58 protein-coding genes, 2 tRNA genes and 1 pseudogene (1 of these 61 running past the window's edge) are annotated in these 54,697 nt (G+C 70.4%); 29 read left to right on the forward strand and 32 right to left on the reverse strand.

The features are described 5' to 3' along the window. The first annotated feature begins 50 nt into the window (after positions 1-50). On the forward strand, positions 51-476 hold the full coding sequence (locus tag ACFYYW_RS23280) for an ATP-binding protein (RefSeq protein ID WP_352318266.1): 426 nt from the start codon (positions 51-53) through the stop codon (positions 474-476). Here ACFYYW_RS23280 and ACFYYW_RS23285 read toward each other — a convergent pair. From ACFYYW_RS23285 to ACFYYW_RS23295, 3 genes are all read right to left on the reverse strand, one after another. Continuing rightward, positions 473-1,114 carry a YidC/Oxa1 family membrane protein insertase gene (locus ACFYYW_RS23285; RefSeq protein ID WP_387651379.1) on the reverse strand — a complete coding sequence of 214 codons (642 nt, stop codon included), beginning with the start codon at positions 1,112-1,114 and terminating at the stop codon, positions 473-475. The genes ACFYYW_RS23280 and ACFYYW_RS23285 overlap by 4 nt on opposite strands. Before the next feature lie 75 nt (positions 1,115-1,189). Further along, positions 1,190-1,390 (reverse strand): DUF6412 domain-containing protein, encoded by a 201-nt coding sequence (locus tag ACFYYW_RS23290; RefSeq protein ID WP_352318263.1) that lies wholly within the window; start codon positions 1,388-1,390, stop codon positions 1,190-1,192. Beyond that, positions 1,387-1,560, reverse strand: a complete 174-nt coding sequence (locus ACFYYW_RS23295; RefSeq protein WP_352318261.1) for a hypothetical protein — start codon at positions 1,558-1,560, stop codon at positions 1,387-1,389. Before ACFYYW_RS23295 ends, ACFYYW_RS23290 begins: the two co-directional genes overlap by 4 nt. 105 nt (positions 1,561-1,665) lie before the next feature. Here ACFYYW_RS23295 and ACFYYW_RS23300 point away from each other — a divergent pair, with 105 nt between their 5' ends. Both ACFYYW_RS23300 and ACFYYW_RS23305 read left to right on the forward strand, forming a co-directional pair. After that, entirely contained in the window at positions 1,666-2,364 is a 699-nt protein-coding gene (locus tag ACFYYW_RS23300) for a response regulator transcription factor (RefSeq protein ID WP_352318259.1), read from the forward strand. Then, positions 2,361-3,512 carry a sensor histidine kinase gene (locus ACFYYW_RS23305; protein ID WP_387651382.1) on the forward strand — a complete coding sequence of 384 codons (1,152 nt, stop codon included), beginning with the start codon at positions 2,361-2,363 and terminating at the stop codon, positions 3,510-3,512. Before ACFYYW_RS23300 ends, ACFYYW_RS23305 begins: the two co-directional genes overlap by 4 nt. A 69-nt stretch (positions 3,513-3,581) precedes the next feature. Here ACFYYW_RS23305 and ACFYYW_RS23310 read toward each other — a convergent pair whose 3' ends face one another. Continuing rightward, the gene (locus tag ACFYYW_RS23310; protein WP_352318255.1) at positions 3,582-4,007 is read right to left on the reverse strand and encodes a hypothetical protein; all 426 of its coding nucleotides are present in this window, start codon (positions 4,005-4,007) and stop codon (positions 3,582-3,584) included. 160 nt (positions 4,008-4,167) lie between these two features. Between ACFYYW_RS23310 and ACFYYW_RS23315 the strand changes: the two genes are divergently transcribed. The 3 genes from ACFYYW_RS23315 to mptB all read left to right on the forward strand — a co-directional run bounded on the left by ACFYYW_RS23315 (position 4,168) and on the right by mptB (position 6,982). Further along, a complete protein-coding gene (locus ACFYYW_RS23315; RefSeq protein ID WP_352318253.1) occupies positions 4,168-4,515 on the forward strand; it encodes an STAS domain-containing protein in 348 nt (115 codons plus the stop codon). Beyond that, positions 4,512-5,243, forward strand: coding sequence for a glycosyltransferase (locus tag ACFYYW_RS23320; RefSeq protein ID WP_352318252.1), 732 nt, complete (start codon positions 4,512-4,514; stop codon positions 5,241-5,243). Before ACFYYW_RS23315 ends, ACFYYW_RS23320 begins: the two co-directional genes overlap by 4 nt. 323 nt (positions 5,244-5,566) lie before the next feature. After that, the gene (gene mptB / locus ACFYYW_RS23325; protein ID WP_387651385.1) at positions 5,567-6,982 is read left to right on the forward strand and encodes a polyprenol phosphomannose-dependent alpha 1,6 mannosyltransferase MptB; all 1,416 of its coding nucleotides are present in this window, start codon (positions 5,567-5,569) and stop codon (positions 6,980-6,982) included. Here mptB and ACFYYW_RS23330 read toward each other — a convergent pair. Then, complete coding sequence (locus ACFYYW_RS23330) at positions 6,867-9,092, reverse strand: hypothetical protein (protein ID WP_387651387.1); 2,226 nt, start codon at positions 9,090-9,092, stop codon at positions 6,867-6,869. The two genes, mptB and ACFYYW_RS23330, sit on opposite strands and share 116 nt — an antisense overlap. A gap of 399 nt (positions 9,093-9,491) precedes the next feature. Between ACFYYW_RS23330 and ACFYYW_RS23335 the strand changes: the two genes are divergently transcribed. The 4 genes from ACFYYW_RS23335 to serS all read left to right on the forward strand — a co-directional run bounded on the left by ACFYYW_RS23335 (position 9,492) and on the right by serS (position 13,548). Next, entirely contained in the window at positions 9,492-10,682 is a 1,191-nt protein-coding gene (locus ACFYYW_RS23335) for a glycosyltransferase 87 family protein (RefSeq protein WP_387651389.1), read from the forward strand. A 22-nt stretch (positions 10,683-10,704) separates the two neighbouring features. Beyond that, positions 10,705-11,127, forward strand: coding sequence for a DUF4446 family protein (locus tag ACFYYW_RS23340; protein WP_364416540.1), 423 nt, complete (start codon positions 10,705-10,707; stop codon positions 11,125-11,127). Positions 11,128-11,200: 73 nt separating this feature from the next. Beyond that, a complete protein-coding gene (gene pheA, locus ACFYYW_RS23345; RefSeq protein WP_352318243.1) occupies positions 11,201-12,121 on the forward strand; it encodes a prephenate dehydratase in 921 nt (306 codons plus the stop codon). Between the two features lie 164 nt (positions 12,122-12,285). Further along, on the forward strand, positions 12,286-13,548 hold the full coding sequence (serS, locus tag ACFYYW_RS23350) for a serine--tRNA ligase (RefSeq protein WP_352318241.1): 1,263 nt from the start codon (positions 12,286-12,288) through the stop codon (positions 13,546-13,548). Here serS and ACFYYW_RS23355 read toward each other — a convergent pair. Next, positions 13,512-14,879, reverse strand: coding sequence for a hypothetical protein (locus tag ACFYYW_RS23355; protein WP_387651392.1), 1,368 nt, complete (start codon positions 14,877-14,879; stop codon positions 13,512-13,514). The two genes, serS and ACFYYW_RS23355, sit on opposite strands and share 37 nt — an antisense overlap. Positions 14,880-15,215: 336 nt before the next feature. Further along, positions 15,216-15,419 carry a cold-shock protein gene (locus tag ACFYYW_RS23360; RefSeq protein WP_080043977.1) on the reverse strand — a complete coding sequence of 68 codons (204 nt, stop codon included), beginning with the start codon at positions 15,417-15,419 and terminating at the stop codon, positions 15,216-15,218. Positions 15,420-15,669: 250 nt separating this feature from the next. Here ACFYYW_RS23360 and ACFYYW_RS23365 point away from each other — a divergent pair, with 250 nt between their 5' ends. After that, the gene (locus tag ACFYYW_RS23365; protein ID WP_387651394.1) at positions 15,670-16,449 is read left to right on the forward strand and encodes an HAD family hydrolase; all 780 of its coding nucleotides are present in this window, start codon (positions 15,670-15,672) and stop codon (positions 16,447-16,449) included. Here the strand turns inward: ACFYYW_RS23365 and ACFYYW_RS23370 are convergent. Together ACFYYW_RS23370 and ACFYYW_RS23375 are read right to left on the reverse strand one after the other, a co-directional pair. Next, the gene (locus tag ACFYYW_RS23370) at positions 16,440-16,952 is read right to left on the reverse strand and encodes a bacterial proteasome activator family protein (RefSeq protein ID WP_364416534.1); all 513 of its coding nucleotides are present in this window, start codon (positions 16,950-16,952) and stop codon (positions 16,440-16,442) included. The genes ACFYYW_RS23365 and ACFYYW_RS23370 overlap by 10 nt on opposite strands. Positions 16,953-16,957: 5 nt before the next feature. After that, positions 16,958-17,914 carry an NAD(P)H-quinone oxidoreductase gene (locus ACFYYW_RS23375; RefSeq protein ID WP_387651397.1) on the reverse strand — a complete coding sequence of 319 codons (957 nt, stop codon included), beginning with the start codon at positions 17,912-17,914 and terminating at the stop codon, positions 16,958-16,960. A 114-nt stretch (positions 17,915-18,028) separates the two neighbouring features. Between ACFYYW_RS23375 and ACFYYW_RS23380 the strand changes: the two genes are divergently transcribed. Next, on the forward strand, positions 18,029-20,167 hold the full coding sequence (locus ACFYYW_RS23380) for an AAA family ATPase (protein WP_387651399.1): 2,139 nt from the start codon (positions 18,029-18,031) through the stop codon (positions 20,165-20,167). A 1-nt stretch (position 20,168) separates the two neighbouring features. Here the strand turns inward: ACFYYW_RS23380 and ACFYYW_RS23385 are convergent. Then, positions 20,169-20,255, reverse strand: a tRNA-Ser gene (locus ACFYYW_RS23385). A gap of 36 nt (positions 20,256-20,291) precedes the next feature. On the opposite strand from ACFYYW_RS23385, the gene ACFYYW_RS23390 reads away from it, so the two are divergent. Beyond that, positions 20,292-20,627 carry an STAS domain-containing protein gene (locus ACFYYW_RS23390; protein WP_387651402.1) on the forward strand — a complete coding sequence of 112 codons (336 nt, stop codon included), beginning with the start codon at positions 20,292-20,294 and terminating at the stop codon, positions 20,625-20,627. Between the two features lie 13 nt (positions 20,628-20,640). Here ACFYYW_RS23390 and ACFYYW_RS23395 read toward each other — a convergent pair whose 3' ends face one another. The 6 genes from ACFYYW_RS23395 to ACFYYW_RS23420 are packed head-to-tail and all read right to left on the reverse strand — an operon-like array spanning position 20,641 to position 25,206. Then, positions 20,641-21,486, reverse strand: coding sequence for an NUDIX domain-containing protein (locus tag ACFYYW_RS23395; protein WP_387651405.1), 846 nt, complete (start codon positions 21,484-21,486; stop codon positions 20,641-20,643). A gap of 11 nt (positions 21,487-21,497) precedes the next feature. Beyond that, positions 21,498-22,229, reverse strand: a complete 732-nt coding sequence (locus ACFYYW_RS23400) for a M15 family metallopeptidase (protein ID WP_387651407.1) — start codon at positions 22,227-22,229, stop codon at positions 21,498-21,500. A gap of 29 nt (positions 22,230-22,258) precedes the next feature. After that, positions 22,259-22,744: a universal stress protein gene (locus ACFYYW_RS23405; RefSeq protein ID WP_352318224.1), complete on the reverse strand. Its 486-nt coding sequence runs from the start codon at positions 22,742-22,744 to the stop codon at positions 22,259-22,261. Between the two features lie 13 nt (positions 22,745-22,757). Then, the gene (locus ACFYYW_RS23410; protein ID WP_387651409.1) at positions 22,758-22,994 is read right to left on the reverse strand and encodes a hypothetical protein; all 237 of its coding nucleotides are present in this window, start codon (positions 22,992-22,994) and stop codon (positions 22,758-22,760) included. Next, positions 22,991-23,410, reverse strand: a complete 420-nt coding sequence (locus ACFYYW_RS23415; RefSeq protein ID WP_352318221.1) for a hypothetical protein — start codon at positions 23,408-23,410, stop codon at positions 22,991-22,993. The genes ACFYYW_RS23410 and ACFYYW_RS23415 overlap by 4 nt, the downstream gene beginning before the upstream one ends. After that, entirely contained in the window at positions 23,407-25,206 is a 1,800-nt protein-coding gene (locus tag ACFYYW_RS23420) for an MDR family MFS transporter (RefSeq protein ID WP_364327882.1), read from the reverse strand. The genes ACFYYW_RS23415 and ACFYYW_RS23420 overlap by 4 nt, the downstream gene beginning before the upstream one ends. A gap of 99 nt (positions 25,207-25,305) precedes the next feature. On the opposite strand from ACFYYW_RS23420, the gene ACFYYW_RS23425 reads away from it, so the two are divergent. The 3 genes from ACFYYW_RS23425 (at position 25,306) to ACFYYW_RS23435 (ending at position 28,457) form a co-directional block, all read left to right on the forward strand. Continuing rightward, positions 25,306-25,866: a TetR family transcriptional regulator gene (locus ACFYYW_RS23425; RefSeq protein ID WP_352318218.1), complete on the forward strand. Its 561-nt coding sequence runs from the start codon at positions 25,306-25,308 to the stop codon at positions 25,864-25,866. A gap of 144 nt (positions 25,867-26,010) precedes the next feature. Continuing rightward, positions 26,011-27,357: a glycoside hydrolase family 6 protein gene (locus ACFYYW_RS23430; RefSeq protein ID WP_387651413.1), complete on the forward strand. Its 1,347-nt coding sequence runs from the start codon at positions 26,011-26,013 to the stop codon at positions 27,355-27,357. Positions 27,358-27,461: 104 nt separating this feature from the next. Next, a complete protein-coding gene (locus ACFYYW_RS23435) occupies positions 27,462-28,457 on the forward strand; it encodes an LLM class flavin-dependent oxidoreductase (RefSeq protein ID WP_387651416.1) in 996 nt (331 codons plus the stop codon). On the opposite strand, the gene ACFYYW_RS23440 is transcribed toward ACFYYW_RS23435, so the two are convergent. Next, complete coding sequence (locus ACFYYW_RS23440; RefSeq protein ID WP_364416522.1) at positions 28,454-28,912, reverse strand: hypothetical protein; 459 nt, start codon at positions 28,910-28,912, stop codon at positions 28,454-28,456. The genes ACFYYW_RS23435 and ACFYYW_RS23440 overlap by 4 nt on opposite strands. Next, positions 28,896-29,603, reverse strand: coding sequence for a PAS domain S-box protein (locus ACFYYW_RS23445; RefSeq protein WP_352318300.1), 708 nt, complete (start codon positions 29,601-29,603; stop codon positions 28,896-28,898). Before ACFYYW_RS23445 ends, ACFYYW_RS23440 begins: the two co-directional genes overlap by 17 nt. Before the next feature lie 273 nt (positions 29,604-29,876). On the opposite strand from ACFYYW_RS23445, the gene ACFYYW_RS23450 reads away from it, so the two are divergent. Further along, a complete protein-coding gene (locus ACFYYW_RS23450; RefSeq protein WP_387651419.1) occupies positions 29,877-30,314 on the forward strand; it encodes a GNAT family N-acetyltransferase in 438 nt (145 codons plus the stop codon). Here ACFYYW_RS23450 and ACFYYW_RS23455 read toward each other — a convergent pair. Next, positions 30,311-30,889, reverse strand: coding sequence for a shikimate kinase (locus ACFYYW_RS23455; protein WP_387651421.1), 579 nt, complete (start codon positions 30,887-30,889; stop codon positions 30,311-30,313). The genes ACFYYW_RS23450 and ACFYYW_RS23455 overlap by 4 nt on opposite strands. A gap of 74 nt (positions 30,890-30,963) precedes the next feature. Here ACFYYW_RS23455 and ACFYYW_RS23460 point away from each other — a divergent pair, with 74 nt between their 5' ends. Together ACFYYW_RS23460 and ACFYYW_RS23465 are read left to right on the forward strand one after the other, a co-directional pair. Beyond that, complete coding sequence (locus tag ACFYYW_RS23460; protein ID WP_352318210.1) at positions 30,964-31,989, forward strand: ATP-binding cassette domain-containing protein; 1,026 nt, start codon at positions 30,964-30,966, stop codon at positions 31,987-31,989. Then, positions 31,986-32,822: an ABC transporter permease gene (locus ACFYYW_RS23465; protein WP_387651425.1), complete on the forward strand. Its 837-nt coding sequence runs from the start codon at positions 31,986-31,988 to the stop codon at positions 32,820-32,822. Before ACFYYW_RS23460 ends, ACFYYW_RS23465 begins: the two co-directional genes overlap by 4 nt. A gap of 1,680 nt (positions 32,823-34,502) precedes the next feature. Here ACFYYW_RS23465 and ACFYYW_RS23470 read toward each other — a convergent pair. Continuing rightward, positions 34,503-35,969 (reverse strand): annotated as a pseudogene (locus ACFYYW_RS23470) (BTAD domain-containing putative transcriptional regulator); the annotation flags it as partial. A gap of 219 nt (positions 35,970-36,188) precedes the next feature. On the opposite strand from ACFYYW_RS23470, the gene ACFYYW_RS23475 reads away from it, so the two are divergent. Beyond that, positions 36,189-37,694, forward strand: a complete 1,506-nt coding sequence (locus ACFYYW_RS23475) for an FAD-dependent monooxygenase (RefSeq protein ID WP_387652027.1) — start codon at positions 36,189-36,191, stop codon at positions 37,692-37,694. An 81-nt stretch (positions 37,695-37,775) separates the two neighbouring features. On the opposite strand, the gene ACFYYW_RS23480 is transcribed toward ACFYYW_RS23475, so the two are convergent. From ACFYYW_RS23480 to ACFYYW_RS23490, 3 genes are all read right to left on the reverse strand, one after another. Further along, positions 37,776-38,804, reverse strand: coding sequence for a CU044_5270 family protein (locus ACFYYW_RS23480; protein ID WP_387651427.1), 1,029 nt, complete (start codon positions 38,802-38,804; stop codon positions 37,776-37,778). Next, the gene (locus ACFYYW_RS23485; protein WP_352318202.1) at positions 38,801-39,373 is read right to left on the reverse strand and encodes an RNA polymerase sigma factor; all 573 of its coding nucleotides are present in this window, start codon (positions 39,371-39,373) and stop codon (positions 38,801-38,803) included. The genes ACFYYW_RS23480 and ACFYYW_RS23485 overlap by 4 nt, the downstream gene beginning before the upstream one ends. 268 nt (positions 39,374-39,641) lie before the next feature. Continuing rightward, positions 39,642-40,352, reverse strand: coding sequence for a hypothetical protein (locus tag ACFYYW_RS23490; RefSeq protein ID WP_387651430.1), 711 nt, complete (start codon positions 40,350-40,352; stop codon positions 39,642-39,644). Positions 40,353-40,413: 61 nt separating this feature from the next. Here ACFYYW_RS23490 and ACFYYW_RS23495 point away from each other — a divergent pair, with 61 nt between their 5' ends. After that, the gene (locus tag ACFYYW_RS23495; RefSeq protein WP_387651433.1) at positions 40,414-41,256 is read left to right on the forward strand and encodes a TetR/AcrR family transcriptional regulator; all 843 of its coding nucleotides are present in this window, start codon (positions 40,414-40,416) and stop codon (positions 41,254-41,256) included. A 476-nt stretch (positions 41,257-41,732) separates the two neighbouring features. On the opposite strand, the gene ACFYYW_RS23500 is transcribed toward ACFYYW_RS23495, so the two are convergent. Both ACFYYW_RS23500 and ACFYYW_RS23505 read right to left on the reverse strand, forming a co-directional pair. Then, positions 41,733-42,464, reverse strand: a complete 732-nt coding sequence (locus ACFYYW_RS23500; RefSeq protein WP_387651436.1) for a hypothetical protein — start codon at positions 42,462-42,464, stop codon at positions 41,733-41,735. A 478-nt stretch (positions 42,465-42,942) separates the two neighbouring features. Beyond that, positions 42,943-43,347, reverse strand: a complete 405-nt coding sequence (locus tag ACFYYW_RS23505; protein WP_387651438.1) for a hypothetical protein — start codon at positions 43,345-43,347, stop codon at positions 42,943-42,945. A gap of 282 nt (positions 43,348-43,629) precedes the next feature. Between ACFYYW_RS23505 and ACFYYW_RS23510 the strand changes: the two genes are divergently transcribed. Continuing rightward, positions 43,630-44,085, forward strand: a complete 456-nt coding sequence (locus tag ACFYYW_RS23510) for a hypothetical protein (protein ID WP_387651440.1) — start codon at positions 43,630-43,632, stop codon at positions 44,083-44,085. Positions 44,086-44,206: 121 nt separating this feature from the next. Here the strand turns inward: ACFYYW_RS23510 and ACFYYW_RS23515 are convergent, their stop codons facing one another. The 4 genes from ACFYYW_RS23515 to ACFYYW_RS23530 form a co-directional block, all read right to left on the reverse strand. Then, the gene (locus tag ACFYYW_RS23515; protein ID WP_387651442.1) at positions 44,207-44,614 is read right to left on the reverse strand and encodes a hypothetical protein; all 408 of its coding nucleotides are present in this window, start codon (positions 44,612-44,614) and stop codon (positions 44,207-44,209) included. 2 nt (positions 44,615-44,616) lie between these two features. Then, on the reverse strand, positions 44,617-45,768 hold the full coding sequence (locus ACFYYW_RS23520) for a hypothetical protein (protein WP_387651445.1): 1,152 nt from the start codon (positions 45,766-45,768) through the stop codon (positions 44,617-44,619). Positions 45,769-45,772: 4 nt separating this feature from the next. Beyond that, complete coding sequence (locus ACFYYW_RS23525; RefSeq protein WP_387651448.1) at positions 45,773-46,012, reverse strand: hypothetical protein; 240 nt, start codon at positions 46,010-46,012, stop codon at positions 45,773-45,775. A gap of 630 nt (positions 46,013-46,642) precedes the next feature. Continuing rightward, complete coding sequence (locus ACFYYW_RS23530; RefSeq protein ID WP_387651451.1) at positions 46,643-47,110, reverse strand: SRPBCC family protein; 468 nt, start codon at positions 47,108-47,110, stop codon at positions 46,643-46,645. Positions 47,111-47,317: 207 nt separating this feature from the next. Between ACFYYW_RS23530 and ACFYYW_RS23535 the strand changes: the two genes are divergently transcribed. Both ACFYYW_RS23535 and ACFYYW_RS23540 read left to right on the forward strand, forming a co-directional pair. Next, positions 47,318-47,638: a tyrosine-type recombinase/integrase gene (locus ACFYYW_RS23535; RefSeq protein ID WP_387651454.1), complete on the forward strand. Its 321-nt coding sequence runs from the start codon at positions 47,318-47,320 to the stop codon at positions 47,636-47,638. A gap of 515 nt (positions 47,639-48,153) precedes the next feature. Next, positions 48,154-48,624 carry a hypothetical protein gene (locus tag ACFYYW_RS23540; RefSeq protein ID WP_387651457.1) on the forward strand — a complete coding sequence of 157 codons (471 nt, stop codon included), beginning with the start codon at positions 48,154-48,156 and terminating at the stop codon, positions 48,622-48,624. A 124-nt stretch (positions 48,625-48,748) separates the two neighbouring features. Here ACFYYW_RS23540 and ACFYYW_RS23545 read toward each other — a convergent pair whose 3' ends face one another. The 3 genes from ACFYYW_RS23545 to ACFYYW_RS23555 all read right to left on the reverse strand — a co-directional run bounded on the left by ACFYYW_RS23545 (position 48,749) and on the right by ACFYYW_RS23555 (position 50,187). Next, the gene (locus ACFYYW_RS23545; protein WP_387651460.1) at positions 48,749-49,123 is read right to left on the reverse strand and encodes a DUF4265 domain-containing protein; all 375 of its coding nucleotides are present in this window, start codon (positions 49,121-49,123) and stop codon (positions 48,749-48,751) included. A 388-nt stretch (positions 49,124-49,511) separates the two neighbouring features. Then, positions 49,512-49,584, reverse strand: a tRNA-Arg gene (locus tag ACFYYW_RS23550). A gap of 57 nt (positions 49,585-49,641) precedes the next feature. Beyond that, positions 49,642-50,187: a hypothetical protein gene (locus ACFYYW_RS23555; protein WP_387651463.1), complete on the reverse strand. Its 546-nt coding sequence runs from the start codon at positions 50,185-50,187 to the stop codon at positions 49,642-49,644. 485 nt (positions 50,188-50,672) lie between these two features. Between ACFYYW_RS23555 and ACFYYW_RS23560 the strand changes: the two genes are divergently transcribed. The 5 genes from ACFYYW_RS23560 to ACFYYW_RS23580 all read left to right on the forward strand — a co-directional run. Beyond that, a complete protein-coding gene (locus ACFYYW_RS23560) occupies positions 50,673-52,211 on the forward strand; it encodes a histidine kinase (protein ID WP_387651465.1) in 1,539 nt (512 codons plus the stop codon). Further along, positions 52,208-52,834, forward strand: coding sequence for a response regulator transcription factor (locus ACFYYW_RS23565; protein WP_352318130.1), 627 nt, complete (start codon positions 52,208-52,210; stop codon positions 52,832-52,834). Before ACFYYW_RS23560 ends, ACFYYW_RS23565 begins: the two co-directional genes overlap by 4 nt. A 447-nt stretch (positions 52,835-53,281) precedes the next feature. After that, entirely contained in the window at positions 53,282-53,512 is a 231-nt protein-coding gene (locus ACFYYW_RS23570; protein WP_387651468.1) for a hypothetical protein, read from the forward strand. 349 nt (positions 53,513-53,861) lie between these two features. Then, positions 53,862-54,077 (forward strand): hypothetical protein, encoded by a 216-nt coding sequence (locus ACFYYW_RS23575; RefSeq protein WP_387651471.1) that lies wholly within the window; start codon positions 53,862-53,864, stop codon positions 54,075-54,077. A gap of 3 nt (positions 54,078-54,080) precedes the next feature. Beyond that, positions 54,081-54,697 carry the 5' portion of a prolipoprotein diacylglyceryl transferase gene (locus ACFYYW_RS23580; protein ID WP_387651473.1) on the forward strand. It continues 115 nt past the right edge of the window, so the window shows 617 of its 732 coding nt (coding positions 1-617); its start codon is at positions 54,081-54,083; its stop codon lies beyond the right edge, outside the window.

Consider the following 54,697-nt stretch of genomic DNA (forward strand, 5'->3'; position numbering starts at 1 on the left):
GGAGTGTTCCCGCGGGGGGCACAGGGAACGGGGAGGTGGGTGTGTCAAGCGTGGTGCTGCTGCCGTACGCGCCGTCCAGCGTCGCCGTCGCCCGCCAGCGTCTGAGCACTGACCTGCAGGATTGCGGGGTCTACACCGCTGCGATCGACGATGCGGTGCTGGTGGTGAGCGAGTTGCTGAGCAACGCGCTGCGGCACGCGCATCCGCTGCCTTCAGGCATGGTGAGGGTCGCCTGGATGCGTAGCGACGATCACATAGAGGTGGCGGTCAGCGACGGGGGTGCGGCGACAGAGCCGCGGGCGGGCCGCCCGACCCTGTCTTCGCTCGGGGGCCGGGGGCTGGGGATCGTCGAATACGTGGCTGAGAGCTGGGGGGTTCGTCACGACGGTGACACGACGACGGTGTGGGCCATCCTGCCCGCACCCCACGGGGCGGCGGTGAACGGGCAGGTCGCGGCCCTGAAGGAGGCCGGTTAGGCGGTCCTGGCCGCCAGTACGGCCCGTTCGGTGAGGGCCCATGCCGTGGAGACCAGCAGGTACAGGCCGGCCGCCAGGGGGAGCACGAGCACGGCCAGCGCGGAGCCGTACGGCATCAGCGGCATGACCTTGCGCAGCCACTCCGGCTGCTCCTCCGACACCTTGATCGAGCGTGCCGACAGCCATGCCAGCAGCACGAGCCCCGCGATCATGATGACAAAGACCGAAACCGGCCAACTGATCAGACCGAAATTGGCCACCACGCCCGCGAGCTGCTGTCCCAGCGGCGCCCCGAACAGAGTGTGACCGGCCAGTGCCGTCGGATGCGTGGCCACCCTGAACATCAGCCACAGGAACGGCAATTGCGCCAGCATCGGCAAGATCCCCGCGAACGGTGACGTGCCCTCCCGCGCGTACAGAGCGGTCAGTTCCTTGGACAACCGCTCCGGATCGCGCCGGTGGCGCTCGCGCAGCTCCTGCAGCCTGGGCGCGAGCCGCTGCCGGACCTGGCCGGCCCGCGCCTGCCGGACGTTGAGCGGCAGCAGAAACAGGCGTACGGCGAGCGTGAACAGCACGATGGCGAGGGCGGCATGGCCCCCGGACACGCCGATGACGAACGTGACAAGTGAATCGATCATGAGCCCTTCAGACATGACGACGGACCAGGGCTCATACATGACGATGAGCCCCGCTTTGACGGAAGCGGGGCTCGCCTAAGGCGCTCGTGGACGCGGGCGTCCGGCCGCGTCGGGATCGCGCAGCCGCTGGAAGGCCGTGCGGCGCGCGTAGGTCAGCGGGAAGCCGGGAGACTCACCGCCGAGGACGGGCGGCAACGTGGCCGCCCACGTGGCCAGCAGGAGGATCGCCATCATGGTGATCCCCACCAGCCACGGATCGAACAGAAGCGAGGTCACTGCGACGAACGGGACTTACCGACGACGGTGACCGCGATGAAGACCACCAGGGCGACGACCCCGACGATCAGGACCAGCTTGAACAGACCTGCCAGCAGGGGCAGGAGGAAGTTGAACAGCACGAAGAGACCGAGAAGGGTCCCTAAAACGAGCATCACGACTCTACTCATGAGGCCACCGTACGTCCTCCGAGCATGATCCGCGAGGCTTACGAACCTGTGACGTCCACGTCCGCCACCATGTCCGCCACGTGGGCCCGGCCGTACGGTGAGACGGTGAACACCCGCATCCTGGTGGTCGACGACGATCCGACCGTGTCCGAGGTCGTGGCGCGCTATCTGGAGCGCGACGGGCACGAGGTGGAGTGCGTGGGCGACGGCGCCGAGGCGCTGCGCAGGGCCCTGGCCGACCCGCCCGACCTCATGGTGCTCGACCTGATGCTGCCCAGGATCGACGGGCTCCAGGTGTGCAGGAAGCTCAGGGAGCGGTGGCCGGTCCCGGTGATCATGCTGACCGCGCTCGGCGAGGAGATCGACCGGGTGGTGGGTCTGGAGACCGGGGCCGACGACTACGTGACGAAGCCGTTCAGCCCCCGGGAGCTGGCGTTGCGCGTGCAGTCGGTGCTGCGCCGGGCGCGGGGGGCGTCCGTCACGGCCGGCACCGGCGTGCTGCGCGACGGCGACCTCGTCGTGGACGTCGGCGCCCACGAGGTGCGGCTCGGCGGCGCGCAGGTGCTGCTGACGGCCAGGGAGTTCGACCTGCTGGCCTACCTCATGCGCAACCCGCGCCAGGCGTTCAGCCGGTCGGCGCTGCTCGACCAGGTGTGGGGGTGGTCGTTCGGCGACTCCTCGACCGTGACCGTGCACGTGCGGCGGTTGCGGGAGAAGGTCGAGGCGGACCCGACCGAGCCGCGGCGGATCGTCACGGTCTGGGGTGTCGGCTACCGGTACGAGCCGCTGGAGAGCGCGGGGTGACGCCTCCCGAGCCCTGCCTGGGCGGGACGTGCCCGCCGGCCATGGTGTCGGTGAGCGAGCTGCCCATGGTCGTGGCCGTCTCGGCGGGGCTGGGGCTGCTGGTCGCCGCCGCCGGCGTATGGGCCATGGGACGGCTGCGGACCAGGTCGATCGGGGTGATGCTGGCCGTCGTGGTGGTGGTCGCCGTGGCGGCGACGCTGGCGGGCGTGGTCGCGATCACCATGAAAATGATCATCGAGGGGGCGGTCAAGGACTTCGTGCTCAGCGTGGTCGCGGTGGGCGGCCTGGTGGGGCTCGGGGTCGCGTTCGTGCTGGCCAGGCGGGTGGTGGGGGAGAGCAGGCGGCTGGTGGCGGCCGTGCGCGACGTGCCGTTCAGGGCGCCGCAGGGGTTGCCGGCCGAGCTCCAGGAGATCGCGAGCACCCTTGAGGAGGCGTACGCGCGGGAACGCGCGCTCGAAGGCGCGCGCCGGGAACTGGTCGCGTGGGTGAGCCACGACCTGCGCACACCGCTCGCCGGCCTGCGGGCCATGGCCGAGGCCCTGGAGGACGGGGTGGTGGCCGACCACGAGACGGTCGCGCGCTACCACGGCCAGATCAAGCTGGAGGTCGAACGGCTCTCGGCCATGGTGGACGACCTGTTCGAGCTGTCGCGCATCCACGCGGGCGCGTTGCGGCTCTCGCGGGCCAGGATCGGGCTCGCCGACCTCGTCGCGGACACGCTGGCCGGGGTCGAGCCGCTGGCCAGGGCCAAGGGGGTGGTGCTCACGGCGGAGGCGGCGGGGGCCGTGCCCGTGGAGGCCGACGCGGCGGCGCTGGGCCGGGCCCTGCGGAACCTGGTCGTCAACGCCATCCGGCACACGCCGTCGGAACGTACCGTGGTGCTGCGGGCCGGGGTGGACGAGCAGGGGATGGCCTGCCTCTCGGTGGCCGACGGTTGCGGGGGGATTCCCGAGGAGGATCTGCCTCGGGTGTTCGAGGTGGCGTTCCGGGGGGAGGCCGCGCGTACGCCCACCGCCGACGGCGGCGCCGGGCTCGGGCTGGCGATCGCCCAGGGGATCGTCGAGGCGCATGATGGGATGATCGGGGTGGTCAACGAAGGACCCGGGTGCCGGTTCGAGATCCGGTTGCCCCTGGTGTCCGGAAGTTGACGTTCCCGCACGGTGTCCTGCCTCGATCTTCCGCTGTGATCTCGCTTACTCGAACGTGGGTCGCCCGGGTCAGGCGGGTTCGGGGAGCGCGGTGTCGCGTTGCCCGAACGACTCCGACATCGCCCGGAACGTCGGGCAGGGCCAGCGCCACATGCAGCTCCGGCACCGCAGGATCGGGTTGGCGGTGTCGCTCGTGATGCCACCCGCGTCGCGCGGCTGGTGCAGGTCGAGCAGCCGCAGCCCGAGCTCGGCGAACCTGAGCAGGTCGGCGCGGGAGCCGGCCAGGAAGTCGAGGTCTTCGCTCGCCAGCCTGGTGCGGATCGGGACGTAGCCCTCGTGGTTCAGCAGACCGCGCAGGCGCGCTGCTTCGTCATGCCATGACGTGGCCTTTTCTGTGCGGATGAGGATGGTCTCCAGACGTTCCCGGAGCCCCTGACGCTGTGGATCTTCAGGTTTCTCTGCATTCATCGATACGAGGCCCATGGGGCGGGCCACAGCCCCTCCTTCTCCGTGAAGCGTTGCCGGTTCCGGTGTCACGCTGTCAAGCTTCGCGTACTCTCCGTTTTGATGGAGCCCAAACGGAGGACAAAAACCTGTCGTTCCCCTCTCGGCGTGACAACGTGACCGGAAGCCTCCGCGCCGCTAGCCTGCCCATGTGGAGCTCAAGGTCTCGACTCGATCACATGCCGGGTGCGCACTCGTTGCCATCACCGGAGAAATCGACCTCTATACGGCGCCTCACCTGCAGGCCGAGTTCACTCGGCTACTGCAGGACGAGCCCAGCCGGGTGGTCATCGACATGTCCGCCGTGGATTTCTGCGACTCCACGGGGATGAACGTGCTGCTCTCGGCGCTCAAGCGCATGAAAGAGCGGGGAGGTGTGCTGGAGGTGGCCGCGCCGCGTCCGGCCGTCCGCAAGATCCTGCAGGTGACGGGGCTCGTCTCGGTGTTCACCGTGCATGACGAGCTGCCGCAGGAGTTCCTCATCACCGAGGGATCATGACGCAGGCTGACACGGCTGTCGTCATTCCCGCGGTGAACGAGGGCGACCGCATCGCCGCCACCGTCGCGGCGGCGGCCGGCCTGCCGGGCGTCGATCTCGTCGTGGTCGTCGACGACGGCTCGACGGACCGCACCGGCAAGGTGGCGCGGGCGGCGGGCGCGCGGGTGGTCCGCCACAGCCGCAACCGCGGCAAGGCCGCGGCCATGGAGACGGGCGCGGAGGCCGTACGCCTCCTCGACGACGGCCGTACCCCTCGCCACCTGCTTTTCCTCGACGCCGACCTGGGTGACACGGCGAGCGCCGCGGCGCCGCTGGTGGAGCCCGTGCGCGAGGGCAAGGCCGACATGACGATCGCGCTGTTCGGCACGCGGGTGAAGCTCGGCGGCCATGGGTTAGTCGTGCGCGTGTCCAAGGACGGCATCCGCCGCGCCACCGGCTTCGAGGCCGCCCAGCCGCTCAACGGCCAGCGTTGCCTGACCAGAGCCGCCTTCGAGGCCGCCCGGCCGCTGGCGCACGGGTTCGGCGTGGAGACGGCGCTCACGATCGACCTGCTGCGCAAGGGGTTCAGGGTCGTCGAGGTCGAGGTGGAGATGTCCCACCGGGCCACCGGCAACGACTGGCGGGCCCAGTTGCACCGCGCCCGGCAGTTGCGGGACGTCGCTCTGGCTCTGGCGAGCCGGGAGCCGGTGGTCGTCGAAAATCTCGGCAAACTTCTCCCCAAGCGGTGAGGTCGGCCTCCGGGTTGTCCACAGGCGTGGATGATCTGGGGCTGCGGCCGTGAGGAGTGTGCTGGAATTTGCGGGTGACTTCGGAGAGACGCCGCAGACAGGCACAAGCCCCACCCTTGTGGGTGGCATCGCTGCGGCTTCCGTGGTCCGCCGCCGACCGGTGCCGCTTCTCGGCGGGCGGGGTTCTCGCGTGGGGTGGGCGGCCGGTGTTCGCGCGGGCCTCCGCGGCCGGTGGGCGGGCGGCGGCGCCTCGACAGGGGCGGTTCGTCGACGCCGTTCGAGCGCGGCTCGCGGTTCCCGGGCTGGTGATGATCGCGGTCTCCGTGCTCCTGACGATCACGATCGGGTTGCTCGGGCCCTCTCCCATGGTTCCGGCGCTGGGCGGGCCGGGGTGGCAGCCGCCGTACTGGCTGGCTGCCCGTCCTGATCCTTATGCGGTGCTCGTCCTGGCCGCCGCGGCTCTGGTCATCGGCGGGGTCGGGCTGCTGGCGGCGCTGGCCGCCGGGGCGCGTCCCGGGCTGCGTGCTCGGCCGCTGGTGCTGCTCGGCTGTCTCGCCGCGGGGGTGCTCGCGTTCCTGCCTCCCTCGGGCTCCGGCGACCATCTCAACTACGCCGTGTACGGCCGGATGGTCACGCTGGGGCTGAACCCCTACACGCACGGCGCCGTCGACCTGCCGGGCGATCCCATCGCCGACGCGGTCGAGCGGCCGTGGCGCGAGGAACCCAGCGTCTACGGGCCCGTCGCCACCGCTCTCCAGGCGCTGGCGAGCTGGATCGGGGGCGACTCGCTCCGGTTGACCATCTTCGTGCTGGCGGTGTTCAACGCCGCTGCCTTCGTCGTCACGGCTCTGCTCATCGACCGCTTCACCAGGGACGACCCGGCCCGGCGGCTGCGCGCCGCCCTGCTGTGGGCGGTCAATCCGCTGCTGCTCTACCACCTGGTCGCGGGCATGCACGCCGACACGCTGGCCATCGCCTGCATGGTGGCCGCGCTGCTGGCCAGGGCACGTCCGGTCGCGTCGGGGGTGCTGCTCGGGCTCGGGGTGGCGACGAAGCTCAACGCGGGGGTGGTGGCGCTGGGGCCCGCGTGGGAGCTGCGCCGCCGTCCGGGGCGGCTCGCCGTCATGGCGGCCGCCGCGCTGGCCGTGGTGGTCGTCGGCTACGCGGTCGTCGGGCCCGAGGCGATCACGCCGGTGACGACCACCAGCAAGGCGATCTCGCACGCCTCGTTCTGGAAGCTGGTTCAGGGGTGGCTCTGGGCCCTGGTCGGCCCGGGGCGGGCGTACCGGGGCGAGATCCAGGTCGGCGCGCTGGCGGTGCTCGTGCTCGTCGCCTGGTCGTTGCTCCGGCTGGCGTCCCGGCGGTCCGCCGGCCTCCAGGGGCCGGGGGCCTCCGCAGGGCTGGAGGCGCCGGTCGTGGCGGCGGCGCTCGTCGTGGCCTACCTGTTCGCCACGCCGTACATCCTGCCCTGGTACGACGGGCTGGCGTTCGGCATGCTCGCCCTGGTGGGCGCCTCGGCCGTCGACGGGTTCATGGTCGCCCACCTGCTGATCCTGTCCCTGGCCTACCTGCCCGCCCGGGTCGACGGGCAGCCGCCGGGCGTCGAATGGCTCAGTGGCGTGCTCAGGCCTCAGATCGGGTGGGCGCTGCTGGCGTTGACCGTTCTGCTGGTGGTGTGGGCGTGGCGAGTTGGAGGGCCCGTACGCAGGCCGCGAGCGTCAGCGGCACCGCCACCGTGAGCGCCATGGCCGGGATGGCGATGCCCGAGTCGTTCATCAGGAAGCCGATGAAGGCGCAGGTGAGCGTCCCGAACAGGCCGGCCCTGAGCGGCGGGGCCAGCGTGTACGCCTGACCCAGCGCCGAGGCGCCCCAGCGCGACGGGCGGGCCAGCACCAGGAACAGGAACGCCAGCGCGACCAGCGAGAGCAGGGTCAGCGGCCAGTTGCCCACGGTCACGCCGATCATGGCCCCGAACTTTCGTCCGACGACGGTCCACGCCTGGCCGTCGATGATCTGCTGCACGAACGCGCCGAGGTGCGTGCGCCTGTCGGCCGGGCGCATCCAGTCGAAGACCGAGATGGCGGCGATCAGCGCGACCGCGCCCACCCCCACGAGCAGGAGTTTCACCACCGACACCCGCCTGCCGGACAGCAGGATGAGGAAGACCGCCACCCCGATGACGAACGCCGGCACACCGCCGAAGTCCGCGCCCCACGAGGGCGAACCGTCCGCGAAGACGGCGAAGGCGCCGTACAGGGCGCACAGCGCCACGACCACCGTCCTGGAGACGCCTCTGCCGAGCAGCCAATGCGCCACCCCGGCCAGGCCGAGAACCGTGCCGGTCGCGTAGACGGCGAAGGCGATGTTGCTGAAGCCGTAGAAACGTCCGCCGGTGACGGGTTCGTAGCCGGTCACGGCGTTCACCTGGAGGGCCGAGCCGGTCATCACGTCGATGAGGAGGGCGAGCGAGGTGACGGCCGCGACCACGGTGAGCGGTCCCAGCACGTGCGCACGCCATGGGCCGGCGAACGCGAGACCGGTGATCAGGGCGGCGATGGCCAGGATCGTCACGATCACCGAGACCATCGGCATCGGCAGGCTCCACCACGGCACGAGCTGGGCCAGGAACGTCGAGACGGCGATGGCGCCGCTGACGGTCGCCACCACCTGGATGGCGGCCAGCAGTTTCGAGGCGCCGGCCGGGTCGCCGCCCGCAGCCGGGGCGGAGCGGCCGTCGGCCTCGGTGGCGCCCGTCACGGCGGCGGTCGCCGGGGGCGTGCGGTCGCCGGCGGCCGACGAGCCCGCGTCGGACGCGGGTGCGGCCTGCCGGACGCGGGAGGAGCGGCGGCGGCGCAGTGCCAGGGCGGCCAGGGCGTAGAAGAGCAGCTGGACGCTCACCAGGACGGTGAAGAACGGCCCGCGTACCTCCCGGAGCACCTGGCTGGCCAGGTCGCCGTCGGCCAGGCGCGTCACCGCGGCGGCGGCCGGCGCGGGGGCGTTGCCGTCGGGCTGCCAGGCGCGGCCGACCACGTCGCGGGGGGCCGTCAGGCCCAGGAGCTGGATGGCGGTGGCGGTGAGGTCGGTGATGGTGACCAGGCCGTCCTGGCGGGTGGAGGAGGCGGTGAGGTAGCCCCCCTGCGGGTACGGCTGCCCGCTCGGGGACGGTCCCGTGGCCAGGGCCGCGTGGAGGTGCGCGTTCGGGCTGAGGTCGGAGATGCCGGCGAGCAGGACGGTGGTGTTCGGGGGCACCTTGCCGATCAGGGCGGCGATCTGCTGATCTGCCTTGGTCGCGGCGGCTCGACGGTCGGCGGCCGGGAGGGAGACCGGGATCGCGTGATCGCCGAGGGGGCCGCGGGCCCAGGCGGTGGTGAGGTCGGCGGCTTCGAAGACGATCAGGTTGTAGGGGGTCAGGTCGGTCAGGGCGTCGAGGGTGGGGGCGTATTTAGTGATTTTTCCGGTCTTGTCGGCGGCGGCGAGGGCGGCGCCGGGGCGGATCGCCGCCACCTTGCCCCCGCCGTCCGTCACCAACTGGCCGAGCGTGCCGATCTGCGCCGCGTAGCCGGTGTCGGCCTGGAAGGCCACCAGCTCCCGCCACCCGGGGACGGTGGCGCCTTCCCCGGCGGGCTGAGGCGGCGTCGCGGCGGGGCAGCCCTGCCCGGGGGTGCCGGCGCGCTGGCCGGCGGAGACGGTCAGCCAGCCCGCCATGGGGCAGGTGACGCCACTGTCCTTGGGCGGGACGGCGCGGGTGGACAGTGACGCCGAGCTGCCCTGGGCGGCGAGCTTCCACAGGGTGGGCGTGCCCGACTCGCTGAAGTCACTCCACTGAAGACCTGGGACGCCGACCACCACGACCCGCCGCCCCGCCGGCCCGCCTTGCCCGCCTTGCCCGCTTTGTCCGGAGGCGCCGTCACCCGAGGCGCCGTCACCCGAGGCGCCGTCACCCGAGGCGCCGTCACCCGAGGCGCCGTCACCGGCGGCCGCCGCGGCTGTGCTGCCGCTCTGGGAAGCGGCGGCGGCCGTGCCGGGGAGGAGGAGGGCGGCGAGCAGGAGGCCGAGGAGGACCGTGACGAGATGGCGGCCCGCCCGAGGTGCCGCTGTACCGAGGTGCCGCAGAGGCTTGGCATGGGCGCTCGGGGCCGCGGGGCGTGCGCGACGCGCTTGGTGCTCGCCCCCCGGCGTGGCGTGATGCATGTACGGAACCCCCAGTGTCTGCGCCCTCGATCAACAGCCACGGTAACGTGCCACATCGTGACAAGAGGCGAGGTGCGAGTGATCCGGCGGCAGTGGTGGGCGTGGGTGGTGGTGGCGCTCGTCGTCGCGGCGGCGGCCGCGCCTCTTGTGCACACGTGGCTGACCAACCCGGACGACCAGCGGCTCGTCGACCTCGACGTCTACCGTACCGGCGGCCAGATGCTGCTCGACGGCCGTCCGGTGTACGACTTCTTCACCCCGGCGCCGCAGCTGCTGCCGTTCACCTATCCGCCCATCGCGGCGATGCTGGCCGTGGCGCTGGCCGAGATGTCCTGGGGCACCGCCCAATGGGTGTGGACGGCCGGCATCTTCGCGGCGCTGGCCGTCACCGTCTGGTTCGCCTTCCGCCAGGCGCTGCGGGCCTACGTGCCGTGGGTGTTCGGGCTGCTCATGGTGGCCTGCACGTACCTGATGCCGATCCGGGACCAGGTGCGGTTCGGGCAGGTGGACATCCTGCTGGTCGCCCTGTGCCTGGTGGACTGCCTGGCGCGGCGGCCCTGGCTGCCCCGGGGGTTCCTGGTCGGGCTGGCCACGGCCGTCAAGCTGACCCCCGGCGTCTTCCTGATCTACTTCCTGGTCACCAGGCAGTGGCGGACGTTCTTCATGGCGGCGTTCGTGGCGGCCGTGCTGACGGTGCTGCCGTTCGTGGTGATCCCGCAGGACGCGTCCGCCTTCTGGTTCTCGGCGCTGCTCGATCCGGAGCGGCTGGGTGCGAACACCGCCACGACGAACCAGTCGATCCGCGGCATGTTGCTGCGGCTGTACATGCCGGAGTCGCTGACGTTCGCGATCTGGGCCGTGATCGTGGCGGCCGTGGCCTGGTACGGGTTCCGGGCTGCGCGGGCGGCGTACCAGGCGAAGGACGAGCTGACGGCGGTGGCGCTGACGTCGCTGATGGCGGTGCTGCTCTCGCCGGTCGCCTGGATCCACCATCTGGCCTGGGTGGTCGTGGTGCTCGGGGCGATCGTCGGCGACGGGCGCGATCCGGTCAGGCTGCGGGTGGCCGCGGGGGTCTGGCTGTTCTACGTGGTGCCCGTGCCCTGGTGGGGGGTCTCGCTGATCGCCGCCGGCATCCCGGGGGTGAGCCTGGTGCTCGGGAAGATCGTGCAGGACGGGTTCGGGCTCGGGGCGCTGGTTCTGGTCTGGCTGCTGGCGTCCTGGTTGCCCAAACGGCGGCAATTGGCTTGACCGAAGTATTACCCTCTGTGGCGTGCTCGTTACCGCTTGGGTAGTCGTGGGCCTGGTGGCCGGGGTGAGTGGCGTGTTCATCGGCTACATGGGCCTCAGGCAGGCCAGGGCCGCCGTCGACGACTGCCTGCGCAGGGTGGCCAGGCAGACCAGCGAGGGCGCCGGCGACCTCAAGGCGATCCGCGACGTGGCCGTGTGCCGCTACGACGCGCTCGCCGAGATGAGCGGCAGGCTCTCGTTCTCGGTGGCCATGATCAACGGGCTGGGTGACGGCATCGTGCTGACCTCGATCAACGGCACCAGTGAGACGCGCACGTACGTGCGTCCGGTGGTGGGCGGGAAGGGCCAGCAGCCGCTGTCGCCGGAGGAGGAGCAGGCGGTGCGGGCGGCCCGGCTCGGGCTGGGGCCGCTGGTCCCGCCGCGGGTCCTCAAGGGTTCACGCTGAGTGTCCGTACGGGTGCCGTACGCGGTCGGCGAAAGAGCGGCATGCTGCGACCACCTGCGGATACTCTGGATGCATGCCCAGACTCGCCTATCTCGGACCGGAAGGGACCTTCACCGAAGAGGCCCTGAGGCTCCTTGACCCCGCCGCCGAGCGCCTGCCCTGCGCCACGGTGAGCGCGGCGCTCAACGCCGCCCGTTCCGGTGACGCCGACGGCGCCGTCGTGCCGCTGGAGAACTCCATCGAGGGCGCGATCACCACGACGCTCGACGAGTTCGCCTGGGGCGAGCCGCTGGTGATCACGGCCGAGCTGCTGCTGCCGGTCCAGTTCTCGCTGCTGGCCAGGCCCGGCACCGAGATCGCGCACATCAAGCGGGTCTACACCCATCCCGCGGCCATCACGCAGTGCCGCGCCTTCATCGCCCGCGAGCTGCCCGACGCCGTGGTGGTCGCCGCGCCGTCCACCGCGGCCGCGGCCCAGGAGGTCTCGCTGCCCGGCTCGCCGTACGACGCGGCCATCGCCGCGCGCATCGCCGGCGAGCACTACGGGCTGGTCGCGCTGGCCGGCGACATCGGCGACCGGTCCGACACGGTGACCAGGTTCGTCAAGGTGAGCCGTCCCGGGCCGCTGCCGGAGGCGACCGGCTCCGACCGCACCACGCTGGTCGTCTTCCTGGCTGACGACCACCCGGGCGCGCTGCTGGAGATGCTGACCGAGTTCTCCGTGCGCGGGGTCAACCTGACCCGCATCGAGTCCCGGCCGACGGGCGACGGCATCGGGCGCTATTTCTTCCACTTCGACTTCGAGGGGCACATCGCCGACGCGCGGGTGGGCGAGGCCGTCGCCGGGCTCCACCGCATCTGCGGCGAGGTGCGCTTCCTCGGCAGCTACCCCCGCGCCGACGGGGTCGCGCCGCAGATCAAGAGAGGCACGGCCGACACCCAGTTCGCCGAGGCCGCCGACTGGCTGGCCCGCGTCAGATCCGGCCGGCTCTGACGCCCCAGGGCGTTCACGCGGGTCCGACCGTTCCCGGGGGTTCCCACAGGCCGCGCTGCCTGCGGGTGGCCGTCGCCGCCTTCGAGGGGGCCGCGGGCATGCCCCGAGTGGTGTGCCGGGGAATCCGGGGGCGGGGTGGGGGCGCGCGCCGGTAGCCTTTCCTTGTGATTGACCTGCGTACCCTTCGTGAGGATCCCGACCGGCTACGGGCGTCGCAGCGTGCCCGCGGTGAGGACGACTCCGTCGTCGCAACGCTGCTCGACCTCGACGAGCGCCACCGATCCGCGCTGACCTCGTTCGAGTCGATGCGCGCTGAGCAAAAGAGCATGGGCAAGTCGGTCTCCAAGGCGCAGGGCGAGGAGAAGGCCGCGCTGCTCCAGCGGGCCAAGGACCTCGCGAGCCAGGTCAAGGCCGCCGAGGCCGAGGCGGAGAAGCTGGCCGCCGAGCTCGAACAGCTCATGCAGACGGTGCCGAACATCGTCGAGGAAGGCGCCCCTCCGGGCGGCGAGGACGACTATGTCGTCCTGGAGACGTTCGGGGAGCCGCGCCAGTTCGACTTCGAGCCGAAGGACCACCTGGAGCTCGGCGAGGCGCTCGGCGCGATCGACATGGAACGCGGTGCCAAGGTGTCCGGCTCGCGGTTCTTCTTCCTCAAGGGCGTCGGCGCGCGCCTGCAGCTCGGCCTGCTCAACATGGCGATGCAGCAGGCGATCGAGGCTGGCTTCACGCCGATGATCACTCCGGTGCTGGTCAAGCCGGAGACCATGCAGGGCACCGGCTTCCACGTGGCCCACGACAAGGAGATCTACCGCCTGCCGGAGGACGACCTCTACCTCGTCGGCACCTCCGAGGTGGCGCTGGCCGGCTACCACGCCAACGAGATCGTGAGCGGCGACGAGCTGCCGCTGCGCTACGCGGGCTGGTCGTCGTGCTTCCGCCGCGAGGCCGGCTCGTACGGCAAGGACACCCGGGGCATCATCAGGGTCCACCAGTTCGACAAGGTGGAGATGTTCTCCTACGTCCGTCCCGAGGAGGCGCACGAGGAGCACCAGCGGCTGCTGGCCTGGGAGAAGGAGATGCTGGCCAAGATCGAGGTCCCCTACCGGATCATCGACACGGCGGCGGGCGATCTCGGCATGTCGGCGGCGCGCAAGTTCGACTGCGAGGCGTGGATCCCGACCCAGGGCCGCTACCGCGAGCTGACCTCGACGTCCAACTGCACCGAGTTCCAGTCGCGCAGGCTCGCCGTCCGTTATCGCGACAAAGACGGCAAGCCGCAGCATCTGGCCACGCTCAACGGCACGCTGGCCACCACCCGGTGGATCGTGGCGATCCTGGAGAACCACCAGCAGGCCGACGGCTCGGTGGTGGTTCCCAAGGCGCTGCGTCCCTACGTGGGGCTCGACGTGCTGGAGCCGTCCAAGTAGGAGTGGCGGCGGGCGTCGATCGCGATGACGGCGACGCCCGCGATCACGATCAGGCCGGTCAGCAGGGCCGCGAGCGTGACGGCGGCCCCGTGGCTCTCGGGCGTGCCGCCTGCCCAGCCGTGGAAGGGCAGGTAGACGGCCGCGTAGACCAGCGGCGCGGCCACCACGCCGGTCAGCGCGCTCACCGGCTGCGGCTTCCCGTCCCAGGCCAGCACGAGGCACGCCAGCCCGGCCGCCAGCGCCACCGCCCAGCTGAACACCGCGGTGAGGTTGACGAACACCGTCTCGTCCGTCCCGCTGTCCAGCGCGACGAACATGGCCAGCGCCCCGATCGCCCCCGATGCCCCGAACGCCCCCTGATACCTGCGCATCCTGGCGCCGACGCCGCCCAGCAGCATGCACACCGCCAGGAAGAGCGCGACGTTCCGCTCGGGGCTGAGGTCCACCTCGTCGGCCTGCACGGTGTCGAGCGTGTAGGACCAGCCGAGGCGACGCCAGACGCCTGAGACGTCCCTGACCAGGATGCCGTCCACGCCGTTGGCGACGACCACGACGTGCCCGCCTGGCCTGGCCTGGACCGCCAGGTCGTAGGACATGAGCATGTTCTCGTCCGCGCCGTACTTCCTGGTCAGCCGGAGGCGGGCGTCGGGGGAGGGTTGCCAGGAGGGCCGCCAGGTGCGGCCGCCGTCGTCCGACTGGTCCACGCCGAGGTGGTTCTGGCGGACGCGGTAGCAGCGGGTCGCCTGGCCGGGCACGCACTGGGCGCTGATCGACGTCCGGGCCGAGGCGGGGACGGTTCCGTCGGTCCAGGTCGTGCCGCCGTCGTCGGAGAGGCGGGAGCTCTGTTCCGTGCCGGTCGTCCCGACGACGATCTTGCCTGATTCGGTCACGTCGACGGACATGGCCGCCGACGCCGGGACGGGCCCGGCCGTGGCGGTCACGGCCAGGACGGCCAGCGGCACGGTGACCATGATCCGCCGGCGCGGGGAGTCGGTGTCGGCGCTGCGCAGCCGTACCCACCAGGCCAGGGCGAGGGCGGGCAGGGCGATCAGGTCCGTGGGGTCGGCCAGGACCCGCGAGGGCCTGGCCACGAGGCTCCAGCCCACGGAGGCGAGCTCGGCGCCCGTCTCCGTGGTCTTCATGAACGTGAACAGCAGACCGGTCAGGACGGTGGCCGCCAGGTCGGCGCGGCGCCCGAGGAGCAGTGCCATCAGGGCGGGGGCGACCACGAGTCCGGCCACATCACTGAGCTTGCCGGTGAGCAGGCCGGGCCAGAGCGGCTTGAAGAGGTGGTCGTTGAGCAGGAGCAGGATGACCCCGGTGATGGTCACGGGGTGACATAACCACGCGTACCTCATATACGGGTGGATGGCGGGAGACGGCGGGAAGTTGGGCCGCGCCCGAGGCCGTGACTGATTTGTGAAACTCCCCTTTGTCCACAGGACGACCTCCACCTGTGGGCGGAACTTCCCGTCGCGCTTCAGACGGCCCCTGACGCGCGAGTACATGTCCGGACATGGGGAGGGGCCGCCCAGCGCATGTCAGGGCCGCAACGGCGTCCTCAGGCCCTGCCGAAGGGGCAGGCGAAGTGCCGGGGCGAGAAGCAAAAAGACCGGAGTCCGCTGGAATGCGGACCCCGGCCTTAGTTGCGAACTACGAACTACAGGTCAGAGGGCACGGACCTGGGAGGCCTGCGGCCCCTTCTGTCCCTGCGTGATCTCGAACTCGACCCGCTGGCCGTCTTCAAGGCTGCGGTAGCCGTTGCCGACGATCTCGGAGAAGTGCACGAACACGTCCGGCGCACCGCCGTCCGGGGCGATGAAGCCGAAGCCCTTCTCAGCGTTGAACCACTTGACGGTTCCCTGAGCCATAAAAGCTCTCCCTCAGGATGTGAATCTATGGGACCCACACCTCGTGGATCCCGGTGTGTCGTACAGCAGGCACCCGGGGTGGCTCAGACAAAGTCATGCTGGTTTTCACTACGGGAACAGCTAATACAACGCCATCACATCTAACACCATTCTGGCGCGTTGGTGTTCCCGTCCCTACGAAGATTTCTGTCAGGCGGCATCACCGGGCAAACTGGAACCTGTTATGCAGAGCCTTGCACCGCCGCGCCTAGTGGCCACCGACCTCGACGGCACCGCCCTGCGCGCCGACGGAACCGTGTCTCCCCGGACGGCTGCGGCCTTCGCGAAAGTCGAGGAATCCGGGGCCGCGCTCGTCTTCGTGACCGGACGGCCGCCCCGGTGGATGAGGGAGGTCGCGGACGCCGTACGGCACCGTGGCCTGGCTGTATGCGCCAACGGCGCACTGATCTACGATCTCCATACCGAACGGATAGTGGAATCTCACCTCATCGACGCCCGCGTACTCGGGGAAGTCGTCGCTCAGCTACGAGCGAACGTGTCCGATCTCGTATTTTCGGTCGAGTATGAAGGCGGTTTTGCGCACGAGTCCGATTTCCGGCTCGGTGGCCTGGATCGCAAAGGTGTCGGAGTTGTCCGGATTGACCGTGACGCGCTGACCGCCCGGCCCTGCGCCAAGCTGCTCGCCCTCCATCCCGAGATGGACGCCGACGAGCTGCACGCGACCGTGCACGACCTGGTGGGCCACCTGGTGACCGCCACCCACTCCAGCCACGGCGGCCTGGTCGAGATGAGCGCCCAGGGCGTGACGAAGGCGACCGCGCTGGCCACGCTCGCCGGGCGGCGCGAGATCAAGCCGGCCGAGGTGGTCGCCTTCGGCGACATGCCGAACGACCTGCCCATGCTGAGCTGGGCAGGTACGTCGTACGCCGTCGCGAACGCCCACCCCGACGTGCTGGCGGCGGTCGATCACGTGACCGCGTCCAACGACGAGGACGGCGTCGCTCAGGTGCTGGAGCGGCTCTACAGGTAGGGGCCCGACCCGCTCGGCGGCCGGTGGCTCTCGTCACCCGGCACGCCGGGCAGCGCCCTGCGCATCTGCTCCAACTGGGCCCTGGCCGCCATCTGCTGGGCGAACAGGGTGGTCTGGATACCGTGGAACAAACCCTCCAACCAGCCCACGAGCTGGGCGTGCGCGATGCGCAGCTCGGCCTCGCTGGGGGGCGTGCCGTTGTCGTCGGTGAACGGGAGCGACAGCCGTTCCAGCTCGTCGACCAGCTCCGGCGCCAAACCGTCCTCAAGCTCCTTGATGGAGGACTCGTGGATCTCCTTCAGGCGCTTGCGGCTGGCCTCGTCGAGGGGGGCGGCGCGCACCTCCTCCAGGAGCTGCCTGATCATGCTGCCGATGCGCATCACCTTGGCGGGCTGCTCGACCAGGTTGGTGACCGAGCGCTCTTCATCACCGCTATCGCCCTGACCTTGGAAGTCGGGGCCCACCACCACGATGTGAGGGGTGTTGTTGTCCTCAGCATTCATAACACTCACCGTACTAGCAGGATCTTGCCGACGTGCTCTCCCGAATCCAACATTCGGTGTGCATCGGCTGCCTCCGCCATGGGCACCCGCGCGTGCACCACGGGACGCACGGCACCCGCCTCCACCAGCGGCCAGACGTTGTCCACGACGCTCCGGACGATGACGCCCTTCTCATCCACCGGACGGGCGCGCAACGTGGTGCCGTGGACGGAGGCCCGCTTGGTCAGCAGCGCGCCCAGGTCGAGCTCGGCCCTTCCGCCGCCCTGCAGGCCGATGATCACCAGCCGGCCGCCGGTGCGCAGCGCCCGTACGTTGGCCGCCAGGTATTTGGCCCCCATGATGTCGAGGATGACGTCGGCCTCCACCCGGTCGGCGAAGTCCTCCTCGCGGTAGTTGACGACCTCGTCCGCGCCCAGCTTCCTGACCTGCTCGGCCTTCGCCGCGGACCCGACCGTGGCCGCCACCCGCGAGCCGAGCGCCTTGGCGAGCTGCACCGCGAACGTGCCGATGCCGCTGGCCCCGCCGTGCACCAGCAGCGTCTCGCCGCGCCGCAGCCGGCCGACCATGAACACGTTCGACCACACCGTGCACGCCACCTCGGGCAGCCCCGCCGCCTCCGCCAGCGGCACGCCCCGCGGCGCCGGCATGACCTGCTGCCAGGGCACCGCCACGCGCTCGGCGTAACCGCCGCCGGCCAGCAGCGCGCACACCTCGTCGCCGGCCTTGAACTGCTCGACGTCCGCCCCCACCGCGGCCACCACGCCCGACACCTCCAGCCCGGGGTACAGGGGCGCACCGGGCGGCGGGTCGTAGAAGCCCCTCCGCTGGTGGACGTCGGCCCGGTTCACCGCCGAGGCCACCACGTCGATGAGCACGTCGCCGCGTCCGACGGGCGGATCCGGCACCTCGTGCCATTCCAGGACCTCTGGTCCGCCCGGCTCCGTGATCTCAATGGCTCGCATGCGATCCACGGTAGCCGGGCAAAGAAGTTGTGGGTTGCCGGGCTGCGCGGGAACGCGTGGCGTTAACCTGCAAAGTATTTGCTGCCCCTTTAGACCCACCCGAGGGGGAACACGGTGGCAAGACACGATCGAGAAGAATCTCTCGAGGAACAGCTGGCCTGGCTGGACGCGATCAAGGAGACGGAGGAGACGCCCGTCTCCGTCGGAGCCTCGTCCGCGTCGGCGGACGAGCCGGTCGCTTCGCCGTACCCCAAGGACCCGTGGCTGCTCGTGCCCACGCCGCACGACACGCCGACGCCGCCGCTGTTCCGCGCCGCCGTCGACTCCGTTTACGGCCACGCGGCGGCCGAGGATCTGCCCGAGGCCGAGAGCGAGGCCGGGGAGTGGCTGGACCGGGCCGCCACGCAGGAGAGCGGCAGGGGGCAGGAGAGCGGCAGTGCGCAGGAGAGCGAGCCGGCCGCGCCGCCGGTGAGCCTCGGCCGGTCGGAGGATCCCTTCCTGGCGCCGCTTAGGCCGTTGCCGCGTCCTGACGACACCGACAGCTACTCCTTGACGTTCACGCCGCCCGAGCGGGCGGGGAGCGGGGAGAAGAGCGCCGAGAACAGCAGCGGGAAGAGCACTGAGCAGGGCCCGGAGCCGAGCCGGGAGCAGGACCGGGAGCAGGACCGGGAGCAGGGCGAGGAGCCGGTCCGGGAGCAGGGGCGGCGGCAGGGCGAGGAGCCGGCGGGCGAGAGCGAGGAGCCGGGCTGGCCGTTGCTCGGCGACTGGTCGCGGCCCGCCGAGCAGTCGAACGAGACGCAGCCGATGATCACCGAGCTCCCCGAGGCGTTCGACGTGCCGGCCCGCACCGAGTCTCCCAGGGCCTTTGACGTGCCGGCCCGCACCGAGCCGGCCAGGGCGTTCGACGTGCCTGCCCGTACCGAGCCCCCCGGGACGCTTGACGAGCCTGCCCCGGTCGAGCCGCCGCGCGGGTTCGAGGAGCCCGGCCGCGCAGAGGACCCCGTACGCAGGGAGCCCGTACGCGCGGAGCCCGTACGGACGGAGGCGGTCGAGGAGGCGCCGGCCGACGAGCGGCCCCGGTGGGACGAGCGGCCGCAGTGGTCCGACGCCTCCTTCCGCGAGGGCCGCCCGCAGCGGCCCGACCTCGCGCACGGCGACCCCGCACCCCAGGAGGCCGCGCGGGACGAGCGACCGCAGTGGAGCGACCGCCAGGAATGGCGGCCGGCCGAGCGGGAGATCCCGCCACCGCACGAGCGCCGGCGGCGTCCGGCGCCCATCCCGGTGTTCACCGCGCCGCAGCGCCCGCCGCTCACCGGCCGGCCGACCGCCGACAGCCTCGACCCGGAGTCGCTGCTGCGCGGCAGGCGCAACGCGCCCTCGAAGGGCTGGCGGCGTCTGGTGTACAAGGCGTCCGGCGGCTGGATCAAGCCGGGCGAGGCGCCGGAGGTGCGCCGCCGCCGCGAGCTGGTGACCAGGGCGCGCACCCCCGTGACCACCGGCCATCACCGGGTGGCGGTGCTGAGCCTGAAGGGCGGCGTGGGCAAGACCACGACCACGGTCGGGCTCGGCGCGACGCTCGCGCAGATGCGCGGCGACCGCGTCATCGCCGTGGACGCCAACCCCGACCGGGGCACGCTGTCCGACAAGCTGGTGCTGGAGACCTCGGCCACCGTGCGCGACCTGCTCAACGAGCGCGACCAGGTCAAGCGGTACGTCGACATCAGGGCGTTCACCTCGCAGGCGCCCTCGCGGCTGGAGGTGCTGGCCTCCGACCGCGACCCGTCGGTGTCGGAGGCGTTCAGCGGCGCCGACTACCAGGCCGTCTCCCAGGTGCTGGAGAACTTCTACTCGATCTGCATCACCGACTGCGGCACCGGCCTGCTGCACTCCGCCATGGGCGGCGTGCTCGGGCTCGCCGACCAGATCGTGCTGGTCAGCAGCCCTTCCGTGGACGGCGCCAGGGCCGCCTCGGCCACCCTCGACTGGCTGGAGGCCCACCACTACGCCGACCTGGTGAAGAACGCGACCGTGGTGCTGTGCAGCGTCCGGCCGCGGTCGAAGTCGGCGGTGGACATCAGAAAGCTGGAGGCCCATTTCGCGGCCAGGTGCCGCGCGGTGATCAGGGTGCCGTACGACCCGCACCTGGAGGAGGGCGCGGAGATCGACCTCGACCGGCTCCAGGAGGCGACCAGGGAGGCCTACCTGCAGCTCGCCGCCAGCGTGGGCGACGGGTTCGCGGGTGTGCGCGAGTGAGCGGAGGGTGTGGGATTCGAACCCACGAGGCCATCGCTGACCTGGCCGCTTTCAAGGCGGCTGCACTCGTCCACTATGCGAACCCTCCTGTGCGGACACCACGATAGCGGCTGTGGTGGCAGGGGTGTACGTTCAGGAGGTGGCGGATCTGGGCGTCGAGGTTGAGCGCGGTCCTGGCGGAACGACGGTGCGCCTCGCCGGAGACCTCGACAAGATCACGGCGCCCCTGCTGAAGCGGCGGCTGGCCGAGCTGTCCGCCGAAGGGCTCGTCGCCCTCGCGATCGACGCCCACCATCTCGACTTCTGCGACTCCAGCGGCCTGTGGACGCTGGTGGAGCACCAGCGCGTGGTCGCCGGGCGCGGCGGCTCGTTACGCCTGTTGGGCGTGCACGGCGTGCTGCGACGGGTGCTCGAGGTGACCGGGCTGACGGCCGTCTTCGACGAGGTGGTTCCTGTTTGACGGCGCCGCCCGTTCAGCGGCTCAGTTGGGACAGGAGCCAGCGGGGGCCCTCGGTCTCGGCGCCCAGTTCGGCGACCCGTTCCCGGAGCCCGCGGTCGGCCGTGACGACGAGCACCCGCTCCCAGGGCTTGGCCTGGGCCGCGACGGCGACGATCGCGTCGTCGCCGCTGCCCGTGGCCGCGACGACCTGCAGCCCGGGGATCTCGGGGGTGCTCCTGGCCGCGCCCTCCACGACGGCGACCACCCGCGGGAACCACTGCGACAACACCGGGTGGAACAGCCTGAGCTCCGCCACGTCGGTGAGCAGCCGGGTGGCCGCGCCCAGCCGGTCGTTCCACCAGCCGCGCTCGGCCCGCGCGCCGATGATGTTGGCGACGTCGAGCACGATCGTCTCGGGACGGATGGCGGCCTGGACGCGGTCCCAGGTCGCGGCGAAGCCGGGATGAAGCTTGCGGCCGGCCACCTCGGGCAGCGGCAGCCAGCGCAGGTCGGTGCTCTCGCTGTTGGCGGGCCTGGCCGGCACCAGCTCGGCGGACTCGGCGATCACCGTCTCGAAGGTCCAGCCGCCGTGGTCGTCGAGGTAGACGCCCTGGACGCGGAACCCGTCGCCGCCGAGGGCGGCCTCCTCGTGGGCCTCGCGCAGCGCGCTGGTGACGGCGTCCTCGTGGCTGTCGCGGGCGCCGCCGAGCAGCCCCCAGGTGCCGCCGTGGTGGCTCCACAAGGAGCGCTCCTGCATGAGCACGTGGGGCACGCCGAGCGGGTCATGGTGGACGAGCAGCAGGCCCGACGCTCCGTGGATGCCCCAATGTCTGTGTCCGAGCCCGCATTCGGCCCAGCCGTCGCCGTCCTTAGCCGCCATGAGGGATTGTCTCAGCCTCCGCCCTTACTGAAATGTTGCAGGTCCTTGGCGCCCGCCCAGTAGCCGCCCCACTCCCAGCCGACGTCGGCGAAGGCCCTTACGACCTTGTCTCCAGGGTTTACCACACCTTTACCCTTCATTGGGCGCTTGGTGTACCTCTTGGCATTTTGGTGCGCTGTGCCACCGCTTGCGGTGACATATGGGTTCTCGCGCGGATTGATGTCAATCGCTTGGCCGTACGCGTGGTTCGACCAATTGCTGGACCCGGTCGCGCGACGGCAGTTGAATGCCGAGGTGTTGTCGGCCTCGATGGAGGCGAAGTCGTCGCCTTTGTAGACGTCGACGAGCTTCATCTGCCGGATGGGCCAGCGCCAGTCGTACAGTTTGCGGAAGACGGTCTCGATGTCGTCGGTGACCGTCTTGCGGACGACCAGCTCGCCGGTGTGCGGCTTGTCGTCGAAACCCCAGAACGACATGGTGACCAGCCGCAGGTCCTGGTAGGACACCGGGCAACCCGGCCGCCACGAGTACGGCAGCCGCTCGCGCGACACCTTCGTGACCTTCGAGGTGAACGGCGGCGGAGCCGTCGGGCTCGGCTCGCTCGTGGGCGAGGTCGTGGGCGACGCCGTCCCGGACGCGGGCGCGGAGGGCGTGGGCGTGGCGCCGGAGGAGGCGACGGGCTCCTGCCCTGCGCACGAAACGGACGTGAGCACCACGAACGCGATGGCGGCGGTACGTTTCATCTGGCCACCATATGCGACGTCGTGCCAGGTCAGGGGACTATCAGCACGGTACGGCGAGCCCGTTTCGCCAGGCCGACGGCCACCGAGCCGCCCAGGGCGTGCCAGGACGAGCGCGACCTGCCGACCACGATGGCGTCGGCCCGGTAGGAGCCGGCCAGCGCCTCCAGCTCGCGAGCGGTGTCCCCGCGGACGCTGACGAACTGCCAGGGCACGCCCGCGCCCCTCAGCTCATCCCGGAGGTCGTCGGTGAGGTCGGCCGCGCTGTCGGGGATGACCGGGGAGCCGGCGAAGAACCACAACGTGGTGCTGTTGATCGGCTCCACGAAGGCGACGAGCAGCGCGGCGGCGTCCCGCCGGGCCAGGCCGGCCGCGTACGCGAGCGCGTTGCGGCTGGGGTCCGACCCGTCGAAGCCGACGACCAGCAGCCCGGCGCCGTCCTTGCCGATCTCGAACTGCCCCGCCGGGAGCCGGCCTTCCAGTGGCTCCCGGCCGGGGTCTGTGTTACCGCCGAACACGGCACGACTCGCGTCAGACGTCCGCGTGCTTGCCGCGGCGGGCCAGCTCGCGCAGTGAGTCGGCGGCGTAGATCACCAGGGCGACGAACGAGACCGCGGCGAGCCCGCCGCCGACCCACAGGTCGTTGACGGTCGCGTCCGTGTACCCGGCGCCCCGGGGCTGATAGCCGACCGCGAACGGCGCGGCGACCAGCCACAGCCCGGTCAGGAACAGCAGCACGAGGGCGGAAATGCCCAGCTTGGCCTTCATCGGGACTCCTCCAGACCCACCAGGGTGGTCCTGCCGTTCTGACGGTGCTCACCGCCGCGGCTCGGGTTGTGCATGTCCTCGCGCAGCGCCTCCACCAGCGGGGCGAGCAGGCTCGCCAGCTCGGCCGAGGACGCCTGCGGGGCGGCGGGCACGGGCTCGGGCTCCGGCTCCACACGCTGCTTGACGGTCACCAGCCCGCGGATCACGAGCTCTTCGTAGATGGCCAGGACGAAGCCGACGACGCCCACAAGACCGAAGACGGTCACGCCCAGGCCCGAGAAGAACTCGGTCGTGGTGGGGTCGGTCCAGTCGGCGTTCTCGGGCTGCGTGCCGAGGGCGAAGGGGGCGATCATCAGCCACAGGCCGGCCATGACCGCCAGGGCCGCCGCTACGGCGCCCACGAACTTGCGAATCATTGTGAGACTCCTCCGGATACGAGGTCTTGCTGCGCCGGCGTGGCCTGCGCGATGAGGGCGCGCGAGGTGGGCCGAAGCACGTTCTGTGCGACTGCCCAGGCGCGTTCGCGCTCGGGGCGGCCGTCGGGCGGCGCCATCCTGGCGACCGCGGAGAGCAGCGCGGACGGCTGGCCGTTCGACCGCTCGACGCGCTGGGCGATGAGCTCCAGGAGCAGCCCGGCCAGGACGAGGTCGTCCTTGCCGAGTGGCTTGGGGCCGGCCGGCATCGTGGTGCCGCGCAGCGGCAGCTCCTTCAGGAACAGCGCCGCGACGAACCCGAGCAGGGCGATCGGCACGCCGACCATGAACACCGTCTCCAGGGCCCGGGTGAAGGACTCCAGGATGATGCCCTTGATCGGCTCGGGCAGGTGCTGGATGGCCGCCGGGCTGCCCAGCTTCTGCCCGGTGCTGGGCAGGTGGAGACGGGCCTGGGCCACGAGGTCGGCGAACTCGCTCGCCTGCCGGTTGGTCAGGATCGCGCCGAAGCCCGCGACGCCCATCGCGCCGCCGAGCGAGCGGAAGAACGAGACGCCGGCCGTGGTCGAGGCCATGTCACGCAGCTCGGAGCCGTTCTGGGCGGCCAGGATGAGCATCTGCATGGACAGGCCGAGGCCGATGCCGAGGACGCCCACGTCGAAGCCGATGAGCCATTCGCTGGAGTCGACGTGCAGCCGGGAGAGCAGGAACAGGCCGACGGCCACGATCACCAGACCGGCGACCGGGAAGATCTTCCACTTGCCGGTGTTCGTGACGATCTTGCCGGAGATCACGCCCGCCAGGAACAGCGCCACCACCATGGGCAGCGTCATCAGGCCCGAGTTCGTCGGGCTCAGGCCCTTGACGATCTGCAGGTACTGCGGCAGGTAGATCATCGCGCCGAACATGGCCATGCCGACGAACAGCGAGGCCGCGCTGGTGAGCACGAACGTGCGGTTCCTGAACAGCCGCGGAGGCAGGATCGGGTTGCGGGCCGTACGTTCGGCCAGCACCGCCAGGGCCAGCATGAGCAGGGCGAACGCGGCCAGGAAGTAGGTCCAGAACGAGTTCCACTCGAACTCGTTGCCGCCCAGCGTCAGCAGCAGCATCAGCGAGGCCGCGCTGGCCGTGATGGTGGTCGCGCCCCAGATGTCGATCGAGGTGTTCCGCTTGACCTTGGGCAGCCGCAGCACCTTCTGCACCACCGCGAACGCGACGATGGCGAACGGCACCACGACGTAGAAGCACCAGCGCCAGCCGAGCCAGTCGGTGTCCACGATGAACCCGCCGAGCAGCGGCCCGGCGACGGTGGAGATCCCGAAGACGGCCCCCATGTAACCGGAGTACCGGCCGCGCTCGCGCGGCGAGACGATGTCTCCCAGGATCACCTGCGCAAGTGCCGACAAACCACCCACGCCCAGGCCCTGCACGGCACGCGCCGCGATGAGCTGTCCCATGTTCTGGGACAGACCGGCCACCAGTGAAGCCGCCACGAACAGACCGAGAGCGGTCTGGAAGAGCAGTTTCCGTCCGAACAGGTCGGACAGCTTGCCCCACAACGGTGTCGAGACCGTCATCGTCAGCATGGTGGCGCTGGCCACCCATGAGTACTGGTCCTGACCGCCGAGTTCCCCCACGATCGTCGGCAACGCGGTGCCCACCACGGAAGTGGAGATCATCGACGTCAGCATGGCGAGCATGAGCCCGGACATGACTTCGAGGATCTCGCGGTGGGTGTACTGCCTCCGGGCGGGGGGCGCGGCCTGTGCCTGGGCTACCAAGACACCACATCCCCTTCGTACGCACTTATCCAATGTTGAGTATACGCATGTTTACTAGCCGCGCGGCAAGTGACTTTATTCCTGAGTAGAGTTCGGGACATGGACGCCCCGACGACGGACGCCCGGCCCCGCGGCCGCGAGGCCACCCGGCAGCGCATCCTTGACGCGGCCCGCGTGCTGTTCGGCGAGCACGGATACGAGCAGGTCACGGTCCGCATGATCGCCGCGGCCGCGGAGGCCAACATCGCCCTGGTCGGCCGCTATTTCGGCTCCAAGGCCGGGCTCTTCGGCGCGGTACTCGAAGGCGAGCCCACGTTCGTCGCCCTGCTGACCGGCGACCACGCGAGCCTGCCGCGACGCCTGGCCGAGTACGCGGCCGAGCGCATGCATCACGACCCCGAGAGCCCGGTGCTGCGCACCCTCGAACGTTCGGCCGGTCATCCGGAGATCCAGGACGTCGTGCGCGAGCGCCTGCGCACGTCCATCCTCGATCCGCTGGCCGCGCAGCTCGACGGGCCCGACGTCCAGGCGCGGGCGAGGATGGCGACGGCGGTCTTCCTGGGCATCGGCGCGATGCGCCGCCGGCTGGGCCCGGAGCAGCCCACGGCGGCCGACGTCGACCGGTTGACCGCGGTGTTCGAGGCGTGCCTGGCGGAGTGAAACTTTCATCGCCCTGACCGGCCGTGGCCTGGGGAAAGCCGGTTCGCACCGGTCGGACGTCTTTCTGTGGCCGGGCGGGCTCCCTACGATCCGGAGAGAGCCGTGGGAGCGCTCCCACTCCCACTCTACGGACGGAGTAACCTCATGTCTCGCAGAAGGCCCGTGCTCGCGGCGCTCCTCGCCGCCACCGCCGTGGCCGCGGCGGGGGCGGTCGTCCTCGCCTCGTCCACCGCCCAGGCCGCCGACTCCGCTTTCTACGTCGATCCCCAGACGAACGCCGCCAAATGGGTCGCCGCCAACCCGGGCGACAGCCGCACGCCGGTGATCAGGGACCGGATCGCCGCCGTGCCCCAGGGCCGGTGGTTCGCCAGCTACAACCCCGCCACCGTGCGCGGCCAGGTGGACTCCTACGTGGGGGCCGCCGCCGCGGCGGGCAAGATCCCGATCGTCGTCGTGTACGACATGCCCAACCGCGACTGCGGCGGTGCGAGCGCGGGCGGCGCGCCCGACCACGCGTCCTACCGGGCGTGGATCGACCAGATCGCGGCCGGTCTGGGCGGGCGGGCGGCGACCGTCGTCCTCGAACCGGACGCGCTGGCCATCATGACGAACTGCATGAACGCCGCGCAGCAGGCCGAGGTGAAGGCGTCCATGGCGTACGCGGGCAAGAAGTTCAAGGCGACGTCGTCGCAGGTCAAGGTGTACTTCGACATCGGTCACGACGCCTGGTTGCCGGCGTCGGAGGCCGCGTCCAGGCTCAACGGCGCCGACGTCGGGGGCAGCGCCGACGGCATCGCGCTCAACACCTCCAACTACCGCGCGACGCCGGGACTGGTGTCGTACGCCAAGAGCGTCATCGCGGCGACCGGCGTGTCCAGGTTGAAGGCGGTCATCGACACCAGCCGCAACGGCAACGGCCCGGCGGGCAGCGAGTGGTGCGACCCCGCCGGCCGGGCCACGGGCCTGTGGAGCACCACGAACACGGGCGACGCCGCGATCGACGCCTACCTGTGGGTCAAGCCGCCGGGCGAGGCCGACGGCTGCATCGCGGGGGCCGGGCAGTTCGTGCCGCAGCGGGCGTACGACCTGGCCATGGCCGCGCCCTCACCCACGGCGAGCCCGACCGTGACCCCGACCGTGACCCCCACAGTGACCCCGACGGTCACCCCCACCGTGACCCCGACCGGCGGCCCGGCCGGTTGCTCGGCCGCCTACAAGGTGACCAGCCAGTGGCAGGGCGGCTTCCAGGGCGAGGTCACCGTGAAGAACACCGGCTCGGCGCCGACCGCCGGCTGGAAGGTCCAGTGGACGTTCCCCGGCAGCCAGACGATCAGCCAGCTCTGGAACGGCACCCTGTCCGGCAACGCCACCGTGACGAACCTGAGCTGGAACGGAGCCCTGGCCGGCGGCGCGACCACCACGTTCGGCTTCCTCGCCAACGGCGACGCCGCGACCAGCACCCCACCCGCCCTCACCTGCACCGCGTCCTGACGCCTCCCGGGCGCCCCCGCGCGGGGGCGCCCGGGAAATAAGCGGAGAGCCATTACGGTTGCACTGCCCGATGGCCACCGTCCAGGCGAAAGGGCTCGTTCCCCATGACTGTTCCACTCTCCATCCTTGATCTGGCGCACATCGGCGACGGAGAGACGGCGAGCGAGAGTCTGGCCGCCAGCGTGGGCCTGGCCCAGCGGGCCGAAGAACTGGGATACCACCGCATCTGGTACGCCGAGCACCACAACATGCCGAGCATCGCCTCCTCGGCCACCAGCGTGCTCATCGCCCACGTAGCCGCTCACACCAGGACGATCCGCCTCGGAGCGGGCGGCATCATGCTGCCCAACCACTCCCCGCTGACCATCGCCGAACAGTTCGGCACCCTGGAGACCCTCCACCCCGGCCGCATCGACCTCGGCCTCGGCCGCGCCCCCGGCAGCGACCAGCCGACCATGCGCGCTCTGAGGCGCACCCCCGGCGCCGCCGACACCTTCCCCCAGGACGTCCTGGAACTGCAGGGATTCCTCACCGGCGAGTCGCGCATCCCCGGTGTGGACGCCACGCCTGGCAAGGGCACCAACGTGCCGCTGTACATCCTCGGCTCGTCGTTGTTCGGCGCCCAGCTCGCCGCCGCGCTCGGGCTGCCGTACGCGTTCGCCTCGCACTTCGCGCCCGACGCGCTGGAGGAGGCCGTGGCGCTCTACCGGCGCGAGTTCAAGCCGTCCGAGCAGCTCGCCGAGCCGTACGTGATCGCCGGGGTGAACGTGATCGCCGCCGACACCCGCGAGGAGGCGCAGGAGCAGCTGCTGACGGCCAAGCGGTACCGGGTGAGCCGGTTCCTCGGACGCGGGCGCACGTTCACGCCGGAGGAGGCCGACATGGTGCTCGAATCGCCGGCCGGGCAGCAGATCCTGCGGATGATGCAGTACTCGGCCGTCGGCACGCCCGCCGAGGTGGAGGACTATCTCACCCGCTTCACCGCGCACGCGCAGGCCGACGAGCTGATCGTCGTCTCCTCGGCGCCCGACAGGAAGGCGTGGCTGCGCTCGGTCGAGCTGCTGGCCGCCGCCCACGGCCTGGCCCGCGACGCCTCCTAGTCGGCCGAACGCTGCGGCAGGAGCAGATGCGGCCCGGTCAGGTCGGACGGCGGCGCCGGTGACAACCCCGCGTCCACCAGCTGGGAGCGCAACGCGAGAACCGTGCGTTCCAGCGCCCGGATCTGGGCCTGCAACCGGCGGATCTGGTCGCGCATCACCACCGAGCTGCTCTGCTCGTTGACCAGCTCGGCGCCGAGCTGGCTGGCCTGGCCCTGCATCCGGGTCATCTGCTTCTCCATCTGCGCCAGGGCGTCCTCGTAGATCGTCTTGGCGCGGATGAAGGCTTCGGCGTCGACCTTCGAGCGTTCGACCTCGGCCTGGTGCTCGACCTGGAGCAACGCGCTCTGCTGGGACTTCTTGCTGGCGTCCGTCGCCGAGCGGAAGGCGAGGTAGGCCACGCCGAGCGGCACGATGCCGACGCCGAGCTGGACCAGGACGTCACTCAGAGCGGACATGGCGGCCCCCCAATGGACGGATCACCCCTGTGTAGGTGACGCCTTCGTCGCTGTGCCAGGCGTTGACCGTCAGCGCGATCGGGAACTCGCCGCCGTCGCGGTGGAGGCCGACCAGCGGGATGATCCGGCCGGCCAGGTCGGAGTGGCCGTCGCAGAGCACCCGGGCCAGCCCGTCGGTGTGCCGGTCGCGGAAGCGCGGCGGCATCAGGATCGTCAGCGACCTGCCGACCGCCTCGTCGGTGTCCCAGCCGAACAGCGCCTCGGCCTGCGGGTTCCACGACTGGATCGTGCCCGACGCGTCGGCCACGATGACGGCCGTCGAGGACGCCGCGCGGCCGCCCGGCAGGCGGCCCAGCACGACCGCCTCGGGCCAGGTGGCGATCAGCGCGATCCAGCCGCCGAAGGCCAGCCAGACCGCCCCGCCGACCCAGCCGCGCGGGTTGTCGCCGGTGAAGGTCGAGATCAGATAGATCAGCCCGTACGTGAGGAGCAGCGCGGTCGCGGCGGCGAAGGCCACCCGGTCGGACCGCATGAACGCCTGCGCCAGGCAGAGCATGCCGAGCGCGCACCAGACCGCCGCCCAGGCGGGCAGCGGCGCGATGACGGCCAGCGACGCGTAGCCGGGCGTGCCGCGCTGGTTGCCCGGCACGAATGCCAGCGAGGCGGCGATGGCCAGGCTCAGCAGGCCCACGAACGCCAAGGAGGCGCCCCGCCTCCCGACGCGGCGGAGGACGCGGGTGAGGGTACGGCGAAGCGGGGGCGTACCGACAACGTGTCCATTACTCACAGTCGCCAGATTAATGCATTTAGTTATCGTCCGATGAGATTACCGTGCTGGTACGCCCGGCGTGGCGACCGTCCGGGAAACATCGTGACCGGCCGCATGCCTTTCCCGGACTCGCCCGAGAGGCGTCCTGGGCGCCTGATCGCCGCCGCTGGTCCGTGGGTCGGTAGGGTCGGGCGCATGGATGTCGAGGTGGACGCCGTCCGCGAGGTGGACCAGGAGCTGGTGGACGCGTTCGGGGTGCTGCTGCCCCAGCTCTCGGCGTCCGCAGGGCCGCCGGACCGGGCGGCGCTTGAACGCGTCGTGCGCAGCGAGGCGAACACCGTGCTGACCGCCCGCCTGGACGGCCGCATCGTCGGCACGCTGACGCTGGTCCTGTTCCCGGTGGCGACCGGCATGCGCGCCCGCATCGAGGACGTGGTGGTCGACGCCTCGGCGCGAGGGCGCGGCATCGCCGCCGAGCTGACCCGGCACGCCCTGCGCCTGGCAGAACAGGCGGGCGCCCGTACCGTCGACCTCACCTCCCGCCCCGACCGCGCGGCCGCCAACCGCCTGTACGAGCGCCTCGGGTGCCGGGCCAGGAACTCGACCGTCTACCGCTTCGGCTCCGAGCGCTAGCTGGTTCCGCACGTGGTCAGGAGGCGGGCGAGGGTCTGGGCGGGGGTCTCCGCGTCGGTGTGCAGGACGGTTGTGGCCAGGGTGCGGTTGCCCGGGTCGCGCACCCACTCCGCGAGGAAGTCGTGGCCGTCGGCGCTGATCCAGTCGGTCCGCTTCGTGGCCAGGCTGCGCCGCCGCAGGACCTGGACGGATCGTTCCTCGTCCGGGCAGGGCAGCACCAGCACCACGTGCTCGACGGCGGCGAGGGCGGCCTGGACGCGCAGGAGCAGCTCCGGCCGCGTGTAGTGGCTGTGGCCGGCGCCGAGGGCGACGATCGCGTCCGGGTGGTCGGCCACCGCGCGCTCCACGGCGTGGGCGCGGGCCGGTTCCCACTCCCGTTCGGCCGCGACCCGGCCGACGGCCCGGATCCGGGAGCGCAGCCGGTCCATGTCCCAGCCCGTCTCGGCGTAGTAGCCGGCGCCGATCGCGTCGAGGTCGACGAAGCTCCGGCCCGTCGCCGCGGCCATGCCCGCGCCCAAGGTGCTCTTGCCCGCTGCGGCGGGGCCGATGAGGATCATCCATGGCGCTGCACGCATCCGTACATTCTCCTCGGTAACCGGTGAAACCTTGTCGAGGGCGCCATGAAACCGGCGTCCCCGACACTGGAGCCATGAGCATCACAGAACTCGGGCACGCCGGGGTCGGCCCGCCCCCCAGAGCGGCCGCCGAGGCGGCCGTACACGCCGAAGGGCTGGTGAAGACGTTCGGCGCACACCGGGCCGTGGACGGGATCGACCTCGACGTACGCACCGGCGAGATCTTCGGCGTCCTCGGCCCCAACGGCGCGGGCAAGACCACCACCCTCCGGATGCTGGCCACCCTCCTGAAGATCGACGCCGGCCGGGCCGAGATCTTCGGGGTGGACGTGGCCGCCAACCCGCACGTGATCCGCCAGCTCGTCGGCGTCACGGGCCAGTACGCCTCGGTCGACGAGAATCTGACCGCCCGCGAGAACCTCTGGCTGTTCAGCCGCCTCCAGGGCATCGCCAAGCCGCGCGCCCGGCGCATCGCCACCGAGCTGCTGGGCCAGTTCGGCCTGGAGGACGCGGCCGACAAGCCGATCTCGCAGTTCTCCGGCGGCATGCGCAGGCGTCTGGACCTGGCGGTCAGCCTGATCACCAGACCTCCGCTGATCTTCCTGGACGAGCCCACCACCGGCCTCGACCCCCGCACCCGCGGCCAGATGTGGGACGCCATCCGCGACCTGGTCTCCGACGGCTGCACCGTGCTGCTGACCACCCAGTACCTGGACGAGGCCGACCAGCTCGCCGACCGCATCGCCGTCATCGACCACGGCCGCAAGGTCGCCGAGGGCACGCCCGACCAGCTGAAGAGCGCGGTCGGCAACTCGACCCTGCAGTTGCTGCTCGCCGACCCGGGCGAGGTGCCCGCCGCCGTGGAGGTCGTGCGGCGCGTGCTCGGCTCCGACCCGGTGCTCAGCCCGGAGCAGGGTCGCCTCAACGTCGCGCTCGACCAGGCGGACCTGGCCGCCGAGGTGCTGATCGCCCTGCGCACCGCCGGGGTGTCGATCGCGTCGGTGAGCGTGGCCAAGCCCAGCCTGGACGAGGTGTTCCTCGTCCTGACCGGCCACGGCACGGACGACGACGCCGCGACCGGCACGGAGGAGAACCGATGAGCACCATGATCGCCCCCACCCGCGAGACGGTACGGGCCGCCGACCGCGTGGAGGCCGCCCGGCGGCGCGTGACCCTGGCGGAGACCGTCGGCCAGACCCTGTCGATGGCCTGGCGGGCGTTGAAGAAGATGCGCCGCAACCCGGAGCAGTTCTTCGACGTGGCGCTGCAACCCTTGTTGTTCACCGCGATGTTCGCCTACATCTTCGGCGGCGCCATCGCCGGCGACGTGCAGAACTACCTCCCGCTGATGATCCCCGGCATCCTCGCCCAGACGGTGCTGACGACGTGCATGGCGACGGGCACGCAGCTGCGCGAGGACATGGAGAAGGGCGTCTTCGACCGGTTCAAGTCGTTGCCGATCGCCCGGATCGCCCCGCTCGCCGGCCCGATGGTGGCCGACCTGCTGCGGTACACGATCGCGGCCACGCTGACCTTCGGCATGGGCGTGCTGATGGGCTACCGGCCGGGCGGCGGCGTGGGCGGCGTGCTGGCCGCCATCCTGCTCGCGATCTTCACGGGCTGGTCGCTGGCGTGGATCTTCACCTGGGTCGGCACGATCGCCCGCAGCGCCCAGGCCGTGCAGGGCATCTCGATGATGATCCTGTTCCCGCTGACGTTCCTGTCCAACGCGTTCGTCCCCGTGGAGACGCTGCCGGGGTGGCTGGCCGCGTTCGTCCGGGTCAATCCGGTCTCACACCTGGTCACGGCCACCCGGGACCTCGCCAACAACGCCCTCGTCAGCAGCGAGGTGGCCTGGACCCTGCTGGCGTGCGCGGTCGTCATGGCGATCTTCGCGCCCCTGTCGGTGCGCAGCTACAAGCGGCACATGTGAGCGCCGCCGGTCACGGCCGAAGACCTGCTCGACGTGCCGCCGGGCCTCGTCGAGCAGGTCAGGGCCGCGCCGGTCGCCGTACCCGGCCCGGACGGCCGCGAGCAGGCCCGGCGCGGCCCGTTCCGCGTGCGGCTCGACCAGCTCGAAGTGCATGCTCGGCATCGTGCTGTTGTAGGCGAACCGTTCGGCCAGCACCAGCAGCCTGATCGCGTCGCGCGCCTCCATGGCCTGCCGCAGCAGCCCCCACGTCCCGAGCGCGAACAACATCGAGCCGCACACCGGGAAGTCGAGCACCGGGTTCGTCACGATCAGCAGGTCGTAGCCCTGCGCGGCGGCGAACAGCTCCGCGCCGTACCGGGCCTCCCGCGGCCCCGCGTGGTGCGCGTACGCCGTCAGCGCGATCGACTCCGCGACGACCGACCAGGACGTGGCCCCCTCATGCGGCACCCCAGGCGGACGTAGGTCGCGCGCCCGCTCGACCGCCCGGCGGTAGTGCAGCAGCGCCGCGGCCGTCTCCCCGCGGGCGAGGGCGATCTCGGCCGCGCACAGCGAGTCGATCGCCGCGCCGCCGAGCACGGTGTCGCCCTCGCTGATCCCGTTGATGCCGGCCAGCTCGGCCTCGGCGGCGTCGAGATCGCCGTCGGCCAGCGCCGAGATCAGCAGGACCGAGCGGAGCTGGGCCTCGTCGTCGGCGGCGCCGAGCCGGCGCACCACCGGCAGCGCGGTCCGCGCGTGGCCGACCGCCCGCTCGCGGTCGCCGAGCTGCATGAACAGGTGGGCCAGGATGGCGTGCGCGATCGCGCCGATCCACGGGCCCTCACTGCCGCGGAGCAGCGACAGGGCCTGCTCGGCGGCCTCGATCGCCTGGTGCACCTCCCCGACGTTCTCCAGGACGTGGATGCTCGCCTGCGCCGCGGCCAGCGCCACGTCGCGGTCGGGGCTCCGGCGCAGCTCCAGGAGCTTGCGGTGGGCGTCGTCCCGGTCCCAGGCGAGCGCCACCGCGGTCATGGCCCCCAGGCGGGGATCGGTCTCGCCGGTCTCCGGCAGCTCCTGGAGAAGCAGGCGCAGGGGATCGTGGGCGAGGTCCGTCACGGCGACGGTGTTCATCAGCGTGATCAGCAGGGCGGCCCTGGTCACCTCGACGAGCGGCGGTGGCGGTACCCAGCCCTTGAGCGCCTGGCCGATCGCCTCCCGGTGGACGAAGATCCGGGTGTGGTCGCCGCGGATCGACCACAGCGAGCCCACGCCGGCCAGCAACTGGACCGTCGCGGCCGGGTCGGGCTCGCCGAGCGCCTGCCGGAGCAGGTCGGCGAGGTTGCCCTCCTCCGCGCGCAGCGCGTCGACCGACTCGTACTGCCCCGGGCCGAACAGCGTGTAGGCGTGTGCGAGGGCGTACGCCGTCGCCCACTTCCGCTGCGCCGCGCGGGCCGCCGCCTCCTCGCCGGCCTCCTTCAGCCGCAGCCGCCCGAACTCCCTGACGGTCTCCAGCATCCGGTAGCGCAGGCCGTACGCCGTCTCGCGGACGCCGAGGATGGACTGCTCGGTGAGCGCGTCCACGACGGCCAGGGCGTCCGGGCCCAGTACGTGTTCGGCGGCGGTCAGCGTGAACCCGTCGCCGAACAGCGACAACCAGCGCCAGGCCCGCCGTTCGGGCTCGTCCAGCAGGTTCCACGACCAGTCGATCACCGCGAGCAGCGTCTGGTGGCGGTCGGGGGCCGTCCGGTTGCCGCCGCGCAGCAGGGCGAACCGGTCCGCCAGCCGCCGCGCGATCTCCTCGACCGACATCACCCGTACCTTGGCCGCGGCCAGCTCGATCGCCAGCGGCAGCCCGTCGAGGCGGGCGACGACCTCCCCGACCGCCTCCCCGCCGATCCGCACCCCCGGGCGGGCGGCCGTGGCACGCTGCCGGAACAGCTCCGCAGCGTCCTCGGCGAGCAGCTCGCCGAGCAGGTAGACACGTTCGGCGGGGATCGACAGCGGGGCCCGCGAGGTGGTCAGCACCCGCAGGTCGCGGGTCGTCACGGTGAGGAACGCCACCAGGTCGGCGACGGCCTCGATCACGTGCTCGCAGTTGTCCAGGATGAGCAGCGCCGGAGCCTGGTCGAGATGCTGGGCGATGCGGGCGCGCACGTCGGCGCGCTGCCCGGCGGTCAGGATCCGGCGCCCGCTGACCGAGTCGCGGACCCCGAGCGCCGAGCCCACCTCGCCCACCACGCCCTCCGGCGAGGAGACGCCGACCAGTTCGATGAAGTGCACGACGGGCTGCGCGGCGTTCCGGCCCGCCACGTGGGCCAGCCGCGTCTTGCCCAGGCCACCGGGGCCGACGACGGAGACCACCCGGTTGGTCTGCAACAGGGCGTGCACGGCGCGGATGTCGTCCTCGCGGCCGAGCAGCGAGGAGCCGTCGAACTGGAGGCCGGCGCGCACCGGCCGGTCTGCGGCGAGGAGTTCGGCGTACACGCGGGCCAGCTCGGGGCCGGGTTCGGTGCCGAGCCGGGCGATCAGGCCCGAGCGGTGGCGTTCGTAGCGCTCCAGCGCGGCGGCGGCGCCGCGGACGGCGGCTTCGCTGCGCAACAGGCAGGCCAGCAGCTCCTCGTCCTGCGGCCGTTCGGCCGCGGCCTCCTCCAGCAGCGGCAGCGCGGCCTCGTGCGCGCCGCCGCGGCCGGCCGCGATCGCCGCCACCCGCTGCGCCTCGGCCGCCTGGCGCGCGGCGAGGGCGCGCAGGTCGGCCAGCGCGCCCGTGGCGCCGTCGGGGCCGCCGGCCACGACCAGGTCCAGGGCCTCCTCGGCACGCCGGCGCGCCAGCGCCGCGTCGTCCTGGCCCAGCGCGGCCCGCGCCTGCTCCACCAGCGTCCCGAGCAGCAGGACGTCGACCTGGCCGGCGGGCAGCCCGAGCCGGTAACCACGCGGGACGCGCACGACGACGTCGGGGCCGGTCGCGGCCCTGGTCCGGGAGACGACCACCTGCAGCGCCTTGGTCGGGTTGGCCGGCGCGCCGTCGGGCCACAACTCCTCGACCAGCCGCTCGTCGCCGACGCCCGCGCGCCCGTGCAGGGCGAGCACGGCCAGCAGGGTGTGCGCGCGGTCGCCCACGACGCGCGCGCCGTGCCAGCGGACGCCGTCGAGGAGGACCAGTGCGGGAGACACATCCTCAGCTTACGGACGATTCACCGGCCCGCGCCGCCTCCCGCGCCCGCGCCGCTTCCCGCGCCCGCGCCGCTTGCCGCGCCCGCCCCGCCGGAACGATCCGGCCGGGCAGGCCCTGCTTACGATGAGACGTGGATCGGCTGCGGAGCGTCCCCATCGGGGACGGCGAGGTGGAGGTGCTGATCGTCGGCGGCGGGCCGGTCGGGCTCGCGGGCGCTGCTGGAACGCTGGGGTGTGCGGGCCCTGCTGGTCGAACGGCACCGCGAGCCGTCGCCCTTCCCGCGGGCCCGGCTGGTCAACGTGCGTTCGATGGAGATCTTCCGCGGGCTCGGGCTCGCCGCCGGGATCACCGCCCACGCGTTCGCCCCCGAGTACGGCCGCATCCGCTTCCGCGACACCCTGCGCGGCCGCGACTTCGCCACGGCGGCGATGACCGGCATCGACGCGCCGGTGCCCGAGAGCCCCGTGACCGGCGTGGTCACCTCGCAGGACCGGCTGGAACCCGTCCTGCTCGCCGGGGCGAGGTCGCCGGCCTGCTTCGGCGTCGAGCTCGCCGGCCTGACCGAGGAGGCGGACGGCGTCGGGGCCGCCCTGATCAGCGCCTCTCCGGATGGCGAGCGCACCCGGCTCCGCGCCCGTCACGTCGTGGCCGCCGACGGCGCCAACTCCACCGTCCGGCGCCTGCTGGGCATCGGCGTCACCGGCCCCGGAGGCATGGGCGGCTTCACCACCGTCGTGTTCGACGCCGACCTGCGCCGCTGGTGCGCCGACCAGCCCGCCGGGGTCTACTTCACCGCGCACGGCCTGTTCGCGCCGCTGTATCCCGAAGGGGGCTGGGCCTGGTTCGTCCCCACCCCGGCCGACGGCCCGCGCGCCGACTGGCCCGCTCTCCTCGAGCGCGCCCTCGGCGGCGGCGTGCCGGCCGACGTCGTACGGATCCAGCACTGGGAGACGGACGCGTTCGTCGCCGAGCGTTTCCGTCACGGCCGGATCCTGCTGGCCGGCGACGCCGCGCACGCGATGCCCATCGTCGGCGGGCTTGGCATGAACACCGGCATCGCCGACGTGCACAACCTGTGCTGGAAACTGGCGGGCGTCCTGCGGGGGTGGGCCGGTTCCGGCCTGCTGGAGACGTACGAGGAGGAGCGGCGGCCCGTCGCCTGCCGGACATTGCGTCAGGCGGTGGCCCACACCGAGCTCATGCTCGACGTGCAGAACCGGCGCCGCGCCCAGCTCCAGCCCGGTCGGGCCGCTCCGGAACACGTCGAGCTGCCCTGGTCGGAGCGGTACTTCGCGCAGCTCGGCCTGGTGCTGGGCGTCACGTACCACTCCGGGGCCGTCCTCGCGGGCGAAGGACCCGCGCCGGAGCCGCCGGGCGCGGACTACGTGCCCAGCGCGGAACCCGGTTGCCGGATGCCGCACCTCTGGCTCGCCCGCGACCGCTCGACCCTGGACACGTTCGGCGAGTGGTTCACCGTGCTCACCCCGGACCCCGCAGACTGGGCACGACAGGCGACGCCATGGCCGGTGCGCGTCGAGTCCCTTCCCGCGGAACACGCGGCGTTCTGCGGGATCACCGCGCGGGGAGCGCTGCTCGTCCGTCCCGACGGGCACGTCGCCGCCCGCTGGCCCGGCCCGCCCCCGGCTGCCTCCACCCTCCTCGACGCCCTCGCCACGTTGACCGGCAAGGACGCCGGGACCGTCCGTCGCGCATCGCCCGCGTGACGAGCGGCGCCGGGCCGTGCCGTCATCCGAGCACCGCGCCCATCGGTGCGGGAGGCCACACCCCCGCCGCCCTCCTCGGGGCTAGTTGCCGGTGCACCACTGTCCGCTCTTGAACCTCTCCTCGACCTCGACGTCGGGCGCGGAGTCCGCGACCGAGATGTCGAGTTGCGCCGTGGCGGCCACCAGGGTGCCGGTCGGCGGCTTGGCCGCCTTGGCGTCGACCACCACCTGACGGTCGCCGAGCAGCGCGTAGGTGTCCCTGTCGAAGATCAGCTCCCAGCGCAGCCCGTCCGGGCTCGTGAAGCCCACGCCGATGCCCTCGCGGCCCGCGGCGTCCTGCACCCCCTCGTCGAGGGTGATGCCGGGGAACGTGCTCAGGGCCTGGTACAACGCGCTGCGCTGCGCGGCCGGCAGGTACGTCTGCCACAGCAGCTCACGTGCGGCGAGGAAGGCGAGGAACGGCGTCAGCTTCTCCGCCTTGGGCTTCCACCTGGCGCTGAGGTGGGCGCGCATGCCGTCCGGCTCGGTCGGCAGGTTCTTGATCGTCGGGTAGTCGCTCTTGGAGTCCTTGCAGTAGACGATGGGCTGGAGCTTGGTTCCCATGTCCTTGTAGGCGGACTTCGGGATCGGTTCGCCGGCATAGGCCAGGGGCTCGATGGGCGTCTGCTTGCGCACGCCGTCGGCGTACTGCCCTGGCCGCCGCTCGCCCGCTCGCAGCCAGATGGTGTCCTTGTAGCGCCGGTAGTAGTGGTCCTTGGACTTCTCGTAGGGCATCAGGGAGTAGTCCATCGTCTGCAGGGTCTTCACCACGATGTACTGGTCGTCGCGCGGCTCGATCTCGTCGACCGCGGCCTTCGCCGCGCGGTTGAGCACGTCGGCGGCCGACAGCAGCTTCATCTCGTGAGACGGGTTCGAGGCGGACGGGACCTGCACCGCGACCAGGCCGACGGCCAGCGCCAGCCCTCCGGTGAGGGCGAAGGTGTACGGCCTGCGCCAGGACCACCGGGGCCGGCCGGCCCTGAGCAGCCGATCCCTGGCCATGGCCTTGGTGCCGGGGTCGTAGGGCGCCACTTCCGGCCGTACGTCGTTGATCAGGTCGAACTCGTTCATCGGGGGTCCTCCAGGACGTTGCGAATCTTGGCCCGGATCCGGGACAGACGGGAACGGACGGTGCCCACCGGGATGTCGAACGCCTGAGCCGCCTGCTCGTAGGACAGTTCGGCCCAGGTGACCAGGAAGAGCAGCTCGCGTTCGGCCGAAGAGAGCCTCGCCAGCGCGTCGGCCAGACGGGGACCGAGCCGCTGGGCGTCGATCCGGTCGATGCTGCGCTGCTCGAAGGGGTGGTCGTCGTCACCCGGCATCCTGGCCAGGGCTCGCAGCCTGCGCACCTCGGTACGGCGGTGCTTGGCGATCAGGTTGGCGGCGATGCCGTACAACCAGGGGGCGGCGTCCGGTCTGGACAGGTCGTAGCGGGACCGTTTTCGGAACGCCGCGAGGAACGTCTCCGCCGTCACGTCGTCGGCCGCGGAGGAGTTCTCCTGGCCTAGGCGTCTGGTGGCATATCGGTGGATCTCATCCGCGTACCTGTCGAAGAGGCCCGCGAACCGATCGGGGTCGGCCAGCGACTCCTCGATGAGGGCGGCGTCCGTGACGGCCGCCACCGGGGTGAGTCCTCTCATGGGGGGAAGTCCTTCCGCAGGGCGCGTTCGCACCCTTCACCACTGACTCACCCGCACCGGCCCTTCGGTTCCATCGTTCCCTGTGCGAGTTCACCCGTGCGAGTTCACCCGTGCGAGTTCGGCACGTGCGAGTTCGGCGGGATGCGACCCGCTTCTGCAGGATCCGGCCTGTTTCAGTGGGACTGGCCTGCTTCAGCGGGATGCGACCCGCTTCAGTGGGGCGCGACCGCCGAACTCGCCACGCGTACGTGCCTGTGCGTCGCCGTCGTCAGACCAACCTCGGCGCCGGCATGCCCCTCTTCCTCAGCGCCGCGACGCCGACGGCCGCCACCCAGATGGCGGCGATGCCGTTGAACATCGCGACCGCGCCCCAGCCGTTCGAGGCGTAGAACTCCGACGAGTTGAAGCCGAAGAACATCGACGGCACCCCGGCCAGGTGCAGCGCGGCGATGCCGAACGACGACCAGCCGACCCACCGGGAGAGGGCGCCGGTGCGCAGCACCGCGTACCCGAAGGCGACACCGAAGACGACCAGCATCAGGTGGCTCATGGAGCCGTAGAGCAGGTAGGTGGGCACGGTACGGGTCGGGTCGATCTCCTCGACGGCCTTGATGGCGCTGCTGCCCTCGATCCCCTTGGCGACCATGTCGATGATCGTCCACGCCACGCCGGCGGTGCCGGCGACCGCCCCGAACCACTCGTAGCGGGCGTCGGCCCGCGTGATGAGTGACCGGACGCCGCTCATGAACACCAGGAACAGCGTCAGCGCGCAGAAGTTGAAGAGCGTACGGGTGAGGATCAGCCAGTCCGGCATGAGAGCGCCGGTCTCGACACCGCAGGCCGGCGGGTCACACGCCGGGACGACGAAGTAGAGGGGGAGCTCGGCCATCGCGAAGACGGCGCCGAGGATCCCGGCGACGCCGATCCAGCGGCGGGCCGTGGGTGGGAGCTGAATCTGTGTAAGTAATGAAGTGTTCATGGCATGCACAGTAGCAACAACTGTGTAAGCCGTCTACTATTTCCTTCAGATCTTCGAGAGGATGCCGGCCATGACCCCACGCAAGAGCTCCGGACGCGACCTCACGCGAGACCGCGAGCCCGCGCCGGATCCCGGCCCCGCCGACGACGCCGACCTCGATGCGCTGCCGCCGGGCCTGGCCGCGGCCTGGGGCGTCGTCGACACCGGTGGGCGGCGCGGCCCCAAGCCGGCGCACAGCGTCGAGAAGATCATCGCGGTCGCGACCGAACTGGCCGACGAGGAGGGCATCGCCGCTGCCTCCCTGCCGAAGGTGGCCGCCCGGATCGGCGTGACCGCCAACGCGCTGTATCGCTACGTCAGCTCCAAGGACGAGCTCATCGTGCTCCTGGCCGATCGCGCCTGGGGCGACCCGCCCGAGTTGCCCGACGGCGATTGGCGAGAGGCGGCCGCGCTGTGGTCACGTCGGCTGTTCGAGCGTTTCCTCTCCCGTCCATGGCTGCTGGACGTCCCGACCACCGTCTCCCTGACCCCGCACAACGCGGCCTGGCTGGACGCCCTGATCACCGCGCTCGGGCCGACCGGCATGGAGGCGCAGCTGATGCTGAACTGCGCGTACCTCCTCGACAGCCACGCCCGGTACGGCGCCAACCTGCGACGCAACACTCCGACACCGGCCGCGTTGCGCCGCGCGAACCCCGACCAGCAACGGGCAGTACGCGCGGTCCGCGTGTTCCTTGACGGCCAACTCCGCTCCCGCAACCTGAACGCCGTCGCGGACGCGATCCAGGACCCCATGTTCCTCGCCGACGAACCTCCGCTCGACGGCTTCGAATTCGGCCTCGCCAGAATCCTCGACGGCATCGAGACGTACGTCGCCGCGGCAGCAGGAACGCCGCAGCAGTAGGAACGCCGCACATTCCCGTCGGCGATTGCGCCTTTGCTGGCAGGGTCTCGGGCAGGCTGCACACAGCCCCAGCTCTAACTCGCCACGGAACGCCGGCACATCCGCCGTGGCGAGGCCGACCCGCTCGCGCCGGACGAGGCGTCGTCGCGGGCCCGCGTCCAGGTGATCAAGGTGCCGGAAACAGCACATAGCGCTGGGCCGTCGTCACACCCCGAAGGGCGCACCCACCGCGACGGCCGACTGCGGCACCATCACGTACGAACAGCGTCAGGACCTCGGTCGGCATGAGTCCACGAACAAATGGAACGCAGGATGCTGCGATCAGTCCGTCCCCGCGGTCGCCGCCGCCATCGAGGGCCCGCTGAGCCTGGCCGCCACCGGCCTCTACGCCTGGGGGCTGCACGAGGCGGGCGCAGGCGGGGTCACACTGGCCAGCCACCCGACTGACACAGACTCCGCATGTGCCGTTCGACCACTCAGGCTGACGCCAGGTCCTCGAACCCCACCTTCAGCCAAGTAGTGCCCACGACGACGTGCAGCTCGCTGCCTCGCCCCAGCACGGCCGCCGTCCTGGGTACCGGCCGTCCGTCGGACATCACCAGCCGGGTGGGACGATCCACCGACAAGCCTTCTCCCTTGACGCTCCCGGTGACCACCCGGCGCCGATGTTCTCCATATCCGCCGACAAGCGCCACCCGGTCACCGGCGACAACGAGCGCATGGGCGCCCCTCACCTGCGTGGACCAGCCGGCAACCGCGCCGGCTCGTACCCGCACAAGGGGAAAGTCGATGTAGTAGTAGGCCCACGCCTCATTTCCCGACACGTTCAGCGCGTAGCAGTCGGAGATCGCGCCGAACTCGCCGTCGTACGGATATCGCCACGCGGGAGCCAGGTCAGCCCCGAAGCGGATCAGTCCGGGGGAGCCGATGGGGGCAGGACTGCCTTTCTCTCCCCATCCGAAGCTGCCGAACACGCCTTCGTCGTAATAGCTCACCCATATGTCGCCGGAAAGCGTCGTCTGCACGTCGGCGATTCCGTCTCCCAGGACGCCCTTTCGCAGGAGTTTTCCGTCGGCATCGTAGACGGCAGCGTTGGACTCGGCCGCTCCGTCCCGCCACCGGCACCGCGCCCCCACCAACAGCACGGCCCCGTCCGGCAGCGGCTGGACGTGGTTGCGCGCATGTGAGCGCCGGGCGATGGGAACCAACCTCGTCAGATGGGACGGTACGTGGCGACCTGTAATTCGGGGGGCGCTGCCGTACGCGAATGAGGAAATGATGCCCCATCGGGGGCCGAAGTCTGCGCGGTGAGCGCATCGGAGTTCTCCTGCGAGGCCCACACAACGACGAGTTCCCCCTCGGGCCCTGCCGCCGTACTCACCATCTCCGCGCCCCTGGATGGCGAAGCCAAGTCCGCGTGACGGCGCAGCCTCACAACTTCTGTCTTTCGCTTTGTCCCGCCCCGGCCTGGCATGTGAGACACCTTATTGAACGCACGGCGGAAATCGCGCCCGAAATAAATCCCGGCCAGCGCTCGCACCGACCACAAACAAACGAACCTCGCTCCTGAGGCCCCACTTTCGGGACCGATCCCCATATCGCAAGCGACCGGCCCGACCACGTGGCATCGAACGACGGCGGGATCAGCAGCCGCCCCCGCACGCCGGCGATCCCTTCGAACAGGTTTCAGCGCCGGGCTTTGCGCAGCCCGGTGATCTGCAGCTCGGCGAACAGCCCCACGACCAGGGCCTGCGCGACGGCCCAGACGGCCCCGAGCGTGCTGAACCCGACGGCGCTGGTCACGACGGCCGCCACGCTGCTCAGGGTCCAGACGATGTTCAACGCGATGACAGCCCGGACGGCGTTCTGGCTGATCGTGGGACGCGCGGCCACCAGGCCGACGGCGGCGCCGTACACGAGCAGGAAGACCCCGATCTCGCGCAGCAGCCCCGCACCGGGCCCGAGCAGGTCACTCGCGGGGCCGGCCAGAGCCAAGTACACCAGCCCATTGACGCCGGTGACGACGGCGTCCGCAACAAGAGCGAGGCGCAGGAACTTGGTCCGGTCGGCGGTGATGGTGAGGGCGGTCATCTCGGCTCCTTCAAGTGCTCGTTTCGACACCTGAACAATGGCAGCAGGCACGTAAGTACCGCGATTACGCGTCAGGTAATGAGAACGGCGACCAGCTCGCCCACCTGCGCCAGAGATCCCTGGCCGCGGGCCTTTCGCATGCGGTGAACGAAGCCCAGGGCCGTCTGATCCGTACCAGGAACGAAGACGTCCACCACCGTCCAGCACCGACAAGAACGCGTGGTCATCAGGGCCCTCACCCGCAGAGACGTGTTGTCAGTCCCGACGTCTACTGTCCAGCGCATGGCAGTCCCCGCAATCATCCCCATCGTTTACGAACCCAACTACCACACCGACACGATCGGCCATTGGGACGGCGGCCAGTTCTTCGGCTCCGTCATAGCCGCCTTCCCGGAGGACTACATCCACTCCGACGACTGGCCGAGGCGCAAGCGCTGGTACGCCGTCCTGCACACCTTCGACGCCGCCGGCCACCACCTCGGCTCCCGCATCGAGCACACCGGCGCCGACGACGTCCACCGCTCGGCCGTCGCCCGCGCCGAGGAGCGACTGAAACACTGGCTCGACACGCTCACGGGCCTCCGCTTCGACGACATCGCCATCCGGCCCTTCCGGCACACGTTCGACGGAGTGCTGTTCGGCCTCGTCATAGAGACCTTCGAAGGCGAAGAACACGCCGAGTTCTACCCGAACAACATCGGCTTCTACGATCCATGGGACGGCCTGTACGACACCTGACCACCTGAGCCGTAGACACCTCGCCAACGGCCTTCCTCAGAGGCAGATGCGAGCAGGCGGAGAATGCCTCTGTGAGGCGGTGTTGCTGTACAGGAGCCGAGGGCCTGTTCGAAGAGACTCGTCAATCGTCGAAGCTGGCGATCCATTCATCGATGAACTTCGACGCCTCCTCAGCCGTGACGACATCGCTCCTCGGCGCAGGTCCGAGGCTCTCGACGAGCAGCTCCGGCGATACGGGTTCCCCAGCGACGACTACGTAGCACGACAGGCCCTCGCTCATCTGGCGTGACATCGAGGAGACGAACGCATCCCGGCGGTACCTGTTGCAGAGCAACAGCAGGTTCTGCTGTTCCAGCTCTGCTCTCAGCTGTCGCAAGGCGTCTTCGAAGTCGATCGATGAGTGAACCCTGATCGGCGAAGCGCTTGCGCGATCCAGTCGGAGCTCGTACGTCTCGCCATCGGTCTGCGTTGTCACCTGGCAGGGCAGAAGGGACTCGTCCGCCAAGTTGACCAATTCGAGGTCGTGCATGCTCACCTCGGCACGTAGTGGGGGTTCGGAATCCAGACGTCGTCAGCGCTTCCATACTTGCCCGGCTTCCAGGCTCCTCTGATCTGCGACGGATCGATCCGCTTGAACACGACCTCCTGCTCGCCTCTGAGGTGCCTGAAGCCGGGGCCGTACTTTACCTCCATGCCGTTCCCGCGGTCTTCGATCTCAAAGATGTAGCCCTTGTGCCCGACGGCGAACCCTCGGGCCACGTTCTTGCTCTTCGAGGCGGCGATCAGACCGTTCTCGCCGGAGAGATGCTGTTCGACGCTCATGTCCGGGTCGCGAGCGGTCATGCCCTTCTCGAAGATTCGCTCCAGTGTCCGGCCGTCTCCCCGGAACAGCGGTGGCACGTCCTTCCCCTTGAGTTCGAAGCGCTCCCCGAAGCGTGAGAGCGTGGCCGTTGGCTTGGGTTTGATCACGCTCTTGGCCGCCTTGCCCAGGGCTCCCACGGCTCGGGTGGTGCCGGAGACGGCGCCGCTTGAGCCGGCGGTTGTGACGGCTGCCACGATGTCCGGGATGAGGCGGCCAAATGCCCGATCGGGATTGGCAGCCCAGGTGTCCCAGTCCAGCACGGACTTGGCGAACCCGACCGGGTCCTGAATGCCGTAGAGCAGGCTTTGGCCCAGGTCGTTGACGCTGCGTTGCCAGCCCATGAAGTCGACGACCGCCCGCGTGGGAGAGTAGTCGATCACCATCTTGCCCAAGCCGGCCAGGCTCTCCACCGTGCCCTTGGCCGTTTCCGTCATCTGGTTGCCGGAGGTCAGGTTCGGGTCGAAGGCATCATGGATCTGCTGGCCGATACGGTCCCAGAAGCCGCCTGCCGTGGGCAGGACCGCTCCCGGGGCGAACATCGAACCGTCGACCGAGATCGGCGGCTTCCCCGCGCCGAACATCTCGGGCTTGGCCAGCTCCATGCGTTCCAGGAGCACCAACCGCTTGTTGATCTCCGGTCCCTGTGCGCCGGCCCACGCCCCTACCTGACGGATCGTGTCGGCCGAGGCGGTCGACAGCCAGGACCCGCGAAGGATGTTCCACAACTCCTCGCCGATGGCTTCCAGCGACGATTCAGCTTGGTGCAGCGTGTCCTTCAGGCTGCGGACTCCCTCGGGGACCATGCCCTCCAGCTGACCCATGGGCTTAGCCGGAAGTGTCTGCCGGCGTACGGGCTAACAGCGCCCGCAGCTCGTCTACCGCACCGGTGCACGCGCCGATCAGAGCTTGGCGCTGAGCGGTCAGCTCGTCGGCGAAGCGCTGAGCTGCTGGGCCGGTCCAGACGTTCTGTGCCATGAGCGAGATTGCCCGATCCAGACTGGGCTTGGCTTGATCCGTGAGTTGCTCGGCTCGGCGTAAGGCCTGTTCCACTTGCTCCCGGGTCATACGTGACTCCTTCGGGTGCGACGACCAAGCTCGAGATCGAGGCGTGAGGCCATTGGACTGCGCTCCATTCACCCCAGCAACCGAATCGCCGGGATTGGTCTGAAGTGTCAGTCGATGCGACGCGCTGCTCTGGGAGATAGGAGGCCGATCCCTTGCGAGGAGGACTGTTGGCTTCTCAGGCGGAGCAATCACCCTGCTCGCCTGATCGAGAAGATGATCAAGGGCGTGCGGACGGTGGCACGGATGCGCTGATGCGTGGGTACGTTGCAGTCAGCGACGTTGTCACCTACGCCATGGTCACTCGGTGCCGGTGCCGGTGCCGGTGCCTGACGGAGGAGGCTTCGGCGTCGATCCCCCCAGCCACGGTCGGCGATGGGGAGTGAGCGATCGTCACGGCCTCAACCGGGCGACATCGTGTCTCTCGGCAGTGGTACGTGAGCGCCCACCTGCAGATGGGAGCCGGTCACGAAGTAGACGGCTCCTCGCCCTGGTCACATGGCAGATGCAGCCCAGTGGAGTGTGATGACGTGAGGCGGTGTTGCTGTATTCCACTGCTGCACACAGCCCCCCGGCCGGCCGCCCACCCACTCATCCGATGGCGCTGGCCCCTCGGGTGCAGGCCGACCTGAGTCATCCGGCCCCTTCGACATGCGACGCCAGGTTGGCCAGCGAGGAGGCCATCCCGGCCTCGTGTACCGCTTGGTCGATGCCGGGCGGTACGTCCGTGGCGGTGACGGTTACTTCGGTCCCTTCGCCGGCGGCAGCGAGGTGCCAGGTCATCGTCATGGTGCCCGCGTATGACGGGTCATCAGCCTCGAACACTGCCCGCTGCACCACGCGCTCTGGTGGCACCAGGTCGACGAACGCGACGTTGACGACGTCCGTCGCGTCGGACGTCTTGCCGGGGTTGTCGGTGGGATCGAGGTACGTGAGAACCATCATGAACCCACCACCAGGCCGGGCATCCCACCGCTTGATCCGCCCGCGCATGCCGTCCGGCGGCAACCACGTTTCGAGCGACTCCCGGTCGAGGAGAGCGCCGTAGACGGTCGCCGGTGGTGCCGCGATCAGCCGGCTGGCGCGGTCAGTCCTGGCCATGGCTCGAGTCTAGGACCGAAGCTCTCCAGGCCCATCCTCGTCGAACGACAGCTAGACCATCGCCTTTGAAGGCGTCGTGGATAGATCCCCCTTAGGTGTCGCCCGAGATGCGGCTGTTGAGGGAGCAGGCACGCTTCGCTGCCACTCTTCGGCCTGTGCGTTTCCGCACTCAGGGACCGGCAGCGCGTCCAGGAGGAGGCGCGGAAATTGGTTGGCGACGCATGGAAGACCTCGGACCTGACGTTCACGACCCGTACCGGTACGCCAATAGAGCCGCGCAACTTCAACCGGGCCTTCGAGAACCACTGCCGCCGAGCGAATGTCCCACGCATCCGTGTGCACGACACCCGGCACACGTGCGGCTCACTTCTGGCCGCCCTGGACCTCCACCCGCGTGTGACGATGCGCATCCTGCGCCACTCGCAGATCTCGATGACCATGGACGTATACACCCAGATTCCCAGTCCCGAAACCCTTAAGGCGCTAGACAGGCTCAATCAAAGCCTCTACCGCTCAAGCGAGTCATAACTAATCTCTCGGTATCAAACTTGGGTCCTCTTGGGATATCCCCAAAGGGCCTAAGTGTGTTCATGGGATTGTCTCATAGCCCAAGGGATATGCAGCACTAGCTGCGTTGGCCATTTCGTTTCTCGTTGCATGTGGTTCAAAGAGATGGGGGCTTCCAGTGAGGTGCCAGGTCATCTCCTGCCAGACGTAGCGGAGGGCGAATGACGCACCCTGTGAATTGCGAGCGGGCCAAGGGACATCACTGCGGCTGTTCTGCGTGCGGCGGGGCACAGCACGGCTGGACGCACGCTCTCTCACTGGCTCGCGACCCTTCGACCGCGGCTCGTGAAGCGGCGAGAGACACTAGCGACGCGGCCTGGGCCGCAAGTCGACCTCCCATAGGGCGACGAAAGCCCTCCAGGGAGCGAAAGGCAGTCGCCACCGATAGTGCCACGGTCGACCTCGTTGACTGGCTATCCAAACACCCCGACGCCATCGACCTTATCCAAGAAATCGGAGATACCCTTGCTGGCCCTGTGGTGCAGGAGCTCGATAAGAGCTTCGGTGGGGGCAAGCCGAGAGAAGCGAGAAGGCAGCTCACCAATCACTTCTGGTGCGATCTCCTCATTGCCATGGCCGAGGCCATTGAGAAGTTCTCGAAATCTCTGAACCAAATCCCGGAGTACGTGACGGCGGTCATTATGCAGTCCCGGCAGAACGAGGGACGCGGAGCCCTCCTCAATGCTCTGGTGGGTCTCGCTGTGCGGACAGCGTGGGAGCCCATCAAGAGCATGATCCGTACGACCGGGATCGAGGAGCTCCAACGGACGTGCCGGATCCTCGCCGTTCTGATCTGCCCGGCACCTGAGGATCACAAGGCCGTCCAGGACGGCGCTCTTCTTCCCCTGGCGCAGGAGGGAATGCTGGAGATCAGCAAAGAGCGGCTTGAGCAGGTCTTCCCCGCAGACTGGGTTCACCGTCTTCGGGAGGGCCTCGGCGGTGCCTGAGCAAGGCTGGCACCTTCCGCGGCCCGTGAACGAACCCATCGTTAAGCGCTTCGCCAGGCGTCGGTGATGCAGGCCTCCTCGAAGTGCCACCAGCCATCCATTTGGCCACGTGTCAGCAGCGTCTTTATCTGCCCGAGCCCTGGCCCGCCGGCACAGTGAAAGCGACCAGGGGAAGCTCCGAGCTGAAGGACTCCCCGCCCAGGCCGAACGGTGCCAACTGCTCGTACACGGCGTGCGCGCTTCGCCCCAGCGGTCCGTTGGGTGACGGCAAAACCCGGATCGTGCAATTGCCCGACGCTTCCACCCGCTCACAGGCCCAGCGGAGACCGTCATCATTAGTGATGAAGCGCACCACATCGCCTTCGGCGACCCCGTCCTGCAGAAATGGGACGTTCGCCACACGGGCGGTGTCCTCGGTTAAGGGCATGGCCCAAAGTCCTTCGGTGTCGTAGGGAAGCCAACCTTCCCGGGGCACGAACTGAAACCACAGCTTGATCAAGGCTGGCTCTGTGGGGAGACGTTCGGAGGGGGCAGAGAGAACCATGCCCACATGATCGCGCAGCCTGCCGAGTGTCCTTGAACAAGCTGATCGCGGGTATGCCCGGAGGCGGATGCTGGGTCCGAGTTGGAGCGCCTGCATGGTCGGTACGAGAAGATCACGTTGATCTGGTCGATAGCGGGTGCATGGGCGCGCTGGTGGCTTGGGTCAGACAGAAGCTCCGACCGCGTTGGAGATCGTCAAGCACCGCGAGGGTGCTACGGGTTTCGTCGTCTTCGCGCGGTGTCTATAGAAGACCGGTTGCGCGAGCCCACGTTGCTGTACAGCGTTGCTGTACGCCCACGAAAAAGGCCCTCCGGGATGATCCCGGAGGGCCTTTGACCTGCTGTGCGGCCGGAGGTACTCGAAACCCCAACCTTCTGATCCGTAGTCAGATGCTCTATCCATTGAGCTACGGCCGCTCGCTGCGTAAGCAAGCATAGCGGGTTCTGTGCAGTGCATCGAACCGAATACCGCGATCACTGGCGAGCCGACTGCTCCTTCTTGGGCCAGAGTGTGTGGCTCACCGGCCAGATCAGGGCGATCAGGGGGACCTTGAGGAGGTTGAGCATGAAGTCCACCAGGGCTTTTGTGCGGGAGGGGTCGTTCACGAGCCAGATGAGGCCGAAGAGGATTAGGCACGAGATCCCGTACGCCAGGAGGAGTTTCAGCCAGAACGCCCACTCGTAGCGGGTCCGGGCGGGTCCGCCTGCTGGAGGCTTCCAGGGCGGGGGGCCGCCGGCGAAGCGGTGGTGGAAGCGGGCGTCGGCCCAGCGCATCGTTCGGTGGCCGAAGACGATCGAGTAGGCCAGGTAGGCCGCCGCCAGGCCGTGGCGCAGGTCCGCCGTGGCGCCGCCGCGCATGTCGATGACCGCCGCGGCCAGGAGGACCACGTCGAGGAGCGGGACGCAGAGCAGGAGGGCCGTGCTCAGCCGTCGGCGCTGCCAGAGGTAGCGGCAGGCCAGGCCGAGGCCCAGGAGGAGCCAGAAGCCGATTTCGCAGCCGATGAGGATGGCGACAATCACGTGTACCAGCTTGCGGGGATTCGCGGCCCAGCACATCGTCGGCGAAAACGAGCCTGTGGATACATCGAAAGGTGTATCCACAGGCTGACCCTCGGAGGACGGCGGCGGCGTCCGGGAGTGGTGAGATGAGGACATGACACGAGCGGCGGTGAGGGGCTGTGGCGCCGGGGCGCGGGCGGTGGCGGGTCGGGCGACGCCGTCCAGGGCGCCGCTGGGGGCCGGCTCGGGTGGTACGGGGTGTGGGCAGGGCCGGAGCAGGCCTGGTGGTTCGGGGTGTGGGCGGGGCCGGAGCTGGCCGGGTGGTCCGGGTGCGTAGGGGCGCTGGCCGGTCGACGGCCTTGACGCGCTCGGTTTCACAGGGGTGGCGATCGGTGCCGCTGCCGTGGAACGCCGGGGGGCGGGCGGGTTCGCGGTGGTTGGGGCGGTTTGAGGCGCGAGGGGCTTCCGGGGGCGGCGGTCAGGAGAAGGGCAGGGTGCCGCCTGGGGTGGCGGCGGGGGCGGCCTTCGTTCTGGGGGCGCTGCTGATTCTGGCTGGTGGATACCTGCGTCGGGGCGTGCCGGTGTGGGTGTTGCTGGTGCCGTTGGCGATCACCTGTTCGGCCGTGTTGCTGCGGCAGCGGGCCCCGTTGTGGTCGCTGGCGCTGGGGGTGGTGGCCGTCACGATCGACGGGCTGGTGGGGCCGTCGCTGGCGACCGTGCTGGTGTTCACCGACAATCTTTACGCCGCGGCGCTCTACGGGCCGGCGCGGCTCGCTCGGTGGCTGCTCGGGATCACGACGGTGCTGGCCGTGGTGGCCGGGGCGGTGGCGGCGTTCATCGCGGCGGACTGGCGGTTGCTGGCCGTCATGGGGATCCAGGCGGGGCTGGTGCTGGTCACGCCGGTCACCACGGCCTGGGTGCTGCGGGAGCAGCGCGACCGGGCGGCCGCGGAACGCGCGCGGGCCGAGCAGGTCGCGCACCTGGCCGAGCTCGATCGGCAGGCCGCGATCGCGGCTGAGCGTACGCGGATGGCTCGTGAGCTGCATGACATGATCGCGAACCATTTCAGTGCCATCGCCATCCAGTCGACGGCTGCTCTGTCCCGTAAGGACCTGGATCGGGAGACGGTTCGCAAGGTCATGGAGTCCGTACGGGAGAACAGCGTCAAGGGCATGGCCGAGATGCGGGACATGATCGGGCTGCTGCGGGAGGCCAACGGCGGGCGCGAAGGGGAAGGGCCGGAGCTTGAGGCCACCCGGCCGCGGCTGGCCGACGCCGAGAACCTGGTCGAGCGTACGCGGCGGGCTGGGATGGCGGTCGAGCTGCGGGTCGAGGGGGAGTTGCGTGAGGTGCCGGCTTCGGTGGATCTGGCCGGTTATCGCATCCTTCAGGAAGGGCTGACGAACGCGCTCAAGCATGGTGAGGCGCCGGTCGTCGTCTCGCTGACGTACGAACCGGGGGAGGTTCTCCTGACGGTCGAGAACCGGGTCGGGCGGCGGGGGGCTCGGCTGCCGGGTTCGGGGGCGGGGCTGATCGGCATGCGCGAACGGGCCTCGCTGGTCGGAGGGTTCTTCGAGGCGGGGCGGTCGGGGGATGGGTGGCGCATCGCGGCGGGCTTTCCGACGTCGCTCAACCCCGGTACACGGGCGCTCGATGGTCGGCCGCCGAACGGTCGTGGGTCAGGTGACCGTCCTGTGGGTGGGCGTGTCTTGGGTGATGGTGTTTTGGGCGGTGGTCGTGCCTCGGGTGGCCGTTCTGCGGAGGTGCGTGCTTCTGGGGCGCGGGATCCGGAGGGACGGGGTGCGGGTGTGCAGGGGCCGGAGGCTGGGGTTGTGGATGGGCGGGCGGTGCGGTGGCGGGCGGTCGGAGGGGCAGCGTTGGCGCCGGTGGATGAGAGCGCTGGTGACGACGGTGAAGACCTCAGGGATGGTGAGCGTCCCAGGGATGGTGAGCGTCCCAGGGATGGTGAGCGTCCCACGGATGGTGAGCGTCCCAGGGGCGGTGAGCGTCCCAGGAACGGTGATGGCGGAACGGACGTGGCATGAGCATCAGGGTGTTGGTGGCTGACGATCACGCGGCCGTACGGGCCGGGATTGTGATGATTCTGGACGGCGCCGACGACATCGAGGTCGTGGGGGAGGCCGCCGACGGTGAGCAGGCGGTTCGGTTGGCTCACGATCTGCGGCCTGACGTCGTCCTCATGGACATCCGCATGCCTCGTCTCGACGGCATCTCCGCCACCAGGGAGCTGGCGGGGGTGAGTGACGTCCTGATCCTCACGACGTTCGACGTCGATGAGTACGTCTTCGGCGCGCTTCGGGCGGGGGCGGCCGGTTTCCTGCTCAAGAACACCGAGGCCGATGCCCTGGTGGAAGCGGTGAGGTTGGTGGCGGGCGGCGAGGGGATGATCGCGCCGGGCGTCACCAGACGGCTGATCGCCGCCTTCGCCGACCAGCCGCCCCGTCGTGAGCCGCCCGACCCGGAGGCCCTGACCCCGCGCGAGCGTGAGGTGCTGGCCTGCATCGGCCGCGGCCTGTCCAACGCCGAGATCGCCAAGGAGCTCGACATGGCCGAGGCCACCACGAAGACGCACGTCAGCCGGCTGCTGAACAAACTGGGGCTGAAGAGCCGCGTGCAGGCGGCGATTTACTACTCAGAGTCGCTTTAGCCCCGTAGGGTGAACGGCGTGACCACGCCGCCGCCCCCTCCACCGGGGGAGCCGCCCTCGGAGCAGCCTCCGTTCGGACAGCGTCCACCCGGGCCGCCCGGTGGCCAGCCTTCGTCCGGCCAGCCTTCGTCCAGTCAGTCGCCCTCCAGTCAGCCTCCGTCGGGGCAGGTTCCGTATGGGCAGCGTCCACCAGGGGTGCCTGGGTCTCAGTCTGGGCAGCGGCCGTCCGGGCCGTCTGGGCAGCCGCCGTTCGGGCAGCCTGCGTCCGGGGCGGCTGGGCAGGTTCCGTATGGGCAGCGTCCACCGGGGCCCGGGCAGCCGCCGTTCGGGCCGCCCAGCGGGCCGCCAGCCGGGCCTCCTCCCGTAGGGCCGCCGCAGCCGTCGCAGCCGCGGCGGCAGGCCGGGCTTACCGTTGCGTTGGCGCTGGCCGGGAGTTTCGCCTACCTGGTGATCAACCTGGTGGTCGGGCTGCTCGCGATCAGCGTGCAGTCCGCGGCGGCGATCGGCGTCGCGGCGGGGTTCCTCTTGCTCCTGGGGCTCGGCGTGGGCATCGTGCTGGTCGTCCTGCGCAAGCCGTGGTCGTTCGGCCTGGGGCTCGGGTTGATGATCGGATGGGCGTTGGCGTCGATCGTCTCGGCCGGATATTGCACGGGGCTGAACCCCGGCCTGTACGCATAGGTGAAGGCATTGATCGTTCGGCACGTAGCATCGCCTGTCGGCCAGAGGTAGCGGGATGACGACGCCACCGCCACAGGGCCCGCCGGGGCAGCACCAGAACTGGCCACCACCACCGTCGCCTCCATCGTCGCCCCCGCCGTCGTCACAGCCGGGGCCGTTGCCCGCGCCGTTCCCACAACCGGGGCCGTTGCCGCCGCTCCTGTCACAACCGGGGCCGTTGCCCCCGCCGTCCCCACAGCCGGGGCCGTTGCCGCCGCCGTCACACGTGCGGGCGTTGAAATCGCAGCCGCCGCCGCAGCAGCCGTGCTCAACGCCTCTACAGTCACCACCACCCAGTAGTCGCAACTCCATGAGGCTTCTCAGCGCGATGCTGGTCGTGGGCGTTCTCACCTACACCGCGGTCCTGATCGCCCTCGCCGGCCTGGCCGCCGGTCTGGGGTTCGGTCTACTGCGCAAGCCATGGTCCCGGGGGCGGGGGCTGGGGCTCGCGATCGGCTGGGCGTCGTGGTCGACGCTGACGGCCGGAGTCCGCACCGGTCGTCCCAACCCCAGCCTGTACGGCTGAACCATGCCTTACCACGAGATATTCGTCGGCCTGGGCGTCCTGGTGGCCGCGGTGGTGTTCGTCCGCGAGGCCAGGGCCAGGGGCGCGCTCAACGAGCAGTCACTGGTCGCCGTCACCGGAGCCCTGGTCGGGGGCGCGATCGGCATGCGTCTGGCGGGCTGGCTGGAGACGCTCGACCTCGCCGACCTCTGGCTGTACGGCTCCCGCAGCATCCTCGGCGGCCTGACCGGCGCGTACGTCGGCGTGCTGGTCGCCAAGAAGGTCATCGGCTACAAGGAGCGCACCGGTGACCTGTTCGCCCCGGCGGTGGCGCTGGGCATGGCGATCGGCCGCATCGGCTGCCACCTGACCGAGGCCCCCGGCAGGCCCACGGACCTGCCCTGGGGGGTGCACGCGCCGCCGTCCACCCCGGAATGTCCGGGATGCCTGACGGGCCAGGCCATGCACCCGTCGTTCGTGTACGAGATCATCTTCCAGCTGGCCGCGTTCGTCGCGCTGCGGTGGGCGCGCAAGCGGCTGACCGAGCCCGGGGAGCTGTTCACGCTCTATCTCGCCGGATACGCGGTCTTCCGGTTCCTGGTCGAGTTCACCAGGGCGAACGAGACGTTGTGGCTCGACCT

It is taken from the genome of Nonomuraea sp. NPDC001831 (assembly GCF_042892035.1).
Taxonomy (GTDB): domain Bacteria; phylum Actinomycetota; class Actinomycetes; order Streptosporangiales; family Streptosporangiaceae; genus Nonomuraea.

Coding starts and splice junctions, on each gene's coding strand:
- ACFYYW_RS23285 (WP_387651379.1), bottom strand. CDS start 1,114: ATGATCGATTCACTTGTCACGTTCGTCATCGGCGTGTCCGGGGGCCAT.
- ACFYYW_RS23295 (WP_352318261.1), bottom strand. CDS start 1,560: ATGAGTAGAGTCGTGATGCTCGTTTTAGGGACCCTTCTCGGTCTCTTC.
- ACFYYW_RS23320 (WP_352318252.1), top strand. CDS start 4,512: ATGACGCAGGCTGACACGGCTGTCGTCATTCCCGCGGTGAACGAGGGC.
- pheA (WP_352318243.1), top strand. CDS start 11,201: ATGCCCAGACTCGCCTATCTCGGACCGGAAGGGACCTTCACCGAAGAG.
- ACFYYW_RS23360 (WP_080043977.1), bottom strand. CDS start 15,419: ATGGCTCAGGGAACCGTCAAGTGGTTCAACGCTGAGAAGGGCTTCGGC.
- ACFYYW_RS23370 (WP_364416534.1), bottom strand. CDS start 16,952: ATGAATGCTGAGGACAACAACACCCCTCACATCGTGGTGGTGGGCCCC.
- ACFYYW_RS23375 (WP_387651397.1), bottom strand. CDS start 17,914: ATGCGAGCCATTGAGATCACGGAGCCGGGCGGACCAGAGGTCCTGGAA.
- ACFYYW_RS23395 (WP_387651405.1), bottom strand. CDS start 21,486: ATGGCGGCTAAGGACGGCGACGGCTGGGCCGAATGCGGGCTCGGACAC.
- ACFYYW_RS23400 (WP_387651407.1), bottom strand. CDS start 22,229: ATGAAACGTACCGCCGCCATCGCGTTCGTGGTGCTCACGTCCGTTTCG.
- ACFYYW_RS23410 (WP_387651409.1), bottom strand. CDS start 22,994: ATGAAGGCCAAGCTGGGCATTTCCGCCCTCGTGCTGCTGTTCCTGACC.
- ACFYYW_RS23415 (WP_352318221.1), bottom strand. CDS start 23,410: ATGATTCGCAAGTTCGTGGGCGCCGTAGCGGCGGCCCTGGCGGTCATG.
- ACFYYW_RS23425 (WP_352318218.1), top strand. CDS start 25,306: ATGGACGCCCCGACGACGGACGCCCGGCCCCGCGGCCGCGAGGCCACC.
- ACFYYW_RS23430 (WP_387651413.1), top strand. CDS start 26,011: ATGTCTCGCAGAAGGCCCGTGCTCGCGGCGCTCCTCGCCGCCACCGCC.
- ACFYYW_RS23435 (WP_387651416.1), top strand. CDS start 27,462: ATGACTGTTCCACTCTCCATCCTTGATCTGGCGCACATCGGCGACGGA.
- ACFYYW_RS23440 (WP_364416522.1), bottom strand. CDS start 28,912: ATGTCCGCTCTGAGTGACGTCCTGGTCCAGCTCGGCGTCGGCATCGTG.
- ACFYYW_RS23450 (WP_387651419.1), top strand. CDS start 29,877: ATGGATGTCGAGGTGGACGCCGTCCGCGAGGTGGACCAGGAGCTGGTG.
- ACFYYW_RS23455 (WP_387651421.1), bottom strand. CDS start 30,889: ATGCGTGCAGCGCCATGGATGATCCTCATCGGCCCCGCCGCAGCGGGC.
- ACFYYW_RS23460 (WP_352318210.1), top strand. CDS start 30,964: ATGAGCATCACAGAACTCGGGCACGCCGGGGTCGGCCCGCCCCCCAGA.
- ACFYYW_RS23465 (WP_387651425.1), top strand. CDS start 31,986: ATGAGCACCATGATCGCCCCCACCCGCGAGACGGTACGGGCCGCCGAC.
- ACFYYW_RS23480 (WP_387651427.1), bottom strand. CDS start 38,804: ATGAACGAGTTCGACCTGATCAACGACGTACGGCCGGAAGTGGCGCCC.
- ACFYYW_RS23485 (WP_352318202.1), bottom strand. CDS start 39,373: ATGAGAGGACTCACCCCGGTGGCGGCCGTCACGGACGCCGCCCTCATC.
- ACFYYW_RS23490 (WP_387651430.1), bottom strand. CDS start 40,352: ATGAACACTTCATTACTTACACAGATTCAGCTCCCACCCACGGCCCGC.
- ACFYYW_RS23495 (WP_387651433.1), top strand. CDS start 40,414: ATGCCGGCCATGACCCCACGCAAGAGCTCCGGACGCGACCTCACGCGA.
- ACFYYW_RS23505 (WP_387651438.1), bottom strand. CDS start 43,347: ATGACCGCCCTCACCATCACCGCCGACCGGACCAAGTTCCTGCGCCTC.
- ACFYYW_RS23510 (WP_387651440.1), top strand. CDS start 43,630: ATGGCAGTCCCCGCAATCATCCCCATCGTTTACGAACCCAACTACCAC.
- ACFYYW_RS23515 (WP_387651442.1), bottom strand. CDS start 44,614: ATGCACGACCTCGAATTGGTCAACTTGGCGGACGAGTCCCTTCTGCCC.
- ACFYYW_RS23520 (WP_387651445.1), bottom strand. CDS start 45,768: ATGGGTCAGCTGGAGGGCATGGTCCCCGAGGGAGTCCGCAGCCTGAAG.
- ACFYYW_RS23525 (WP_387651448.1), bottom strand. CDS start 46,012: ATGACCCGGGAGCAAGTGGAACAGGCCTTACGCCGAGCCGAGCAACTC.
- ACFYYW_RS23530 (WP_387651451.1), bottom strand. CDS start 47,110: ATGGCCAGGACTGACCGCGCCAGCCGGCTGATCGCGGCACCACCGGCG.
- ACFYYW_RS23565 (WP_352318130.1), top strand. CDS start 52,208: ATGAGCATCAGGGTGTTGGTGGCTGACGATCACGCGGCCGTACGGGCC.
- ACFYYW_RS23575 (WP_387651471.1), top strand. CDS start 53,862: ATGAGGCTTCTCAGCGCGATGCTGGTCGTGGGCGTTCTCACCTACACC.